The sequence below is a fragment of the Pantoea sp. GM_Pan_3 genome, from assembly GCF_026541045.1.
In the GTDB taxonomy this organism is placed as follows: domain Bacteria; phylum Pseudomonadota; class Gammaproteobacteria; order Enterobacterales; family Enterobacteriaceae; genus Pantoea; species Pantoea anthophila.
Genome location: NZ_JALNVA010000007.1, coordinates 171474 through 229144, shown reverse-complemented (window position 1 = coordinate 229144; position 57671 = coordinate 171474). Strand labels below are relative to the sequence as shown.

53 protein-coding genes (2 of these 53 cut by a window edge) are annotated in these 57671 nt (G+C 57.9%); 42 read left to right on the top strand and 11 right to left on the bottom strand.

Annotation, left to right across the window (positions count from 1 at the left end):
• Positions 1 to 306, top strand: the 3' portion of a protein-coding gene (gene qseC, locus OXR04_RS18935) for a quorum sensing histidine kinase QseC (RefSeq protein ID WP_140029589.1). 1050 nt of this gene lie to the left of the window's left edge; only the last 306 of its 1356 coding nucleotides appear in the window; the start codon falls outside the window, past its left edge; it ends in the stop codon at positions 304 to 306.
• A 15-nt stretch (positions 307 to 321) separates the two neighbouring features.
• Here qseC and kup read toward each other — a convergent pair whose 3' ends face one another.
• Positions 322 to 2190: a low affinity potassium transporter Kup gene (gene kup, locus OXR04_RS18930; protein WP_009088184.1), complete on the bottom strand. Its 1869-nt coding sequence runs from the start codon at positions 2188 to 2190 to the stop codon at positions 322 to 324.
• A 290-nt stretch (positions 2191 to 2480) separates the two neighbouring features.
• On the opposite strand from kup, the gene ravA reads away from it, so the two are divergent.
• From ravA to OXR04_RS18810, 24 genes are all read left to right on the top strand, one after another.
• On the top strand, positions 2481 to 3977 hold the full coding sequence (ravA, locus tag OXR04_RS18925; protein WP_267372547.1) for an ATPase RavA: 1497 nt from the start codon (positions 2481 to 2483) through the stop codon (positions 3975 to 3977).
• Positions 3974 to 5434 carry an ATPase RavA stimulator ViaA gene (gene viaA / locus OXR04_RS18920; protein WP_009088186.1) on the top strand — a complete coding sequence of 487 codons (1461 nt, stop codon included), beginning with the start codon at positions 3974 to 3976 and terminating at the stop codon, positions 5432 to 5434. The genes ravA and viaA overlap by 4 nt, the downstream gene beginning before the upstream one ends.
• 68 nt (positions 5435 to 5502) lie before the next feature.
• On the top strand, positions 5503 to 7641 hold the full coding sequence (gene ovoA, locus OXR04_RS18915; RefSeq protein ID WP_267372548.1) for a 5-histidylcysteine sulfoxide synthase: 2139 nt from the start codon (positions 5503 to 5505) through the stop codon (positions 7639 to 7641).
• A gap of 103 nt (positions 7642 to 7744) precedes the next feature.
• Positions 7745 to 8206 carry a transcriptional regulator AsnC gene (gene asnC, locus OXR04_RS18910; RefSeq protein ID WP_009088190.1) on the top strand — a complete coding sequence of 154 codons (462 nt, stop codon included), beginning with the start codon at positions 7745 to 7747 and terminating at the stop codon, positions 8204 to 8206.
• 155 nt (positions 8207 to 8361) lie between these two features.
• Complete coding sequence (gene mioC / locus OXR04_RS18905) at positions 8362 to 8802, top strand: FMN-binding protein MioC (RefSeq protein WP_046100887.1); 441 nt, start codon at positions 8362 to 8364, stop codon at positions 8800 to 8802.
• 433 nt (positions 8803 to 9235) lie between these two features.
• Entirely contained in the window at positions 9236 to 11125 is a 1890-nt protein-coding gene (mnmG, locus tag OXR04_RS18900; RefSeq protein WP_009088193.1) for a tRNA uridine-5-carboxymethylaminomethyl(34) synthesis enzyme MnmG, read from the top strand.
• A gap of 47 nt (positions 11126 to 11172) precedes the next feature.
• The gene (gene rsmG, locus OXR04_RS18895) at positions 11173 to 11790 is read left to right on the top strand and encodes a 16S rRNA (guanine(527)-N(7))-methyltransferase RsmG (RefSeq protein WP_009088195.1); all 618 of its coding nucleotides are present in this window, start codon (positions 11173 to 11175) and stop codon (positions 11788 to 11790) included.
• A 712-nt stretch (positions 11791 to 12502) separates the two neighbouring features.
• Positions 12503 to 12883 (top strand): F0F1 ATP synthase subunit I, encoded by a 381-nt coding sequence (gene atpI, locus OXR04_RS18890; RefSeq protein ID WP_009088196.1) that lies wholly within the window; start codon positions 12503 to 12505, stop codon positions 12881 to 12883.
• A gap of 8 nt (positions 12884 to 12891) precedes the next feature.
• Complete coding sequence (gene atpB / locus OXR04_RS18885) at positions 12892 to 13710, top strand: F0F1 ATP synthase subunit A (protein ID WP_009088198.1); 819 nt, start codon at positions 12892 to 12894, stop codon at positions 13708 to 13710.
• Between the two features lie 105 nt (positions 13711 to 13815).
• Complete coding sequence (gene atpE / locus OXR04_RS18880; RefSeq protein ID WP_003849523.1) at positions 13816 to 14055, top strand: F0F1 ATP synthase subunit C; 240 nt, start codon at positions 13816 to 13818, stop codon at positions 14053 to 14055.
• Positions 14056 to 14160: 105 nt separating this feature from the next.
• Positions 14161 to 14631, top strand: a complete 471-nt coding sequence (gene atpF, locus OXR04_RS18875) for a F0F1 ATP synthase subunit B (RefSeq protein ID WP_009088200.1) — start codon at positions 14161 to 14163, stop codon at positions 14629 to 14631.
• A 14-nt stretch (positions 14632 to 14645) separates the two neighbouring features.
• Positions 14646 to 15179 (top strand): F0F1 ATP synthase subunit delta, encoded by a 534-nt coding sequence (gene atpH, locus OXR04_RS18870; RefSeq protein WP_009088203.1) that lies wholly within the window; start codon positions 14646 to 14648, stop codon positions 15177 to 15179.
• 14 nt (positions 15180 to 15193) lie between these two features.
• Positions 15194 to 16735 (top strand): F0F1 ATP synthase subunit alpha, encoded by a 1542-nt coding sequence (gene atpA / locus OXR04_RS18865; RefSeq protein ID WP_009088205.1) that lies wholly within the window; start codon positions 15194 to 15196, stop codon positions 16733 to 16735.
• Positions 16736 to 16787: 52 nt separating this feature from the next.
• Entirely contained in the window at positions 16788 to 17654 is an 867-nt protein-coding gene (atpG, locus tag OXR04_RS18860) for a F0F1 ATP synthase subunit gamma (protein WP_003849534.1), read from the top strand.
• Between the two features lie 30 nt (positions 17655 to 17684).
• Complete coding sequence (gene atpD, locus OXR04_RS18855; RefSeq protein ID WP_267372549.1) at positions 17685 to 19082, top strand: F0F1 ATP synthase subunit beta; 1398 nt, start codon at positions 17685 to 17687, stop codon at positions 19080 to 19082.
• Between the two features lie 24 nt (positions 19083 to 19106).
• Positions 19107 to 19526 carry a F0F1 ATP synthase subunit epsilon gene (locus tag OXR04_RS18850; protein WP_008926374.1) on the top strand — a complete coding sequence of 140 codons (420 nt, stop codon included), beginning with the start codon at positions 19107 to 19109 and terminating at the stop codon, positions 19524 to 19526.
• A gap of 160 nt (positions 19527 to 19686) precedes the next feature.
• Positions 19687 to 21057: a bifunctional UDP-N-acetylglucosamine diphosphorylase/glucosamine-1-phosphate N-acetyltransferase GlmU gene (gene glmU, locus OXR04_RS18845; RefSeq protein WP_267372550.1), complete on the top strand. Its 1371-nt coding sequence runs from the start codon at positions 19687 to 19689 to the stop codon at positions 21055 to 21057.
• A gap of 153 nt (positions 21058 to 21210) precedes the next feature.
• On the top strand, positions 21211 to 23040 hold the full coding sequence (gene glmS, locus OXR04_RS18840; protein WP_009088215.1) for a glutamine--fructose-6-phosphate transaminase (isomerizing): 1830 nt from the start codon (positions 21211 to 21213) through the stop codon (positions 23038 to 23040).
• Between the two features lie 165 nt (positions 23041 to 23205).
• Complete coding sequence (pstS, locus tag OXR04_RS18835) at positions 23206 to 24249, top strand: phosphate ABC transporter substrate-binding protein PstS (RefSeq protein ID WP_009088217.1); 1044 nt, start codon at positions 23206 to 23208, stop codon at positions 24247 to 24249.
• A gap of 87 nt (positions 24250 to 24336) precedes the next feature.
• Positions 24337 to 25299, top strand: a complete 963-nt coding sequence (gene pstC, locus OXR04_RS18830) for a phosphate ABC transporter permease PstC (RefSeq protein ID WP_009088219.1) — start codon at positions 24337 to 24339, stop codon at positions 25297 to 25299.
• Positions 25296 to 26186, top strand: coding sequence for a phosphate ABC transporter permease PstA (pstA, locus tag OXR04_RS18825; RefSeq protein WP_009088221.1), 891 nt, complete (start codon positions 25296 to 25298; stop codon positions 26184 to 26186). The genes pstC and pstA overlap by 4 nt, the downstream gene beginning before the upstream one ends.
• Before the next feature lie 44 nt (positions 26187 to 26230).
• Positions 26231 to 27004, top strand: a complete 774-nt coding sequence (pstB, locus tag OXR04_RS18820) for a phosphate ABC transporter ATP-binding protein PstB (RefSeq protein ID WP_009088223.1) — start codon at positions 26231 to 26233, stop codon at positions 27002 to 27004.
• Positions 27005 to 27021: 17 nt separating this feature from the next.
• Positions 27022 to 27756 (top strand): phosphate signaling complex protein PhoU, encoded by a 735-nt coding sequence (phoU, locus tag OXR04_RS18815; RefSeq protein ID WP_009088225.1) that lies wholly within the window; start codon positions 27022 to 27024, stop codon positions 27754 to 27756.
• Positions 27757 to 27862: 106 nt separating this feature from the next.
• Positions 27863 to 29101 (top strand): MFS transporter, encoded by a 1239-nt coding sequence (locus tag OXR04_RS18810; RefSeq protein WP_140029597.1) that lies wholly within the window; start codon positions 27863 to 27865, stop codon positions 29099 to 29101.
• A gap of 77 nt (positions 29102 to 29178) precedes the next feature.
• Here the strand turns inward: OXR04_RS18810 and xylB are convergent, their stop codons facing one another.
• Complete coding sequence (gene xylB, locus OXR04_RS18805) at positions 29179 to 30621, bottom strand: xylulokinase (protein WP_140029598.1); 1443 nt, start codon at positions 30619 to 30621, stop codon at positions 29179 to 29181.
• Positions 30622 to 30638: 17 nt separating this feature from the next.
• Positions 30639 to 31961, bottom strand: coding sequence for a xylose isomerase (gene xylA / locus OXR04_RS18800; protein WP_009088230.1), 1323 nt, complete (start codon positions 31959 to 31961; stop codon positions 30639 to 30641).
• Between the two features lie 344 nt (positions 31962 to 32305).
• Here xylA and xylF point away from each other — a divergent pair, with 344 nt between their 5' ends.
• From xylF to xylR, 4 genes are all read left to right on the top strand, one after another.
• Positions 32306 to 33298, top strand: coding sequence for a D-xylose ABC transporter substrate-binding protein (xylF, locus tag OXR04_RS18795; RefSeq protein WP_009088231.1), 993 nt, complete (start codon positions 32306 to 32308; stop codon positions 33296 to 33298).
• 28 nt (positions 33299 to 33326) lie between these two features.
• On the top strand, positions 33327 to 34847 hold the full coding sequence (locus OXR04_RS18790; protein ID WP_267372551.1) for a xylose ABC transporter ATP-binding protein: 1521 nt from the start codon (positions 33327 to 33329) through the stop codon (positions 34845 to 34847).
• Entirely contained in the window at positions 34840 to 36024 is a 1185-nt protein-coding gene (gene xylH / locus OXR04_RS18785) for a xylose ABC transporter permease XylH (protein WP_009088234.1), read from the top strand. The genes OXR04_RS18790 and xylH overlap by 8 nt, the downstream gene beginning before the upstream one ends.
• 93 nt (positions 36025 to 36117) lie before the next feature.
• On the top strand, positions 36118 to 37296 hold the full coding sequence (gene xylR, locus OXR04_RS18780; protein ID WP_058957189.1) for a D-xylose utilization transcriptional activator XylR: 1179 nt from the start codon (positions 36118 to 36120) through the stop codon (positions 37294 to 37296).
• 18 nt (positions 37297 to 37314) lie between these two features.
• Here the strand turns inward: xylR and OXR04_RS18775 are convergent, their stop codons facing one another.
• From OXR04_RS18775 to OXR04_RS18755, 5 genes are all read right to left on the bottom strand, one after another.
• Positions 37315 to 38445, bottom strand: coding sequence for an ROK family transcriptional regulator (locus OXR04_RS18775; protein WP_267372552.1), 1131 nt, complete (start codon positions 38443 to 38445; stop codon positions 37315 to 37317).
• Positions 38446 to 38681: 236 nt separating this feature from the next.
• On the bottom strand, positions 38682 to 39422 hold the full coding sequence (dnaC, locus tag OXR04_RS18770) for a DNA replication protein DnaC (RefSeq protein WP_009088239.1): 741 nt from the start codon (positions 39420 to 39422) through the stop codon (positions 38682 to 38684).
• Complete coding sequence (dnaT, locus tag OXR04_RS18765; RefSeq protein ID WP_009088241.1) at positions 39422 to 39958, bottom strand: primosomal protein DnaT; 537 nt, start codon at positions 39956 to 39958, stop codon at positions 39422 to 39424. The genes dnaC and dnaT overlap by 1 nt, the downstream gene beginning before the upstream one ends.
• 111 nt (positions 39959 to 40069) lie before the next feature.
• Positions 40070 to 40750: a hypothetical protein gene (locus tag OXR04_RS18760; protein WP_267372553.1), complete on the bottom strand. Its 681-nt coding sequence runs from the start codon at positions 40748 to 40750 to the stop codon at positions 40070 to 40072.
• 75 nt (positions 40751 to 40825) lie between these two features.
• Positions 40826 to 41512: an autotransporter gene (locus OXR04_RS18755; RefSeq protein ID WP_167429515.1), complete on the bottom strand. Its 687-nt coding sequence runs from the start codon at positions 41510 to 41512 to the stop codon at positions 40826 to 40828.
• A 152-nt stretch (positions 41513 to 41664) separates the two neighbouring features.
• On the opposite strand from OXR04_RS18755, the gene OXR04_RS18750 reads away from it, so the two are divergent.
• The 4 genes from OXR04_RS18750 (at position 41665) to OXR04_RS18735 (ending at position 45211) form a co-directional block, all read left to right on the top strand.
• Positions 41665 to 42231: a DNA-3-methyladenine glycosylase I gene (locus OXR04_RS18750; protein ID WP_150029956.1), complete on the top strand. Its 567-nt coding sequence runs from the start codon at positions 41665 to 41667 to the stop codon at positions 42229 to 42231.
• A 109-nt stretch (positions 42232 to 42340) separates the two neighbouring features.
• A complete protein-coding gene (locus tag OXR04_RS18745) occupies positions 42341 to 43003 on the top strand; it encodes an OmpA family lipoprotein (RefSeq protein ID WP_009088249.1) in 663 nt (220 codons plus the stop codon).
• A gap of 136 nt (positions 43004 to 43139) precedes the next feature.
• Positions 43140 to 44120 (top strand): LacI family DNA-binding transcriptional regulator, encoded by a 981-nt coding sequence (locus OXR04_RS18740; protein ID WP_046100900.1) that lies wholly within the window; start codon positions 43140 to 43142, stop codon positions 44118 to 44120.
• A gap of 65 nt (positions 44121 to 44185) precedes the next feature.
• A complete protein-coding gene (locus tag OXR04_RS18735; RefSeq protein ID WP_267372554.1) occupies positions 44186 to 45211 on the top strand; it encodes a LacI family DNA-binding transcriptional regulator in 1026 nt (341 codons plus the stop codon).
• Between the two features lie 110 nt (positions 45212 to 45321).
• Here the strand turns inward: OXR04_RS18735 and OXR04_RS18730 are convergent, their stop codons facing one another.
• Positions 45322 to 45525: a hypothetical protein gene (locus OXR04_RS18730; RefSeq protein ID WP_111208014.1), complete on the bottom strand. Its 204-nt coding sequence runs from the start codon at positions 45523 to 45525 to the stop codon at positions 45322 to 45324.
• Positions 45522 to 45938, bottom strand: a complete 417-nt coding sequence (gene mchS3, locus OXR04_RS18725; protein WP_267372555.1) for an MchS3 family protein — start codon at positions 45936 to 45938, stop codon at positions 45522 to 45524. Before mchS3 ends, OXR04_RS18730 begins: the two co-directional genes overlap by 4 nt.
• A 398-nt stretch (positions 45939 to 46336) precedes the next feature.
• Here mchS3 and OXR04_RS18720 point away from each other — a divergent pair, with 398 nt between their 5' ends.
• The 5 genes from OXR04_RS18720 (at position 46337) to OXR04_RS18700 (ending at position 51852) form a co-directional block, all read left to right on the top strand.
• Positions 46337 to 47086, top strand: coding sequence for a sugar phosphate isomerase/epimerase (locus OXR04_RS18720; RefSeq protein WP_267372556.1), 750 nt, complete (start codon positions 46337 to 46339; stop codon positions 47084 to 47086).
• 9 nt (positions 47087 to 47095) lie between these two features.
• Positions 47096 to 48058: a sugar kinase gene (locus OXR04_RS18715; protein WP_046100903.1), complete on the top strand. Its 963-nt coding sequence runs from the start codon at positions 47096 to 47098 to the stop codon at positions 48056 to 48058.
• Between the two features lie 34 nt (positions 48059 to 48092).
• The gene (locus OXR04_RS18710; RefSeq protein WP_009088258.1) at positions 48093 to 49373 is read left to right on the top strand and encodes an MFS transporter; all 1281 of its coding nucleotides are present in this window, start codon (positions 48093 to 48095) and stop codon (positions 49371 to 49373) included.
• A gap of 172 nt (positions 49374 to 49545) precedes the next feature.
• Positions 49546 to 50520, top strand: a complete 975-nt coding sequence (gene ghrB, locus OXR04_RS18705) for a glyoxylate/hydroxypyruvate reductase GhrB (RefSeq protein ID WP_009088261.1) — start codon at positions 49546 to 49548, stop codon at positions 50518 to 50520.
• An 81-nt stretch (positions 50521 to 50601) separates the two neighbouring features.
• Positions 50602 to 51852 (top strand): valine--pyruvate transaminase, encoded by a 1251-nt coding sequence (locus tag OXR04_RS18700; RefSeq protein WP_046100904.1) that lies wholly within the window; start codon positions 50602 to 50604, stop codon positions 51850 to 51852.
• Here the strand turns inward: OXR04_RS18700 and OXR04_RS18695 are convergent.
• The gene (locus OXR04_RS18695; RefSeq protein ID WP_267372557.1) at positions 51849 to 53300 is read right to left on the bottom strand and encodes a PLP-dependent aminotransferase family protein; all 1452 of its coding nucleotides are present in this window, start codon (positions 53298 to 53300) and stop codon (positions 51849 to 51851) included. The two genes, OXR04_RS18700 and OXR04_RS18695, sit on opposite strands and share 4 nt — an antisense overlap.
• 168 nt (positions 53301 to 53468) lie before the next feature.
• On the opposite strand from OXR04_RS18695, the gene OXR04_RS18690 reads away from it, so the two are divergent.
• The 4 genes in view from OXR04_RS18690 to OXR04_RS18675 are tightly spaced (at most 17 nt apart) and all read left to right on the top strand, a layout consistent with a single transcriptional unit that may run on beyond the window.
• On the top strand, positions 53469 to 54932 hold the full coding sequence (locus OXR04_RS18690; protein ID WP_267372558.1) for a hypothetical protein: 1464 nt from the start codon (positions 53469 to 53471) through the stop codon (positions 54930 to 54932).
• A 17-nt stretch (positions 54933 to 54949) separates the two neighbouring features.
• Positions 54950 to 56224: an ATP-grasp domain-containing protein gene (locus tag OXR04_RS18685; protein ID WP_267372559.1), complete on the top strand. Its 1275-nt coding sequence runs from the start codon at positions 54950 to 54952 to the stop codon at positions 56222 to 56224.
• Positions 56212 to 56919 carry a class II glutamine amidotransferase gene (locus tag OXR04_RS18680; RefSeq protein WP_267372560.1) on the top strand — a complete coding sequence of 236 codons (708 nt, stop codon included), beginning with the start codon at positions 56212 to 56214 and terminating at the stop codon, positions 56917 to 56919. The genes OXR04_RS18685 and OXR04_RS18680 overlap by 13 nt, the downstream gene beginning before the upstream one ends.
• Positions 56920 to 56924: 5 nt before the next feature.
• Positions 56925 to 57671, top strand: partial view of a hypothetical protein gene (locus tag OXR04_RS18675; protein ID WP_046100908.1) — the 5' portion only. 54 nt of this gene lie beyond the right edge of the window; only the first 747 of its 801 coding nucleotides appear in the window; it begins with the start codon at positions 56925 to 56927; the stop codon falls past the right edge of the window.

Genomic DNA, 57671 nt, shown 5'->3' with positions numbered 1-57671 from the left:
TCACTGCTGGTGCGTAATCTGCTGGATAACGCCATTCGTTATACGCCAGCAGGCAGTGAAGTTGATGTGCGGTTACAGGCGAACAGCCTGGCGGTGGAGGATAACGGCGAGGGATTGAGTGAAGCCGACCGCCAGCGTCTTGGTGAACGTTTCTGGCGACCGCCCGGTCAGGAGAAGAGTGGCAGCGGACTGGGACTCTCGATTGTGCGTAATATTGCCCAGCTGCACGGGATGCAGGTGAGCTTCAGCCAGCGTCCCGGCAGCGGCCTGTGCGTCACGCTGCGCTGGTCTGCGCCCACCCCGTAAGGCGGGCGCGACCCGTCAAATCTCGACCTGGGTGCCCAGCTCGATAACCCGGTTTGGCGGGATCTCGAACTGGTCGGGTGCGCGCAGTGCGTTGCGCTGCAGCGCCAGGAAGAGTTTGCCGCGCAGGCGCAGATACCAGGGGCGTTTGCCGATGATCAGCGACTCGTGCGACATAAAGAACGACGTCTCCATCATGCGGCAGTTCAGCCCTTCCAGCCCGCAGCGATGGAAAATCTCCTCAACGTTAGGCGTTTCACGCCAGCCGTAACTGGCGACCACCCGCCAGAAGGTCGGTGAGAGCTGCTCAATCGTCACACGCCGCACGTTGTGAACGTAGGGCGCATCTTCCGTTCTCAGCGTCAGCAGCACCACGCGCTCATGCAATACCTTGTTGTGCTTGAGGTTATGCAGCATGGCGAACGGAATCACATTCAGCGCACGCGACATATAGACCGCGGTGCCCGGCACGCGAACCGGCGGCGATTTCTCCAGCGAGGCGATCATCGCCTCCAGGGAGTTACCGTGCTCATGCATGCGACGCAGCAGGCGGAAACGCTCGCTTTTCCACGTCGTCATAATGATAAACATCACCAGACCGAGGCAGAGTGGCAGCCAGCCACCGGAGAAGATTTTCACCAGGTTGGCGGTAAACAGCGGCACGTCGATAAAGAGCAGCAGCACCAGGATGAGGCCGACGGCCAGCTTTTGCCAGTGCCAGTTTTTAATGGCCACGGTGCAGACGAGGATCGAGGTCAGGACCATGGTGCCGGTCACGGCGATACCGTAGGCCGCCGCCAGGTTACTCGAATGCTCAAAGCTGATAATCACAATCAGCACGGCGAAATAGAGCACCCAGTTGATGGCCGGAATATAGATCTGACCCGACTCGCGCTCAGAGGTGTGGATGATACGCATCCCAGGCAGATAGCCCAGTCGCACCGCCTGACGCGTCAGCGAGAAGACGCCAGAGATAACCGCCTGTGAGGCGATAACGGTGGCCAGCGTCGCCAGAATCAGCATCGGGATCAGCGCCCAGTCCGGGGCCAGCAGGAAGAAGGGGTTTTTAATCGCTTTCGGATCGCTGAGCAGCAGCGCGCCCTGACCAAAATAGTTCAGCACCAGCGACGGCAGCACCACCGAGAACCAGGCCAGCCGGATCGGCACTTTGCCGAAGTGGCCCATATCCGCATAGAGTGCCTCCACGCCGGTAATCGCCAGCACGACGGCGCCCAGCGCGAAGAACGAGACCGACTTGTAGTGCAGGAAGAACTCAATGGCATAGGCAGGATTGAGTGCGTGCAGCACTTCCGGGTTTTTCATGATGCCGCAGGCCCCCAGAACCGCCAGCACCAGGAACCAGATCAGCATCACGGGCGCGAACAGTTTGCCCACCATACCGGTGCCATGTTTCTGAATCACAAACAGCAGCGTCAGTACCGCAATCGACATCGGCACAATAAAAGGATCCAGTGACGGCGCGGCAATCTCCAGGCCCTCAATCGCGGACATCACCGAAATGGCCGGAGTGATCACCACCTCCCCGTAGAAGAAGCTGCCGCCAATCAGTCCCATGATCACCAGCACCGCCGTGGCGCGCGCACCAGTGTGGCGGCCCGCCAGCGACATCAGGGTCAGAATACCGCCCTCTCCGGCGTTGTCGGCGCGCATCACATAACTGATATATTTGAGTGAGACCACCAGCACCAGCAGCCAGAAAATCAGCGACAGAAAGCCAAACACCGCTTCCCGTTCAACGCCGAAACCAAACTGTCCGGAGAGACATTCACGCAGGGTGTAGAGCGGACTGGTGCCGATATCCCCGTAAACAACACCAATCGCGGCCAGCGTTAATCCGGGAAGGGACTGCTTATTATCTGAGCTCATAGAGTTATCTTTTGTTGGAGTCTGAGAGGCGCAAACACCCCTCGCTCAGGCCATCAAAAAGCGCACAGTATGCACGTATTGGTGAAAATTCCTATACCCGCTTCGCCTTGCTCGCCGGATAACGGGGGCGCTTCAGGCGGTAAAATGTCAGTGGATACCGCGTGATAGCAGGCAAACCTTCTGATACAAAAAAGCTGACAGCTATCAACGCTTTCACGCATGATGATCTATAGAGTAAGGCGCTTGCTTAAGCGCGGCGGCCCGTCGATCGTAAGGACATTGAAGTGATTATGGCTCAACCCCATCTTTTGGCAGAAAGAATTTCTCGCCTGAGCAATGCGTTAGAAAAAGGATTGTATGAGCGGCATCATGCCATTCGCCTTTGCCTGCTGGCGGCGCTGAGCGGTGAAAGCGTGTTCCTGCTGGGCCCGCCCGGCATCGCCAAGAGCCTGATAGCACGCCGCCTCAAATATGCCTTTCAGCACGCCCGCGCCTTTGAATATCTGATGACCCGTTTCTCGACGCCGGAAGAGGTGTTTGGCCCGCTCTCTATTCAGGCGCTGAAGGATGAAGGGCGCTATCAGCGCCTCACTAAAGGGTATCTGCCCGACGCAGAGATTGTGTTTCTGGATGAGATCTGGAAAGCCGGCCCGGCGATTCTGAATACCCTGCTGACCGCCATCAACGAACGCCGCTTCCGCAATGGCGACAGCGAAGAGACCATCCCGATGCGTCTGCTGGTCACCGCCTCCAATGAACTCCCGGAAGTGGACAGCGGTCTCGAGGCGCTCTATGACCGGATGCTGATCCGCCTGTGGCTGGATAACGTGCATGAGAAGCAGAACTTCCGCAGCATGCTGACTCACCAGCAGGATGAACACGCCAATCCGGTGGCAGAATCTCTGCGCATCAGCGATGAGGAGTATGCGCAGTGGCAGCTCAGCATCAGCCAGGTGGGCCTGCCGGATGCCGTTTTCGAGCTGATCTATCAGCTGCGTCAGCAGCTGGAGAGCCAGCCTGCCGCCCCTTACATTTCCGATCGTCGCTGGAAAAAAGCCATCCACCTGTTACAGGCCAGCGCCTTTTACAGCGGACGCAGCGCGATTGCGCCGATAGACCTGATCCTGCTGAAAGATTGCCTCTGGCACGACGTGGCGTCCATGCAGCTGCTGGAACGCGAAATCGACCAGCTGATGACACAGCACGCCTGGCAGCAGCAGCCGATGCTGCTGAAACTGCATCAGATCAAAGCCCGTCGTCTGGCGCTGCAGCAACAGCAGAGCGTGGCGCAGGCCATCACGCTGGAGAAGCACAGCGGCATGTTCAGCCGCAAGCCGCACTACGATATGCCCGAAAGCCTCACCGACGAGCAGCTGACGCTGATGCTGCAAAAGCCGCTGATGCTGCACGATATGCAGGTTACCCACCTGGTGATCGCGCGTGATGCGCTGAACCAGTGGCTGCAGAAAGGGGGCGAGGTGCGCGGCAAGCTCAACGGCATCGGTTTTGCTCAGAGCCTGGATCTTCAGGTGGATGCGCAGCACTGCCTGGCGATCCGCGATGTCAGTCTGCAGGCATCGCGGCTGACCCTGCCCGGCGTCAGCAACAGCGAGCCGCTGCCCGGTGAGATTACCGAGGCGCTGGATGCACTGGAGAGTGAACTGCGCACCCAGCGGCATCTCTTCAGTCAGCATCAGCGCTGCCTGTTTATCAGCGACGACTGGCTGGCGCGGGTCGAAACCAGCCTGCAGGATGTGGCAGAGCAGCTGAAACAGGCGCGTAAATGATCTCCGTGGAGACGCTCAGCACCCTGCTCTCGGTGGGGGAGACCGAACTGATTGAAGAGCTGATCGTCGCCCTGCTGGCCTCCCCACAGCTTGCGCTGTTTTTTGAAAAGTTTCCCGGGCTGAAAAAAGCGCTGCTACGCGATGTGCCGCGCTGGCGGGCCGAGATCAACGCGGAACTCAAAGCCACCCCGGTTCCGGCCACGCTGGCAGAGGAATTTCAGCTCTTTCAGCGGGTTCAGCTCCTCAGCGATCGTGAATTCATCCACCAGCTGGATGCGACGCTTCAGGCGCTGCAAAGCCTGCCTTCGCCCTTCCTGGATGAAGCGAACCGGCTGTTGCAGCACACCGATATCCACCATCTCAGCAGCGCGCAGCACCAGCTTTTTCTGCAGCGCTGGCGGCTGAGTCTGACCTTACAGACCCTGACACTGAATCAGCAGCTGCTGGAGCAGCAGCGCGAACGCCTGCTGGCGGAACTGCAGCAGCGCATGGCGCTGAGCGGTCAGCTGGCCCCGATCCTGGGCGACGATGATGAAGCGGCGGCAGGCCGGTTATGGGACATGAGCAAAGCGTCACTGCAGCCCGGCGACTATCAGCTGATGCTGCAATATGGTGATTTTCTCGCGCAGCAACCGGAGCTGCTGAAGCTGGCACAGCAGCTGGGCCGCAGTCGGGAGGCTAAATCGGTGCCGTCACAGGATGCCCCGATGGAGGCCTTTCACCATCTGGTGCAGGAGCCCGCGTCCGTGCCGGAAGAGGTGAGCGGCATTCATCAGAGCGATGACGTACTGCGTCTGCTGCCGCCGGAGTTAGCCGCGCTGAGCATCAGCGAACTGGAGCTGGAGTTTTACCGGCGCCTGGTTGAGAAACGGCTGCTGACTTACCGACTGCAGGGCGAGGCCTGGCACGAAAAAGTGACGATGCGGCCGGCCAGCCATCAGCAGCATGAGGAGCAGCCCCGCGGGCCGTTTATCGTCTGCGTAGATACCTCCGGCTCCATGGGGGGCTTCAACGAGCGCTGCGCAAAAGCGTTTTGTCTGGCGCTGCTGAAAGTCGCGCTGGCCGACCGGCGTCGCTGCTACATCATGCTGTTTGCCCATGAAGTCATCGGCTACGAGCTGACCGGGGAAGATGGGCTGGAACAGGCGATTCGCTTTCTCAGCCAGCGCTTTCGTGGCGGCACCGATCTGGCCGCCTGCCTCTCCTCGGTGGTGAACCGGATGGAGGGCGCACTGTGGCAGGAAGCGGATGCGGTCATCGTCTCCGATTTCATCGCCCAGCGTCTGCCGGAAGAGGTGATCGGGGCGATAAAACAGCGCCAGCGACACAATCAGCAACGTTTTCACGCGGTGGCCATGTCGGCCCACGGGAAACCCGGTATTCTGCGCATCTTCGACCATATCTGGCGTTTCGATACCGGCATGAAAAGCCGTCTTCTGCGTCACTGGCGCCGTTAAGTCATCTGGCAGAAAAGCTTCTTTGCTATAGTTTACCGTTTCACTTACTCAGCAATCTGGAGCTTCCTGTGACGCTTGCTCAACCCCACCGCGATCTGCCTGCACCTACGCGGACGTTATTGCTCTCCGGCCAGAATAGCGAACAAAAACGTGCCGATTTGCTGGCCTATTTCCATCAGACCTGGGACCAGTATGAGAGTCTGTTTACCTGTCTGGCGGATCCGCAGGCCTGGTTCACCAAAGCCATTCCGCTGCGCCACCCCCTGATTTTCTATTTCGGTCACACGGCGACCTTCTACATTAATAAGCTGATGGCCGGACGTCTCATCGACGCGCGTCTGAACGATCGCATCGAAGCGATGATGGCGATTGGGGTGGATGAGATGAGCTGGGACGATCTCAACGACAGTCACTACGACTGGCCCACCGTCGATGAAGTGCGTGAATACCGGGGACGCGTGAAAGCCCTGGTCAGCGATCTCATCCAGACCATGCCGCTCACTCTGCCGATCGACTGGGAAAGTCCGGCCTGGGTGATCCTGATGGGCATCGAGCATGAGCGCATCCATCTGGAAACCTCCAGCGTGTTGATCCGCCAGCTTCCGATTGAGTGGGTTAAGCCGCAGTCCGCATGGCCCATCTGTCCGCTGGCGCGCCACCAGCGTCAGGCTGTTCCGGCCAACGCCCTGCTGCCGATGCCCGGCGGCACGGTCACGCTGGGTAAAACTGACGACACCTACGGCTGGGATAATGAGTATGGCCGCCAGCAGATTACGCTGCAGCCGTTCCAGGCGAGCAAAATGCTGGTCAGCAACGCAGAATTTATGGCCTTCGTCGAGGCGGGAGGATATCAGGATCGTCGCTGGTGGGATGATGAAGGCTGGGGCTGGTGTCAGTTTGCCAAAGCAGAGATGCCCACCTTCTGGGTTGGCACACCTGCGATGCCCGATCAGCTGAAACTGCGTCTGATGTGTAAAGAGGTGGCGATGCCCTGGGACTGGCCTGCCGAGGTCAATCAGCTGGAAGCCGCCGCCTTCTGTCGCTGGAAAGCAGATCAGACGGGGCTGGCAATTCAGCTTCCCTGCGAAGCGGAGTGGACTCAGCTGCGCGAACAGGTTGCCGGCGACCAGCCGCACTGGGAGCAGGCACCGGGCAACATTAACCTGGCTTACTGGGCCTCCTCGTCACCGGTCGATATGTTCGCCCAGGGCGACTTCTTCGATATCGTCGGCAACGTCTGGCAGTGGACCACCACGCCAATTAACGGCTTCGAAGGCTTCCGGGTCCATCCGCTTTACGACGATTTCTCGACGCCGACGTTCGATGGCAAGCACTCGCTGATCAAAGGGGGCAGCTGGATATCCACCGGCAATGAAGCCCTGAAATCGGCACGCTATGCGTTTCGCCGCCACTTCTTCCAGCATGCCGGTTTCCGCTATGTGGTGTCCGGGCACAGGGAGAGCATGGCGCTGAATCCGTATGAGTCTGACGCCATGGTGTCGCAGTATCTCGACTTCCAGTATGGCCCGCGCTATTTCGGTGTGGAAAACTATGCCGAAAGCCTGGTGAAGCTGGCGCTGAATTACACCCGCGCCCGGGGTGACGCCCTGGATATCGGCTGCGCGACCGGACGCGCCAGTTTCGAACTGGCCCGCCACTTCGAACGCGTCACCGGCATGGACTACTCGGCGCGCTTCATCGATGTGGCGCTGCAGCTGACCAGCGGTGAAGATTTCCGCTATCTCCTGCCTCAGGAGGGCGATCTGGTCGAGTATCGTCAGGTTCGCCTGAAAGATTTCGATCTGGAGAGCGATCTGGCGCAGCGAATCCGCTTTGTGCAGGGGGACGCCTGCAACCTGAAGCCGCAACCGGCCGGTTACGATCTGGTGCTTGCCTCCAATCTGATCGATCGTCTGCGTCAGCCCGCGCGCTTCCTGCAGGATGTGACGCCGATGCTGCGTCCGGGCGGCATTCTGCTGCTCTCATCGCCTTACACCTGGCTGGAAGATTTCACGCCGAAAGAGAACTGGCTGGGCGGCGTGCGGGAAAACGGAGAGGCCCTGACGACCCTGCAGGCGCTGCAACGGCTGCTGGCCGCCGACTTCGAGCTGATCGATGAACCGCAGGATGTGCCGTTCGTGATCCGCGAAACGGCCCGCAAGTTCCAGCATACGCTGGCGCAGGTCACCGTCTGGCGCAAACGCTAAGCAACCCGGCAGCGGCGCCCGTCGCTGCCGGGAGTTGCCTGAACCACTATTTTGCTGCACATTCACCCTTGTTCACTTAAGCAGACCCACAACGAGGATGGCCATGGCCGAACATCTGCAGCTCGACAACCTGGATCGCGGCATTCTGAATGCCCTGCTGGAGAATGCGCGCACCGCTTACGCCGAGCTGGCAAAGCAGTTTAATGTCAGTCCCGGCACCATTCATGTGCGCGTAGAGAAGATGAAGCAGGCGGGTATTATCCTGGGCACGCGGGTGGATATCGATCCGCGCCAGCTGGGGTTTGATGTCTGCTGCTTTATCGGCATTATCCTGAAGAGCGCGCGTGACTATCCGGCGGCGCTGAGCAAACTGGATGCGCTGGATGAGGTGGTTGAAGCCTGGTACACCACCGGTCACTACAGCATCTTTATTAAGGTGATGTGCCGGTCAATCGATGCCCTGCAGCAGGTGCTGATCAACAAGATCCAGACCATTGATGAAATTCAGTCAACCGAAACCCTGATCTCGCTGCAAAACCCGATCATGCGTACCATCAAGCCCTGATCGTTCCTTTCCCTGTGCATAATCTTATCCCTGACGAATGTGGCGGCTGGCAACGGCTGCGTTCGCCTTTCCCGATCCATTAACCCTGTTGTCCACAGGTGGATCACCGCTTGATCACAGCGTACAATGCTCGCCTTACTGTCCGGGAGAGCAAGATGGCCGATATTACCTTAATCAGTGGCAGTACTCTGGGAAGCGCCGAGTATGTGGCTGAACATCTGGAAGAAAAATTACAGGACGCAGGCTTCTCCACGCAGCTGCTGCATGGCCCGGCGCTGGATGAGGTGCCGCAGACCGGTATCTGGCTGGTGGTCTGCTCAACGCATGGTGCCGGCGATATCCCTGACAATCTGCTGCCACTCGCTGAAGCCATCCGCGACAGCCAGCCCGATCTTTCTCAGGTTCGCTTTGGCGCTGTCGGACTCGGCAACCATGAGTACGATCTCTTTTGCGGCGCGATCCGCCAGATTGATGCGCTGCTGACCGCACAGGGGGCGCAGCGGATAGGCGATCGTCTGGAGATTGACGTGCTGGAGCATGAGATCCCTGAAGATCCGGCAGAGGCCTGGCTGGAAACGTGGAAAAACGCGATCTGAATCGTGGACGGGGATCGCGAAATAGTGACGATCCCCAGTGGAAGATGCTGATTTTATCCTTTTCCGCTCGTTTATTTTGTGGATAACTACCCTCTTTTACTGCGTATAACCGGTAGTTATCCAAAGAACAACCGATGCATGTTTTTTGAGCTGTGTATAACCTAAGGTTTTGATCCCAGCTTATACGGATCAGGATCACCGATCACTCACAGCTAGTGATCCTGCCCATCCTGTTGTTTATGCAATGCTTCTGGCACATATCCACAGGAGGCCGGGATCCTAATAAGAGATCTAACAGAAAGATCATATACAGATCTAAGATCCTTTCTTTTAAAACCGGACGATCCCGCGGCTTTCACCCCAGACGGAATTTGAGTAGAATCCACGCCCCAGGACGACGATCCTGCACGTTCATCAACCGAGGTACCACTTCATGTTTTATCAGGATCCTTTTGACGTCATCGTAATTGGTGGTGGTCATGCGGGCACCGAAGCCGCAATGGCGGCAGCCCGAATGGGTCAGCAAACCCTGTTACTCACCCATAACATTGATACGCTTGGACAAATGTCCTGCAACCCGGCGATCGGTGGCATTGGCAAAGGACATTTGGTGAAGGAAGTGGATGCCCTGGGGGGTCTAATGGCCCATGCGATCGACCAGGCCGGTATCCAGTTTAGGATACTAAACGCCAGCAAAGGGCCGGCGGTGCGGGCCACCCGTGCTCAGGCCGATCGCGTGCTCTATCGCCAGGCGGTGCGCACTGCTCTGGAGAACCAGCCCAACCTGATGATCTTCCAGCAGGCGGTCGACGATCTTATCGTTGAAAACGATCGTGTGGTGGGTGCCGTGACTCAGATGGGACTGAAGTTCCGCGCGAAAACCGTGGTACTGACCGTCGGAACCTTCCTGGACGGAAAAATTCATATCGGTCTGGACAACTACAGTGGCGGTCGCGCAGGTGATCCCCCGTCCATTCCGCTGGCAAAACGACTCCGCGCGCTGCCGCTGCGGGTAAACCGCCTCAAAACCGGCACGCCGCCGCGCATTGACGCTCGCACCATCGATTTTTCAGTGCTGAGCCCGCAGCATGGGGATAACCCGATGCCGGTCTTCTCGTTTATGGGCAGTGCCGCTCAGCATCCGCAGCAGGTGCCGTGCTGGATCACTCATACCAATGAGAAAACCCACAACGTGATCCGCGAAAACCTGGATCGCAGCCCGATGTACGCCGGGATCATCGAAGGGATCGGCCCGCGCTACTGCCCGTCGATCGAAGACAAAGTCATGCGCTTTGCCGATCGTAACTCGCATCAGATCTTCCTGGAGCCGGAAGGGCTGACCAGTAATGAGATCTACCCGAACGGTATCTCTACCAGTCTGCCGTTTGACGTGCAGATGCAGATCGTCCGCTCAATGAAGGGGATGGAGAATGCGAAGATCGTGCGTCCGGGTTATGCCATCGAGTATGACTTCTTCGATCCGCGCGATCTCAAACCGACGCTGGAGAGTAAGTTTATCGACGGCCTCTTCTTTGCCGGACAGATCAACGGCACAACCGGTTATGAAGAAGCCGCTGCGCAGGGGATGCTGGCCGGTCTGAACGCCGCGCGTCAGTCTGCTGACAAAGAAGGCTGGGCACCGCGTCGCGATCAGGCTTATCTGGGCGTGCTGGTTGATGACCTCTGTACGCTCGGCACCAAAGAGCCGTACCGGATGTTCACCTCGCGTGCCGAATACCGTCTGATGCTGCGCGAAGACAATGCCGATCTGCGTCTGACCGAAACCGGCCGTGAACTGGGTCTGGTTGATGATGCACGCTGGGCGCGCTTCAATCAGAAGCTGGAAGCGATTGAGCAGGAGCGTCAGCGTCTGCGCGATATCTGGGTTCATCCAAAATCCGAACACGTTTCCGACGTCAATACGGTGCTCAGCGCACCGCTGACCAAAGAAGCGAGTGGTGAAGATCTGCTGCGTCGTCCAGAGATGACCTATCTGAAGCTGATGGCGCTGGAGGCCTTCGGCCCGGCACTGGCTGATGAGCAGGCCGCTGAGCAGGTTGAGATTCAGGTGAAGTATGAAGGCTACATCGCGCGTCAGCAGGAAGAGATCGATCGTCAGTTGCGTAATGAGAACACGCTGCTGCCGGTTGAGCTCGACTATCGCCAGGTGAATGGACTCTCCAATGAGGTGATCGCCAAGCTGAACGATCACAAGCCGACGTCGATCGGGCAGGCGACGCGCATTTCCGGTATTACTCCGGCGGCCATCTCGATTCTGCTTATTTACCTGAAAAAACAGGGTCTGCTGCGCAAAAGCGCCTGATCTTAAACGGGGCGAGGAGACTCGCCCCCGCTGAATGGACTTATGCTGTGATTAACACACTCACGTCGCTGCTCAATGCAGCCGGTATTTCCCTCTCCGATCAACAAAAACAGCAGCTGGTTGCCTATGTCGGCCTGCTGGATAAGTGGAACAAAGCCTACAACCTGACCTCCGTCCGCGATCCGCAGCAGATGCTGGTGCGTCATATCCTCGACAGTATCGTGGTGGCGCCGCATCTTCAGGGCGCACGCTTTATTGATGTTGGCACCGGACCGGGTCTGCCAGGCATTCCGCTGGCTATCGTCATGCCGGATGCGCACTTTACGCTGCTCGACAGTCTGGGCAAGCGGGTCCGGTTCCTGCGTCAGGTTCAGCATGAGTTAGGACTTACTAACATCACGCCGGTCCAGAGCCGGGTAGAGACCTTCCCGGCGGAACCTCCGTTCGACGGGGTGATCAGCCGTGCTTTTGCCTCCCTGACCGATATGGTGACCTGGTGTCATCATCTGCCGGGAAGGGAAGGGCGCTTCTTTGCGCTGAAAGGGGTGCGACCAGACGATGAAATTGCCGCTTTACCGGCGGGCTTTGGGGTGGATTCCGTCATCAGACTGCAGGTGCCTCAGCTGGACGGTGACCGCCACCTGGTCATTCTGCGTCACCAGTAGCCTTATCGTCAGCAGGGTCTTGGCGCGTTTCAGCTTCAGGCCCTTTGAGGCGACTGATTAAAAAAAACGCAGACGAGATCGGTGTGATAAAAGTTTTTGATTAAACGCGCGCGGTAAGAAGGTTAAAAAGGCCGATGGAAATTATCCGAAAAGCTCTGTTACATTTAACCTTTAATTCACATTTGGTTATCAGAAATATCACTTGTATAGCCGGGTAGCGGAATAAAAATAGTCACGTCAGAAAATATATCGCGGTAATAACCTGCCGTGCGTAATATCAGTTTCACGATTCTCAGGCACAGTTCGATGTCAATAGCCTGTTTTCCGGGAAATTACGCTTTCCGCTACAACGATCTAATTTTAAGTGGCTGATTAAAATAGGTTTAACCGCTGTGGGCCGGGCGCTGAAATAGCACCCCGATAAAACTCATTCTGGCGCAGGTGCTTATTATGTGATCTAAAGCACGCTTTAAAAGCAAGACGCCAGTGAATTTTCAGTCCGATTCAGATGAATTCCGGCAGGGTAATCTTTGGAAAAATAGCCCTCCGGAAAGAAATTTAAATAATTGTTCACCTTTTCGCTACTTACCGATTGAAATCGCAGGTGCGGCCCGTATAATTTGCACGGCTTTTGCTGCTTGACTCAACTGCGCAAAGGCAGTCTTATACGACACGCGACATACCCCTGATGGGGCAGGAGAGTATCAGCGTCATGTCAGTGTCTCTTTACAGTGTGAAATTCGCCCGAACGGTGCTGATGATTCAGCTGGTGACGATAGTCATCATCGGCGCACTCTTTGCTGTTAAAGATGTCACGTGGGGTGTCTCTGCTCTTGCTGGCGGAGCGGCAGCCTGGCTGCCAAACGTATTGTTTTTGTTTTTAGCCTGGCGCCTGCAGGGGCAATCCCCCGCTTCGGGGCGAGTCGCGTGGAGCTTCGCTTTAGGTGAAATAGCCAAAGTGTTTGCGACCATCATTTTGCTCATTGTGGCGTTGGGTCTATTCGGCGCGGTCTTCTGGCCGGTCGGAATAACCTGGTTATCGGTGCTGGTGGTACACATGCTGGCACCGGCGGTAATTAACAACAAAGGGTAAGAGGCATCATGGCTGCAGGAGAAATCTCTACTCCGCAAGAGTACATTGGTCACCACCTGACTCATCTTCAGTTGGACCTGCGTACCTTCGAGTTAGTGAATCCGCACGACGCTCCCGCGACGTTCTGGGTATTAAATATCGATTCCATGTTTTTCTCTCTGGTGCTGGGAGTTATCTTCCTGGTGTTGTTCCGTAGCGTGGCGAAGTCTGTCACCAGCGGTGTGCCAGGGAAAATGCAGGCGGCTATCGAACTGGTTGTCGGCTTCGTTGATAGTAACGTGCGCGACATGTATCACGGTAAGAGTAAACTTATCGCCCCGCTGGCTCTGACAATCTTTGTCTGGGTCTTCCTGATGAACTTCATGGATCTGCTGCCAATCGACCTGCTGCCTTATATCGGCGAGCACGTATTGGGGTTACCGGCGCTGCGCGTCGTACCGTCTGCAGACGTGAACATCACGCTCTCTATGGCGTTGGGCGTATTTATTTTGATTCTGTTCTACAGCGTCAAAATGAAAGGCATTGGCGGCTTCACGAAAGAGCTGACGCTGCAGCCTTTTAACCACCCGATCTTCATCCCGATCAACCTGATTCTGGAAGGTGTAAGCCTGCTGTCTAAGCCTGTTTCACTGGGTTTACGACTGTTCGGTAACATGTATGCGGGTGAACTGATCTTTATCCTTATTGCCGGTCTGTTGCCGTGGTGGTCACAGTGGGTGCTGAATGTGCCGTGGGCCATTTTCCACATCCTGATCATTTCGCTACAGGCTTTCATTTTCATGGTCCTCACGATCGTCTATCTGTCGATGGCATCTGAAGAGCATTGATTTTTTTCTCAACACTACTTTCCCTCCTGATTCCGGGTGGCAGCGCACGCCGCTGAAGCCCGGAAGATGAAGGGAGCATTTAACTGAAACAAACTGGAGACTGTCATGGAAAACCTGAATATGGATCTGCTGTACATGGCTGCCGCTGTGATGATGGGCCTGGCGGCAATCGGTGCTGCGATCGGTATCGGCATCCTCGGAGGAAAATTCCTGGAAGGCGCTGCTCGTCAGCCTGACCTGATTCCTCTGCTGCGTACGCAGTTCTTTGTTGTAATGGGTCTGGTGGATGCAATCCCGATGATCGCTGTTGGTCTGGGTCTGTACGTGATGTTTGCTGTCGCCTAAAGCCCTGTGTTCACTCAGCGCACAATGTGCAGGGGTGAACGGATTCTGCCGCTTATCGCTGATAACGGCAGAAAAGTTAAATACTCAATCTAGAGGCATTGTGCTGTGAACATTAATGCAACAATCCTCGGCCAGGCTATCGCGTTCATCCTGTTTGTCGCGTTCTGCATGAAGTACGTATGGCCGCCGATTATGGCTGCCATCGAAAAGCGCCAGAAAGAAATTGCTGAAGGCCTTGCTTCTGCTGAACGTGCGAAGAAAGATTTGGATCTCGCGCAGGCTAATGCGACCGACCAGCTGAAAAAAGCCAAAGAAGACGCTCAGGTCATTATCGAGCAGGCGAACAAGCGTCGCACGCAGATTCTGGACGAAGCCAAAACCGAAGCTGAAAACGAACGTAATCGTATCGTGGCACAAGCGCAGGCGGAAATTGACGCTGAACGTAAACGTGCACGTGAAGAACTGCGTAAGCAAGTCGCGTTGCTGGCTATGGCTGGCGCCGAGAAGATCATCGAACGCTCCGTGGATGAAGCTGCTAACAGCGACATCGTTGATAAACTGGTCGCTGAACTGTAAGGAGGGAGGGGCTGATGTCTGATCTGATTACTGTAGCTCGCCCCTACGCCAAAGCAGCTTTTGACTTTGCTGTTGAGCATCAAAGTATTGAACGCTGGCAACAGATGCTGGCGTTCGCCGCAGAAGTGGCTCGCAATGAACAGATGGCTGATCTTCTCTCTGGTGCGTTAGCACCGGAAGCGCTGGCAGCGTCGTTTAACGCAGTCTGTGGTGATCAACTGGATGAACCCGCGCAGAACCTGATTAAGGTGATGGCGGAAAACGGACGTTTGACAGCGCTTCCGGCTGTACTGGCCCAATACATCGAACTGCGTGACGCTCATGAAGCCACCGCTGAAGTTGATGTTATCTCCGCCAGTACGCTGAGTGACGACCAGCTGAATAAAATCAGCGCCGCGATGGAAAAACGTCTGTCACGCAAAGTTAAGCTGAATTGCAAAATTGATAAGTCTGTGATGGCAGGCGTGATCATCCGTGCGGGTGATCTGGTTATTGATGGCAGCGTACGCGGCCGTCTTGACCGTCTGGCTGACGTCTTGCAGTCTTAAGGGGACTGGAGCATATGCAACTGAATTCCACCGAAATCAGCGAACTGATCAAGCAGCGCATTGCTCAGTTCAATGTCGTGAGCGAAGCTCACAACGAAGGTACGATTGTTTCTGTAAGTGACGGTATCATCCGCGTACACGGCCTGGCCGATGTCATGCAGGGTGAGATGATTGCCCTGCCGGGTAACCGTTACGCTATCGCCCTGAACCTCGAGCGTGACTCGGTTGGTGCTGTGGTGATGGGTCCTTACGCTGACCTCGCCGAAGGCATGAAGGTTAAGTGTACTGGCCGTATTCTTGAAGTACCGGTAGGCCGTGGCCTGCTGGGCCGCGTCGTGAACACCCTGGGTGCTCCTATCGACGGTAAAGGCGCAATCGACAACGACGGTTTCTCACCGGTTGAAGTGATTGCTCCTGGTGTTATCGATCGTCAGTCAGTCGACCAGCCGGTTCAGACCGGTTATAAGTCGGTCGATGCGATGATTCCAATCGGCCGTGGCCAGCGTGAGCTGATCATCGGTGACCGTCAGACCGGTAAAACCGCGATGGCGATCGATGCGATCATCAACCAGCGCGACTCAGGCATCAAGTGTGTCTACGTTGCGATTGGTCAGAAAGCCTCAACCATCTCTAACGTGGTTCGTAAGCTGGAAGAGCATGGCGCACTGCAGAACACCATCGTTGTTGTGGCGTCTGCGTCTGAATCTGCTGCACTGCAGTATCTCTCTCCGTACGCAGGTTGTGCGATGGGCGAATACTTCCGTGACCGCGGTGAAGATGCGCTGATCGTCTATGATGACCTCTCCAAGCAGGCTATCGCATACCGTCAGATCTCTCTGCTGCTGCGTCGTCCACCAGGTCGTGAAGCATTCCCTGGCGACGTGTTCTATCTCCACTCTCGTCTGCTGGAACGTGCATCACGCGTAAGCGCTGAATATGTTGAGCGTTTCACCAATGGCGCGGTGACAGGTAAAACCGGTTCACTGACTGCACTGCCGATCATCGAAACTCAGGCGGGCGACGTTTCTGCGTTCGTTCCGACCAACGTAATCTCGATTACTGACGGTCAGATCTTCCTGGAATCGAACCTGTTCAACTCCGGTATTCGTCCGGCGGTTAACCCAGGTATTTCGGTATCCCGTGTTGGTGGTGCTGCACAGACCAAGATCATCAAGAAACTGTCCGGTGGTATCCGTACCGCGCTGGCACAGTATCGTGAACTGGCGGCGTTCTCGCAGTTCGCTTCTGATCTGGATGATGCAACCCGTAAACAGCTGAGCCACGGTCAGAAAGTGACCGAGCTGCTGAAGCAGAAACAGTATGCGCCGATGTCTGTCGCGCAGCAGGGTCTGGTTCTGTTCGCTGCCGAGCGTGGCTACCTGAACGACGTTGAACTGGCAAAAATTGGTAGCTTTGAAGCTGCACTGCTGGCCTTCGCCGATCGTGACCACGCTGAGCTGATGGCTGAAATCAACCAGTCGGGCAACTTTAACAACGATATCGAAGCGAAGCTGAAAGGCCTGATCGATACGTTTAAAGCAACCCAGTCCTGGTAATGTCTGGCGGCTTGTCTGAAAAGGCAGGCCGCAAGGCTTTGAGGAGAAGCTAATGGCCGGCGCAAAAGAGATACGAAGCAAGATTGGAAGCGTGAAAAACACGCAGAAAATCACCAAAGCGATGGAAATGGTCGCCGCCTCCAAGATGCGTAAAACGCAGGAACGCATGGCGGCCAGCCGTCCGTATGCAGACACCATGCGCAAAGTGATTGGTCACCTTGCGTTGGGTAATCTGGAATACAAGCACCCTTACCTGGAACAGCGCGACGTCAAGCGCGTCGGCTACCTGGTCGTTTCAACAGACCGCGGGCTTTGTGGTGGTTTGAACATTAACCTGTTCAAAAAATTACTGGCGGATATGAAGTCCTGGTCCGATAAAGGCGTGCAGAGCGATCTGTCGATTATCGGTTCAAAAGGGGCGTCATTCTTCAGTGCTGTGGGTGGCAACATCGTGGCGCAAGTCAGCGGCATGGGCGATAAACCTGCCCTGTCTGACCTGATTGGCCCGGTAAAAGTGATGTTGCAGGCTTATGATGAAGGCCGCATCGACAAGCTGATGATCGTCAGTAACAAGTTCAATAACACCATGTCTCAGACTCCGACCATCACCCAACTGCTGCCGTTAGCGCCAGCGGAAGGTGAAGAAGAGATGAAGGCGAAGACCTGGGATTACCTGTACGAACCCGATCCGAAAGCGCTGCTGGATACCCTGCTGCGTCGTTATGTCGAATCGCAGGTTTATCAGGGTGTGGTGGAAAATCTGGCCAGTGAGCAGGCCGCACGTATGGTGGCGATGAAAGCCGCAACCGATAACGGCGGAAATCTGATCAAAGAGCTGCAGTTGGTGTACAACAAAGCTCGTCAGGCCAGCATCACCCAGGAACTTACCGAGATCGTCTCGGGGGCCTCCGCGGTTTAACCAGGTTTGGAATTAGGTAGAGGATTCAAGATGGCAACTGGAAAGATTGTCCAGATTATCGGCGCCGTTGTTGACGTCGAATTCCCTCAGGACGCGGTACCGCAAGTGTACAGCGCCCTCGAGGTGATGAATGGTGATGCACGTCTGGTGCTGGAAGTTCAGCAGCAGCTGGGCGGCGGCGTTGTGCGTACCATTGCAATGGGTACGTCTGACGGCCTGAAGCGTGGTCTGAACGTCAACGACCTGCAGAAACCGATTCAGGTTCCAGTCGGTAAAGCGACCCTGGGCCGTATCATGAACGTTCTCGGCGAGCCAATCGATATGAAAGGCGAGCTGAAAGAAGAAGATGGCAGCGCAGTAGAGATCGCCTCTATTCACCGCGCGGCACCTTCTTATGAAGATCAGTCTAACTCGCAGGAACTGCTGGAAACCGGCATCAAGGTTATCGACCTGATGTGTCCGTTTGCGAAAGGCGGTAAAGTCGGTCTGTTCGGTGGTGCGGGTGTGGGTAAAACCGTCAACATGATGGAACTGATCCGTAACATCGCGGCTGAGCACTCAGGTTACTCTGTGTTTGCCGGTGTGGGTGAGCGTACTCGTGAGGGTAACGACTTCTACCACGAAATGACCGACTCTAACGTTATCGATAAAGTTGCGCTGGTCTATGGCCAGATGAACGAGCCGCCGGGTAACCGTCTGCGCGTCGCACTGACCGGTCTGACCATGGCGGAAAAATTCCGTGATGAAGGCCGCGACGTTCTGCTGTTCATCGATAACATCTACCGTTATACCCTGGCCGGTACAGAAGTTTCTGCACTGCTGGGTCGTATGCCATCTGCGGTAGGTTACCAGCCAACGCTGGCAGAAGAGATGGGTGTGTTGCAGGAGCGTATTACCTCCACCAAGACCGGTTCAATCACCTCCGTACAGGCCGTTTACGTTCCTGCGGATGACCTGACTGACCCGTCACCAGCGACCACCTTCGCGCACCTGGACTCAACCGTTACGCTGAGCCGTCAGATTGCCTCTCTGGGTATCTACCCGGCCGTTGACCCGCTGGATTCTACCAGCCGTCAGCTGGATCCGCTGGTTGTGGGTCAGGAGCACTATGATGTTGCACGTGGCGTTCAGTCACTGCTGCAGCGTTATCAGGAGCTGAAAGACATCATCGCCATCCTCGGTATGGATGAGCTGTCTGAAGAAGACAAACTGCTGGTGGCACGTGCGCGTAAGATTCAGCGCTTCCTGTCTCAGCCGTTCTTCGTTGCGGAAGTATTCACCGGTTCACCGGGTAAATACGTTTCCCTGAAAGACACTATCCGTGGCTTTAAAGGCATCATGGAAGGTGGGTTTGACCACCTGCCAGAGCAGGCCTTCTACATGGTTGGTGCCATCGAAGAAGCCGTGGAAAAAGCGAAGAAACTGTAATAACGGTTTCCCGGGAGGAAGATTATGGCTATGACTTATCACCTGGATGTGGTCAGCGCAGAGGAGCAGTTGTTCTCTGGTCTGGTACAGAAAATTCAGGTGTCAGGTAGCGAAGGTGAACTGGGGATTTTCCCTGGCCATGCGCCGCTGCTGACTGCCATTAAGCCTGGAATGATCCGTATCGTGAAACAGCACGGCGAAGAGGAGTATATCTACCTCTCTGGCGGCGTGCTGGAAGTGCAACCGGGCAGCAGCACCGTTCTGGCCGATACCGCGATTCGCGGTACCGATCTGGATGAAGCGCGTGCTCTGGAAGCAAAACGCAAAGCAGAAGAGCACATGAACAGCAGCCACGGCGACGTGGACTATGCTCAGGCCTCTGCCGAGCTGGCGAAAGCCATTGCTAAACTGCGCGTGATCGAACTGACCAAAAAAGCGATGTAATCCAGCTTTATGCGTCACGAAATGCCAGCCCTCGGGCTGGCATTTTTTTTGTCTGCTGTAGCAAATCGGCCTCTTCGCCTAATTTCGGCCTGAGAAAAATGTAGTAATCTCCCCCCTAAACCGTTTTACTTTCACCCGTAAAAATTCACCCAGGATAGTTATGTCTAACAGTGCGATGAGTGTGGTGATCCTTGCTGCTGGCAAGGGCACCCGTATGTATTCCGATCTGCCGAAAGTTCTGCATACGCTGGCAGGCAAACCGATGGTTCAGCATGTCATTGACGCCGCCAAAGGGCTGGGCGCACAGCACATCCATCTGGTTTATGGTCACGGCGGCGACCGCCTGAAAGCAACCCTCACTGATAGTGCACTCAACTGGGTGTTGCAGGCTGAACAGCTTGGCACCGGCCACGCAATGCAGCAGGCTGCGCCTGCGTTTGCCGATGATGAAGAGATCATGATGCTGTATGGTGACGTGCCGCTGATCTCCCAGGAGACCCTGAAGCGGCTGCGCGAAGCCAGACCGCAGGGCGGTATCGGGTTACTCACCGTGGTGCTGGACGACCCCACCGGATACGGGCGCATTGTGCGTGAGAACGGCACCATCACCGGCATCATCGAACAGAAAGATGCCAGCCCGGCACAGCTTGCCATTACCGAAATCAACACCGGTATTCTTATCGCCAACGGCGGCGATTTAAAACGCTGGCTGGCGCAGCTCACCAACAATAATGCGCAGGGCGAATATTACATCACCGACATTATTGCGCTGGCGCATCAGGAAGGGCGGACGATCAATGCCGTTCATCCGGCGCGTATCAGTGAAACCGACGGGGTGAACAACCGGCTGCAGCTGGCGACCTTAGAACGCACTTATCAGGCGGAACAGGCGGAAAAACTGCTGCTGGCGGGCGTGATGCTGCGCGATCCGGCCCGTTTTGACCTGCGCGGAACGCTGACGCATGGGCGGGATGTGGAGATCGACACCAACGTCATTATTGAAGGCCAGGTGACGCTGGGCGCACGCGTGAAAATCGGTGCGGGCTGCATCATCAGAAACAGCGTAATCGGCGACGATTGCGAAATCAGCCCCTATAGCGTGATCGAGGATGCCACCCTCGCGACCGCCGTCACCGTCGGACCGTTTGCCCGTCTGCGTCCCGGCAGCGATCTGGCGCACGCCGCCCACGTGGGTAACTTCGTCGAAATGAAAAAAGCGCGTCTGGGCAGAGGATCGAAAGCGGGTCACCTCTCCTATCTCGGCGATGCGGAGATCGGCGACAACGTAAATATCGGTGCAGGCACCATCACCTGTAACTATGACGGCGCGAACAAATTCAAAACCGTGATTGGCGATGACGTCTTTGTGGGCTCAGATACCCAGCTGGTGGCCCCGGTCAGCGTGGCGGCAGGCGCTACCATTGCGGCAGGCACCACCATCATGAAGGATGTGACCGAAGCCGGTCTGGTCTACAACCGCAAAGAGCAGAATCACAAAGCGGACTGGCAGCGTCCGGTGAAGAAAAAATAAATTTTTAACGGCCCGCTTTATGCGGGCCGGAACAGTGCAGTGCCAAAACTATAATCCCCACTCTCTACAAGGCTCGGGGAACCGGCAAAGCCGGATATCAGGTCGCATGACAACGAAAGTGGCGAAAAGCCATGTAGTCAGGAAAACATCATTATGTGTGGAATTGTTGGTGCAGTAGCACAGCGCGATATCGCAGAGATTCTGCTGGAAGGTCTGCGTCGTCTTGAATATCGCGGATATGATTCGGCCGGTCTGGCCGTGGTCGATCGTCAGGGGCACGTTACGCGCCTGCGGCGTTTAGGGAAGGTGCAGAAACTGGCGGAAGCTGCTGAACAGCAGCCGCTGATTGGGGGCACCGGCATCGCGCACACGCGCTGGGCAACCCATGGCGAGCCGTCGGAAGCGAATGCGCATCCGCACGTCTCAGAACATATCATCATCGTGCACAACGGCATTATCGAAAACCATGAGCCGCTGCGCGCGGAGCTGATCGAACGCGGCTACGTTTTTGTTTCTGAAACCGACACGGAAGTGGTGGCGCATCTGGTTCACTGGGAGCAGAAGCAGGGTGGATCGCTGCGTGACGTGGTGCTGCGCGTGATCCCGCAGCTGCGCGGTGCCTATGGCATGGTCATCATGGACAGCCGCGATCCTTCACGGCTGGTGGCGGCCCGTTCCGGCAGCCCGCTGGTCATCGGTCGCGGCGTGGGTGAAAACTTTATCGCCTCCGATCAGCTGGCGCTACTGCCGGTCACCCGTCGCTTCATCTATCTGGAAGAGGGCGATATTGCCGAGATCAGCCGCCGCGACGTGACGGTAATCGATCGTGAAGGCAACAGCGTGACGCGCGCCGAAATTGAGTCGAACCTGCAATATGATGCCGGTGACAAAGGCATTTACCGTCACTACATGCAGAAAGAGATCTATGAACAGCCGATGGCGCTGAAAAGTACCCTGAGCGGTCGCTTCAGCCAGGGGCAGGTGGATCTCAGCGAGCTGGGTGCGGGTGCCGAGGCGCTGCTGAGCCAGGTCGAGCATATCCAGATTATCGCCTGCGGCACCTCCTATAACTCTGGCATGGTGTCACGCTACTGGTTTGAGTCGCTGGCCAACATCCCCTGTGATGTTGAGATCGCCTCGGAGTTCCGCTACCGCAAGTCAGCGGTGCGCAAAAACAGCCTGCTGATCACCCTGTCGCAGTCGGGCGAGACCGCCGATACCCTGGCGGCGCTGCGCCTCTCGAAAGAGCTGGGCTACCTGGGATCGCTGGCGGTCTGCAACGTGGCCGGTTCGTCGCTGGTGCGCGAGTCGGACCTGGCGCTGATGACCAAAGCGGGCACGGAAATCGGCGTTGCGTCGACCAAGGCGTTCACCACGCAGCTCGCCGTCCTGCTGATGCTGGTAGCGAAACTGGGCCGTCTGAAAGGGATGTCCGCCGACACCGAGCATGAGATCGTGCACGCGCTGCAGGCGCTGCCCAGCCGGATTGAGCAGATGCTGGCGCAGGATAAGCTGATTGAGAATCTGGCCGAAGGCTTCTCTGACAAGCATCACGCGCTGTTCCTGGGACGTGGCGATCAGTATCCGATCGCCATGGAAGGGGCGCTGAAGCTCAAAGAGATCTCCTACATCCATGCGGAAGCTTACGCCGCTGGCGAACTGAAACATGGCCCGCTGGCGCTGATTGATGCCGATATGCCGGTCATCGTGGTGGCACCCAACAACGAACTGCTGGAGAAGCTCAAATCCAACATCGAAGAGGTGCGCGCCCGTGGCGGCCTGCTCTATGTCTTTGCCGACCAGGATGCCGGCTTCAGCGACAGTGACGGGATGAAGATTATCCCGCTGCCGCATGTCGAAGAGGTGATTGCGCCGATCTTCTACACCGTGCCGTTGCAGTTACTCTCCTATCACGTCGCCCTGATCAAAGGCACCGACGTCGACCAGCCCCGTAACCTGGCCAAATCGGTTACCGTGGAATAATCAGGTGGGCCCCAGAGTGGGCCCACTTCATTTTTGCGCACTGTCATATAACTGTCATATTTCGTACATTTCACTGTCATCAAACTGTCCTATTTTCCCTCCTGCAGCAATCACTGACTCTTACTAAAACGGCCCCGAGCCTGACTTTTCTCCCCTGGAGGGAACATGACACTGATGCGTAGCACCGTAGCCCGAATTCTTGCCACCACCTTCGCCGTCAGCGCGGTATCTGCTTTTGCGGCCACCGATCTCACGGGCGCTGGCGGGACATTCCCGGCACCGGTTTATGCCAAGTGGGCAGCAGAATATCAGCAAGCCACCGGTAGCAAAATTAACTACCAGGGCATCGGTTCATCCGGTGGTGTCAAACAGATCATCGCCAAAACCGTGGATTTCGGTGCGTCCGATGCGCCTATGAAAGAGGAAGATCTGCAGAAAAATGGCCTGTTCCAGTTCCCGACCGTCATCGGTGGCGTGGTACTGGCGGTTAACCTGCCAGGCATCAAGTCAGGCCAGCTGACGCTGGATGGCAAAACCGTCGGTGATATCTACCTCGGCACCATCAAAAAGTGGAACGACCCGGCGATTGCCAGACTTAACCCGGGCGTAAAACTGCCAGAGACCAACATCAACGTGGTACGCCGCGCTGATGGTTCAGGCACCTCGTTCGTCTTCACCAGCTATCTGGCGAAGGTGAACCCGGAGTGGAACAGCAAAATCGGTAAAGGGAACACCGTTAACTGGCCGGTCGGTCTGGGCGGGAAAGGCAACGACGGTGTCGCCGCCTTTGTTCAGCGTCTGCCGGGTTCAATCGGCTACGTGGAATATGCCTACGCCAAACAGAATAACCTGACCTACACCAAACTGATGGATGCCGATGGCAAGGCGGTCGCGCCAGACGAAACCAGCTTCAGCAATGCTGCGAAAGGCGCTGACTGGAGCAAATCGTTTGCCCAGGATCTGACCTTCCAGAAGGGTGCAGATGCCTGGCCTATCTCCTCCACCACCTTCATTCTGATCTACAAAGATCAGGCGAATGCGGCCAAGGGCGCTGAAGTGCTGAAGTTCTTCGACTGGGCTTACAAAAGCGGCGGCAAAACGGCTAACGCGCTGGATTATGCGGCGCTGCCTGCGAGCGTAACCGAACAGATCCGTGCCGCATGGAAAGCCAACATCAAAGACAGTTCTGGTAAAGCGCTTTATCAGTAATTGAACGACCCTGACCGGACGGTAGTCCGGTCAGACCCAGCGGGCGGCGTCATGCCGCCCCGATAACCTCTGAAGACTGAGACTTCTATGGCTGCAACGAAGCCGGCTTTCAAAGCCCCAGGCAAACAGGGTGACAAAATTTTCGGTGCACTGGTCCGGCTGGCTGCGCTGATTGTCCTGTTACTGATGGGCGGCATTATCGTCTCCCTGATCATCTCCTCGTGGCCCAGCATCCAGAAGTTTGGTTTCGCCTTTTTGTGGACCAAAACCTGGGATGCGCCCAATGAAGAATTTGGTGCTCTGGTGCCGATCTACGGCACGCTGGTGACCTCCCTTATCGCGCTGATTATCGCCGTGCCGGTCAGTTTTGGTATCGCGCTGTTCCTGACTGAACTCGCACCCGGCTGGCTGCGTCGTCCGCTGGGCACCGCTATTGAGCTGCTGGCGGCGATTCCGAGCATCGTTTATGGCATGTGGGGCCTGTTTGTTTTCGCCCCGCTGTTTGCCGAATATTTTCAGACGCCGGTCAACGACGTTATGTCAGGCATTCCGATTGTCGGCGCGCTCTTCTCCGGCCCCGCTTTCGGTATCGGTATTCTCGCAGCGGGGGTGATTCTGGCCATCATGATCATTCCTTATATCGCCTCCGTGATGCGCGACGTCTTTGAGCAGACACCGGTCATGATGAAAGAGTCCGCCTACGGCATCGGCTGCACCACCTGGGAAGTGATCTGGCGCATCGTCCTGCCGTTTACCAAAAACGGCGTGATTGGCGGCATCATGCTGGGACTGGGGCGTGCACTGGGTGAGACCATGGCGGTCACCTTTATTATCGGCAACACCTACCAGCTCGACAGCCCGTCGCTGTTTATGCCGGGTAACAGCATTACCTCGGCGCTGGCCAACGAGTTTGCGGAGGCGGAGTCGGGCGTGCATGTTGCCGCGCTGATGGAGCTGGGGCTGATCCTGTTTGTGATTACCTTTATCGTTCTGGCGATTTCCAAGCTGATGATTATGCGCCTGGCGAAAAGTGAAGGAGCGCGCTCATGACCACGATTGAAATTCAGGCGCGTGCCGAACTGGACGCTTCACGCCGTAAAATGCAGTCCTGGCGCAGCACCAAAAATAAGATCGCGCTGACGCTGTCGCTGCTGACCATGGCGTTTGGCCTGTTCTGGCTGGTGTGGATCCTCTTCACCACGGTTTCCCGTGGCGTGGATGGCCTCTCCTGGTCCCTGTTTACCGAATCGACCCCGCCACCGAACACCGCGGGCGGCGGGCTGGCGAATGCCCTGGCCGGGAGTGGATTACTGATTTTCTGGTCAACCTTCTTTGGCACGCCGCTGGGCATTCTGGCCGGTATCTATCTGGCGGAATATGGACGCAAGTCCGCCCTGTCAGAGGTGATCCGCTTCATTAACGACATTCTGCTGTCGGCACCGTCGATTGTGGTCGGCCTGTTCGTCTACACCCTTGTGGTGTCGCAGATGCAGCACTTCTCCGGCTGGGCCGGGGTGATAGCGCTGGCGCTGCTGCAGGTGCCGATTGTGATCCGTACCACCGAAAACATGCTGCGTCTGGTGCCAGACAGCATGCGTGAAGCGGCTTACGCCCTGGGCACGCCGAAGTGGAAGATGATCTCGGCCATCACCCTGAAGGCGTCCGTCTCCGGCATCATCACCGGCGTGCTGCTGGCCATCGCCCGCATCGCCGGGGAAACGGCTCCGCTGCTGTTTACCGCGCTCTCGAATCAGTTCTGGAGCACCGACATGATGCAGCCGCTGGCCAACCTGCCGGTCACCATCTTTAAGTTCGCCATGAGCCCGTTCGCCGAATGGCAGAGCCTGGCCTGGGCGGGCGTGCTGATTATTACCCTGTGCGTGCTGCTGCTGAACATCGTCGCGCGGGTGATTTTCGCCAAAGGCAAACACGGTTAACTTCCGGCGCGGCCCGCTGCGGCGCCGTATAAGAGAGATGAATGATGAGTATCGCGACGGCATCAGCCGATAAAATTCAGGTCCGTAATCTGAACTTCTATTACGGTAAGTTTCATGCGCTGAAGAACATCAACCTGGATATCGCTAAGAATCAGGTGACGGCGTTTATCGGGCCATCGGGCTGCGGTAAATCGACCCTGCTGCGTACCTTTAACAAAATGTACTCCCTCTATCCTGAGCAGCGGGCCGAAGGGGACATTCTGCTGGATGGCGAAAATATTCTGACGGCCCAGCAGGATATTGCGCTGCTGCGCGCCCGCGTCGGCATGGTCTTTCAGAAGCCGACCCCGTTCCCGATGTCGATCTATGACAACATCGCCTTTGGCGTGCGCCTGTTTGAAAAGCTGTCACGTGCCGATATGGATGAGCGCGTGCAGTGGGCGCTGACCAAAGCGGCACTGTGGAATGAAACCAAAGACAAGCTGCATCAGAGCGGTTACAGTCTCTCCGGCGGTCAGCAGCAGCGTCTCTGCATTGCGCGCGGCATCGCGATTCGCCCGGAAGTGTTACTGCTCGATGAGCCCTGCTCGGCGCTGGACCCGATCTCGACGGGGCGTATCGAGGAGCTGATCACCGAGCTGAAGCAGGACTACACCGTGGTGATCGTGACGCACAACATGCAGCAGGCGGCGCGTTGCTCTGACCATACGGCCTTTATGTATCTGGGTGAGCTGATTGAGTTCAGCGACACCGACACGCTGTTTACCAAACCGGCGCAGAAGCAGACTGAAGACTACATTACCGGCCGCTACGGCTGATCTGACAGGAGATCGACATGGATAATCTGAATCTGAACAAACACATCTCCGGTCAGTTCAATGCCGAGCTGGAGCATATCCGCACTCAGGTGATGATCATGGGCGGGATGGTCGAGCAGCAGCTGACCGACGCGATTACCGCGATGCACAACCTGGACGGCGAGCTGGCGCAGCGGGTGATCGACGGTGACCAGAAGGTCAACATGATGGAGGTGGAGATTGATGAAGCCTGCGTGCGCATCATCGCCAAACGTCAGCCAACCGCAATCGATCTGCGGCTGGTGATGGCGATCATCAAAACCATCTCTGAGCTGGAGCGCATTGGCGACGTGGCAGAGAAGATCAGCCGCACGGCGCTGGAGAAGTTTGGTCAGCAGCATCTGCCGCTGCTGGTCAGCCTGGAGTCGCTGGGCCGCCACACCGTACAGATGCTGCATGATGTGCTGGACGCCTTTGCCCGCATGGATCTCAATGAGGCGATCACTATCTACCGTGAAGATAAAAAGGTGGATAAAGAGTATGAGGGCATTGTGCGTCAGCTGATGACCTACATGATGGAAGATCCCCGCACCATTCCCAGCGTGCTGACGGCGCTGTTCTGCGCCCGTGCGATTGAGCGCATCGGCGATCGCTGCCAGAACATCTGCGAAATCATCTTCTATTTCGTCAAAGGTCAGGATTTCCGCCACGTTGGCGGTGACCGTCTCGACGAACTGCTGTCGGGTGATGACGGCAGCAACCGCCCTTCCTGATCCCGCTTACCCTGCGCCTGCCCGGCGCAGGGATAAGCCTTTTCAATTGGTCACACCCTGAACACTCTTTATAATTGCGGCACTTTTCTCTCTGAGGTGCGCAAAGATGTCCCCTTCTCCCCAATCTAAGCCAGGCGTTACGCCCGGCAAAGCGATGCTGGCTGCGGTCAGTGGTTATGCCATGGATGGATTCGACCTGCTGATACTCGGCTTTATGCTGCCGGCTATCTCCGTTTCGCTGGCGCTCAACCCCTCACAGGCGGGATCGCTGGTGACCTGGACGCTGATTGGCGCGGTAATCGGTGGCATCGTGTTTGGTCATCTCAGCGACCGTTTTGGCCGCATCCGTATGCTCACCGTCACGATTCTGGTCTTTTCTGTCTTCACCGGTCTGTGCGCGGTGGCGCAGGGCTACTGGGATCTGCTCGCCTGGCGCACGCTGGCGGGCGTCGGACTGGGCGGCGAGTTTGGTATCGGCATGGCGCTGATTGCCGAAGCCTGGCCGGTGGAGAAGCGCAATCGCGCGTCAGCGTGGGTCGGCATTGGCTGGCAGCTCGGCGTGCTGATGGCGGCCTTCATCACGCCGCCGCTGCTGACGCTTATCGGCTGGCGCGGCATGTTCCTGGTCGGGCTGCTGCCGGCGCTGGTCTCGTTTGCTATCCGCCGCGGCATGGGCGAGCCGGAAGCATATCAGCGTCAGGTTAAGCAGGTGCCGTCGCTCTCTTTCCCGGCGCGCCTGAAGCTGCTGGTGCGCGATCGCACCACCGCTAAAGCCAGCCTCGGCATTTTTATTCTCTGTTCCGTGCAGAACTTTGGCTACTACGGGCTGATGATCTGGATGCCGAGCTATCTCTCCTCCAGCTTTGGCTTCAGCCTGACCAAATCGGGCCTCTGGACGGCGGTCACCGTCGTCGGGATGACCTTTGGCATCTGGCTGTTTGGCATGCTGGCCGACCGCTTTGCGCGCTGGAAAATCTTCCTGCTCTACCAGTTTGGTGCCGTGGTGATGGTGGTGGTCTACGCCCAGCTGCGCGATCCCACCATTATGCTGGTGACCGGCGCGATCATGGGGATGTTCGTTAACGGCATGATTGGCGGCTACGGTGCATTGATTTCCGATACCTTCCCGCCGCAGGTGCGGGCCACCGCGCAGAATGTCCTGTTCAACCTGGGCCGTGGCGTGGGCGGCTTTGGGCCGGTGGTGATAGGGCTGCTGGCCAGTCAGTTTTCGTTCACGGCGGCGATTACCCTGCTGGCGCTGATTTATCTGCTGGATATTGTGGCGACGCTGTTCCTGCTGCCGAAGAAGCAGGGTCAGGAAGATACGCTGGGCGCGATTGGCTGACAGACGGTGGCCGGGGGATCGCTCTCCCGGCCATCAGGGCTTTCTGATGCTGCTCAGCGTGCGCCGGGCTGGCACGATCAGTTCATCAGCGGCAGGAGCTGCCGATAGAGGGTTGCAAAGGTTTCCCGGCGTGAGCGGTACTCCGCCATTCTGCCGGGATCCGGCTGATGCCGCTGCACCCGCACCGGTGTCGGGACGGTGACGCTGGCATCCAGCGCCTGCTGGGCTAGCCTGGCCGCGCCCAGGGCCGGGCCAACCTCGCCGCCATGACAGTAATCCAGCGTCTGGCCGCTGATATCCGCCAGCATCTGACGCCACAGCGCACTGCGCGCCCCGCCGCCGATCAGCATAATGCTCTCTGGCTGAACGCCACACTCATGCAGCACATCCATGCCCTGCGCCAGCGCAAAGCCGACCCCCTCCAGCACCGAGCGCGCCAGCTCGGGACGACCATGCTGGTGGGTAAAACCAAAGAAGGCGCCGAGGGCGTTGGGATTGTTGTGCGGCGTGCGTTCACCGGAAAGATAGGGCAGAAACCAGAGTGGCGGCACGTCATCACGCGCCCGCGCGGCTTCATCCAGCAGCTCAGGCACATCCCGGCAGCCGGTCAGCGTCGCGGCCCAGTCCAGACAGGAGGCCGCACTCAGCATCACCGACATCAGATGCCAGCGCTGCGGCAGCGCGTGACAGAAGCTGTGAACGGCCTGCTGCGGATTGCTGAGATAGCCATCGCTCACCACAAAATAGACGCCGGAGGTGCCCAGCGACAGCATCCCCTGGCCGGGTTCGGTCATGCCGACGCCCACGGCACCGGCGGCATTGTCGCCCCCGCCTGCGGCCAGCGGCACCGCGTTCATCTTCCAGCGTGTCGCCAGGTCAGCATGTAAGGTGCCGGTCAGGGCATTGCCCTCATAGAGTTGCGGCATCTGGTCGCGACTGAGATCGCAGGCGTGCAGCATCACATCGCTCCAGTCACGCTGCGCCACATCCAGCCACATCGTGCCTGCGGCATCTGACATATCCGTGGCGAAGTCGCCACTCATCCGCCAGCGCAGGTAATCCTTGGGCAGCAGCACGTGCGCGATCTGACGGAAGATGGCCGGTTCATGCTGCTGCACCCACAGCAGTTTGGGGGCCGTGAAGCCGGGCATCATCAGATTTCCGGTGATCGCCCGCGAATCCGGCACCTTCTGCTCCAGCTCACGGCACTGCGCCTCACTGCGTCCATCATTCCAGAGCATGGCCGGGCGTAAGACCTGGTTTGCGCTGTCGAGCAGCGTCGCTCCATGCATCTGTCCGCTCAGCCCGATGGCCTGCACGGCATCCAGATCCTGCTGTGCGCTCAGCGCCTGCATCGCCTGATCCAGCGCCTGCCACCAGCTTTCGGGATCCTGCTCGCTCCACAGGGGGTGTGGACGCGAAACCTGCAGCGGCGAGGTTTCTGTCACCACCACGTTGCCCTGTGCATCCATCAGCACCACTTTGACGCCAGAGGTGCCTAAATCGATCCCGATATACATGCTCCGCTCCTGAAGGTTCAGAAATCAAACAGATAGTGATTCACCAGATTTTCCAGCTGCTCCTGACGCCCGCTCTGATGCTGCGGATTGAGCTGCTGCTGCTGAGCATGCGCCGCCAGCGCGTCGAGGGAAAACTCGCCTTTCAGAATTTGCTGGCCGAACTCACCATTCCAGCCGCTGTAGCGCTGCGCCACACGCTTATCCAGCTCGCCGTCGCTGATCATGCGCGCCGCCACTTTCAGCGCCAGCGCCATCGTATCCATTGCGCCGATATGACCGTAGAAAAGGTCATATTTGTCGGTGCTCTGACGACGCACTTTGGCATCAAAGTTTAAACCGCCGGTGGTAAAGCCGCCCGCTTTAAGGATTTCGTACATCACCAGCGCGTTCTCTTCCACGCTGACCGGGAACTGATCGGTGTCCCAGCCACACTGCGGATCGCCACGGTTCGCATCCACCGAACCGAAAATGCCCAGCGCAATGGCGGTGGCAATTTCGTGATGGAAGGAGTGACCGGCCAGCGTGGCGTGGTTCGCCTCCACGTTCACCTTGATCTCTTTCTCCAGCCCGAACTGTTTCAGGAAGCCATAAACCGTGGCGACATCGTAGTCATACTGATGTTTGGTCGGCTCCTGCGGTTTCGGTTCGATCAGCAGCGTGCCCTGGAAGCCGATTTTATGTTTATGCTCGACGACCATCTGCATAAAGCGGCCAATCTGCTCGCGCTCCTGCCGCAGATCGGTATTCAGCAGCGTTTCATACCCTTCACGTCCCCCCCACAGCACATAGTTTTCGCCACCCAGCGTTTTCGTCGCCTGCATGGCGCTGCAGACCTGCGTCGCTGCCCAGGCAAAGACCGCCGGATCGGGGTTGGTCGCCGCGCCTGCGCCATAGCGCGGATGGGTAAAGCAGTTAGCGGTGCCCCACAACAGTTTCACGCCGGTCTCCTGCTGTTTCTCCAGCAGCTTATCGGTCATGGCGGCAAAGTTTTCTTTGTAGCTTTGCAGCGAATCCCCTTCCGGTGAGACGTCCACGTCGTGGAAGCAGTACCAGGGCACATTCAGCTTGTGGAAAAACTCAAAGGCCACATCCGCCTTCTGCTTTGCCAGCTGCAATGCATCGCCGCTTTTCTGCCAGGGACGATCAAAGGCGCCGACACCAAACATATCCGCGCCGTTCCAGCAGAAGGTGTGCCAGTAGCAGGCGGCAAAACGCAGATGTTCCGCCATCGTCTTGCCGAGGATCACCTCATCAGGATTGTAGTGGCGGAAAGCGAGAGGATGCGTCGACTGGGGACCTTCATAACGAACCCGATCGATCTGATCGAAATAAGCGTGCATGGTTTGCTCCTTAGCATCAGTACCCGAATGGTCTGCGTTGAAGCCATATTTGATATGGGTGACTGCCTCAGCTCAATTACGATATTTCACTCCGGGTTTCAGATAATTATTATTTGTGCGCTGGCTCGCAAAATAAGGCTATTCCACGCGGAGCATCGCGCGCGGCATGGTTTCTCCGAAAAGGATGAAAATCCGATCGCGCTCATAAAAAAACAAATAAACCAAAAAACGTAATAGCCGGATAAAAATCAGTAATTGCTGTCGTTCAGAAATAAGGGCAACAATTCATCCGCCTGGTTTATCGGCCTGAAACGAAAATAGCCTCAACCTACAGGATGATCACAATGAAGATGAAACATGCACTGTTTGCTGCCTGTGCGGCGCTGGCGCTGTTCAGCCAGACCAGCCTGGCGAAAGAAGTGAAGATCGGCATGGCAATTGATGATTTGCGCCTGGAGCGCTGGCAGAAAGATCGCGATATCTTTGTAAAACAGGCCGAGTCGCAGGGCGCTCAGGTGTTTGTTCAGTCTGCGAACGGCAATGAAGAAACCCAGATGTCGCAGATTGAAAATATGATCAACCGCGGTGTCGATGTGCTGGTCATTATTCCTTACAACGGTCAGGTGCTGAGTAACGTCGTCGCAGAAGCGAAGCGGGAAGGCATTAAAGTGCTGGCCTATGATCGCATGATAAATAATGCCGATATCGATTTTTATATCTCTTTCGATAATGAAAAAGTGGGTGAACTGCAGGCCGAAAGCATTGTGAAACAGGTGCCTAAGGGCAACTATTTTTTAATGGGCGGATCGCCGGTGGATAATAACGCCCGCCTGTTCCGCGCCGGACAGATGAAAGTGTTAAAACCCTATATCGATAACGGCAGCATCAAAATTGTTGGCGATCAGTGGGTCGATGCCTGGCTGCCGGAAAATGCGCTGAAGATTATGGAAAATGCCCTGACCGCCAATGGTAACCATATCGATGCGGTGGTCGCCTCTAACGATGCTACCGCCGGGGGAGCGATTCAGGCGCTGAGCGCGCAGGGACTGGCAGGGAAAGTGGCCATCTCCGGCCAGGATGCCGATCTGGCGGCGATTAAGCGCATTAAAGCGGGCACTCAGACCATGACCGTTTACAAGCCGATCACCGAGCTGGCGACCGAAGCGGCGAAAATCGCGGTCGAGCTGGGCGATGGCAAAACACCCGCCAGCAACAGCACGCTGAACAACGGCCTGAAAGATGTGCCGTCGCGGCTGCTGAAGCCGATTCCGGTTAACAAAGACAATATCGAAAGCACCGTGGTGAAAGACGGTTTCCACAAACAGAGCGAACTCTGACCGCGCAAAGCGTGAGGGAGAACAGTCGATGCTGCTGGAAATGAAAAAAATCACCAAGCGTTTCGGTGCCGTGAAAGCGCTGAATGATGTCAGCCTGCACCTGGAGGCGGGCGAAGTGATGTCGCTGTGCGGTGAGAATGGTTCAGGCAAATCGACCCTGATGAAAATCCTGTGCGGACTCTATCCGCACGGCGATTTCGAGGGGCAGATCCACTTCTCTGGCGACGAAATTCAGGCACAGACGATTCGCGATACCGAGCGTAAAGGCATCGTGATCATTCATCAGGAGCTGGCGCTGGTGCGGCAACTGACGGTGATGGAGAACATCTTCCTCGGTGCCGAACTGAGCCGGTTCGGCATGGTGGATGATGAAACCATGACCCTGCGCTGCCAGCAGCTGCTGGCACGGGTCGGGCTTAACGTCTCTCCTGCCACCCGCGTGGGGGAGTTAGGTCTGGGCCAGCAGCAGCTGGTGGAGATTGCCCGCGCCCTTAACAAACAGGTCCGGCTGCTGATTCTGGATGAGCCGACCTCCTCCCTGACCGAGCAGGAGACGGAGGTGCTGCTCGGTATCATCCGCAATCTGCGTGAACACGGCATCGCCTGCATCTACATTTCGCACAAGCTGAATGAGGTGAAGGCAATCTCCGACACCATCTGCGTTATCCGCGACGGTCAGCACATTGCCACCCGTCCGGCGGCGGGCATGAGCGAAGATGACATCATCACCATGATGGTCGGCCGCGAGCTGACCGCGCTCTATCCGCATGCACCGCATGAGATCGGCGACCCGGTGCTGAAGGTGGAAAACCTCACCGCCTGGCATCCCGTCAACCGCCATATCCGCCGCGTCAACAACGTCTCTTTTACGCTGCGACGCGGTGAAATCCTCGGCATCGCCGGGCTGGTGGGCGCGGGCCGAACCGAAACGGTGCAGTGTCTGTTTGGTGTCTGGCCGGGCCGCTGGCAGGGCGATATCTGGATCAATGGTCAGCAGGTCAGCATCACCGACTGCCGCGCCGCGATTGCGCACGGCATCGCGATGGTGCCGGAAGATCGCAAAAAGGATGGCATCGTGCCGCTGATGGCGGTGGGCAAAAATATTACCCTGGCGGCGCTGGATCAGTTCAGTCACCGGCTCTCGACCCTGGATGAAGCGCAGGAGCAGCAGGCCATCAACGACGCGATCGGCCGGCTGCGGGTCAAAACCTCCTCGTCAGAACTGCCGATTGGCCGGTTAAGCGGCGGCAATCAGCAGAAAGCCATTCTGGCGAAATGCCTGCTGCTGAACCCGAAAATCCTGATTCTGGATGAGCCGACGCGCGGCATCGATGTGGGCGCGCGTCAGGAGATCTATCTGCTGATCAATGCGCTGGTTCAGCAGGGGATCGCCGTCATTGTGATTTCGTCTGAGCTGCCGGAAGTGCTGGGCCTGAGCGATCGGGTGCTGGTGATGCATGAAGGGCAGATCAAAGCCGATTTAGTTAACGATAACCTGACTCAGGAGCAGGTGATGGAAGCTGCCCTGCGGAGTGAACATTATGCTTAAAAGTGAAAGTACCCAAAGCCGCCTCTCCGGCACGCCGGGCAAACCGTCACCGGGCAGGTTCACATTGCCTGACCTGCAGGTGCTGGTAATGCTGGGCGCGATTGTCGTGATTGCGCTGTTCTTTACCTGGACCACCGATGGCGCATGGCTCAGTGCGCGTAACGTCTCTAACCTGCTGCGTCAGACCGCCATCACCGGCATCCTGGCCGTCGGCATGGTGTTCGTGATTATCTCGGCGGAGATCGACCTGTCGGTGGGGTCGATGATGGGCCTGCTCGGCGGGGCCGCGGCAATATTCGACGTCTGGCTTGGCTGGCCGCTGCCGCTGACGATTGTGGTGACGCTGGTGATGGGGCTGCTGCTCGGCACCTGGAATGGCTGGTGGGTGGCTTACCGCAAAGTGCCGTCGTTTATCGTCACACTGGCGGGGATGCTGGCGTTCCGCGGCATCCTGGTCGGGATTACCGACGGCACCACGGTGGCGCCGATTACGCCGGGGATGTCGCAGATTGGTCAGAGCTATCTGCCGGACGGCGTCGGTTTCGGCTTTGGTTTTGTCGGTCTGGCGCTGTTTATGCTGTGGCAGTGGCGTCTGCGGCTGCGCCGTCAGCAGCTCGGGCTGCCGCAGGGCGCGGCCAGCGGCACGGTGGGCCGTCAGGCGATCACCGCGATTCTGGTGCTGGGGGCCATCTGGTTACTCAATGACTATCGCGGCGTGCCGACGCCGGTATTGCTGCTGGTCATGCTGTTGCTGGCGGGCATGTTTATGGCTACCCGCACCGCCTTTGGCCGTCGTATCTACGCCATCGGCGGCAATATCGATGCTGCGCGCCTCTCGGGCATTAACGTGGCGCGCACCAAGCTGGCGGTGTTTGCCATCAACGGCGTGATGGTGGCGATCGCCGGGCTGATCCTCAGTTCGCGGCTGGGCGCAGGCTCGCCGTCGGCGGGTAACATCGCGGAGCTCGACGCGATCGCCGCCTGTGTCATCGGCGGCACCAGTCTGGCCGGGGGCGTCGGTTCCGTGGCCGGGGCGGTGATGGGCGCCTTTATCATGGCATCGCTGGATAACGGCATGAGCATGATGGATGTGCCGACCTTCTGGCAGTACATCGTCAAAGGGGCGATTCTGCTGCTGGCGGTGTGGATGGATACGGCCACGCGGCGTCGGGTGTAATCGCGCGGGCGATCACATTGTGGCGCAAACAATTTTTTTGCCCCTGTCAGCCGTGCTATGCAATGCGCTGAGCATTTAAGGGAACGCGCCACCATGCATGATAAACGCTATCGCATTACCCTGCTGTTTAACGCCAACAAAGTGTATGACCGCCAGGTTGTGGAGGGGGTCGGGGAGTATCTGCAGGCATCGCAGACTGACTGGGATATCTTCATCGAAGAAGATTTCCGCTGCCGCATCGACAACATCCGCGAATGGCTGGGAGATGGGGTGATCGCCGATTACGACGATCGCTCCATCGAAACCCTGCTGTCGAATGTCTCCGTGCCGATAGTGGGCGTCGGAGGCTCCTACCACCGGCCGGAAGATTATCCGCCGGTGCACTACATCGCCACTGACAACGCCGCGCTGGTAGAGAAAGCCTTTCTGCACCTGAAAGAGAAGGGGATCAATCGCTTTGCCTTTTATGGATTACCGGCCTCCAGCGGCAAGCGCTGGGCGCAGGAGCGGGAACAGGCGTTTCGCCAGCTGGTGGGGCGCGAACGCTATCAGGGCGTGGTCTATCAGGGGATGGAAACCGCGCCTGCCAACTGGCAGCACGCCCAGAACCGGCTCGCCGACTGGCTGCAGACGCTGCCGCCGCAAACCGGGATTATCGCCGTCACCGACTCACGGGCGCGGCACCTGCTGCAGGCGTGCGAACACCTGAAAATTCCGGTGCCGGAGAAGCTTACGGTGATCGGGATTGATAATGAGGAGCTGACCCGCTATCTGTCGCGCGTGGCGCTCTCTTCCGTGGCGCAGGGCTCGCGGCAGATGGGCTATCAGGCGGCCAAGCTGCTGCACCGGCTGCTGGATAAGCAGCCTCTGCCGCTTCAGCGTATTCTGGTGCCGCCGGTAAAAGTGATCGCCCGCCGCTCGACCGACTTCCGCTCGCTGCGTGACCCGGCGGTGATTCAGGCGATGCACTACATCCGCTTTAATGCCTGCAAGGGGATCAAGGTGGAGCAGGTGCTGGATGCAGTCGGGCTGTCGCGTTCCAATCTGGAAAAACGCTTCCGGGATGAAACCGGCGACACCATTCATGCAATGATCCACCGCGAAAAGCTGGAAAAAGCGCGCGAACTGCTCGCGTCTTCCTCACTTAACATCAATGAGATCTCACAGATGTGCGGCTACCCCTCGTTGCAGTATTTCTACTCGGTCTTCCGCAAAAGCTACGACACCACCCCGAAAGAGTACCGGCAGCATCACGGAGAGAATGTGTTGTAGGGGAGAATCTCTGCGGCCTCACACCCGCTGCTCACTCTGCTCCAGCACCGCCAGCGCCAGCCCGTTCGCCGGATCAATCCGGGTCGCGGGGAAGTGCAGCTGGGTGTGCGTGGCGGTAAAGGCGAAGGCGTTGCCATGCGCTGTGTCGCGCACCGCTTTGCAGAAAATCTCGCTGGCGCTCCACGGGCAATCAATGATGATGGTGGCGGGGTTCAGCAGCAGCATGATCTGACTCAGCGCCGCACCGAGATAGCCACCCGCCTGGGTCATCACCGTATCCACCACGCGTGGCGCGCTTTCGCGGTTCTGCCAGCTCAGGCCAGGCTGATGCTGCGCCAGCAGCTGATTCACGGCAGGTTTGCTGACCAGCGCCTCCAGACAGCCGCGCCGGCCACAGCTGCAGCGTGGCCCGCCGGGCTGAACGATCAGATGTCCCGCCTCACCCGCCGTCCAGCTGTGCCCGGTAAAGACGTCGCCATGCTGGATCAGTGCGCCGCCGATGCCCTCGGCAATCCGCAGATAAAAATGCCCGCTCTCCACGGAGAGTCCGTGCTGCTCGACGGCCAGCAGCGCTGCCGCTTTGACATTGTTCATGATGCGGATGGGCAGGCGAACGTGTCTGCGCAGCGTGCTCAGCAGGTCAACATCCTGCCATTCAAGCGGCAGGGAGAGATGCATCCAGCCCCGGCGGGGATCGACGATGCCGGGAAAGCCAAGGCCGAAGCCAAGCAGATCGGGATAGCGCTCTGTCAGTTCCCGGCAGAGCATCGCCAGCTCCGCCAGCAGGCGGGTCGGGTTACTGGTATCGGTGCGCAGCGTCTGTTCCGCCAGCACCTGCGAAAAGTAGTCGCAGACCCGCCAGTGGATGACGTTGCGTTCCACCATAATGCCCGCGCTCTTGAGCTTTTCCGGCCGCAGGGCGATGCCGATTTTAGGCCGTCCGGCGGCCGCCACGCTGACCGGTCCCAGCTCCTCAATCAGCCCCTGATCCAGCAGGTCATCGATGATGAGCGAGACGGTGTTCTTACTGAGTTCCAGTGCCTCCGCCAGATCCTGACGCGACGTGACGCGCAGTTTACGTAACCGGGCCATTACCCGTTTCTGATTGTTCAGTCGCAGGAGTGCAGGGCCTTTGCCGTTTGTTTTCATCACGGATCCACCCAACAGAGGAGACAGATTTCAGTGTATCAGCCCGTGAGAAACGTTGATCTGACACTTTTGTGTGCTGTTTCACACAACCTCGCTATCAGGGATAGCCCTCGGCAGCAGGCGGGCGGGTAAGCGAAACGGTGCGCGTTTCGGATAAGAGGGAGGGAATGAGAGGACAGCGGTGCGGCCATGGGGAGAGCCGCACCAGCGGAGAGAGGCGCCAGCGCGCGAAGGAATTAATATTCGTCGCCGCGCACCCGGCTGCGGTAACTTTCCCAGTCAAACCGTACCCACAGGCTGTTGCCAAGCCGCATACGATCCATCACGCGCTCGCCCAGCAGGGCATTCATACCGGCATGGTCGAGGTTCGATAACATGCCGGTCGGGCGTTTGGAGGAGGAGCGGCGATCGACGATCTGGTTGATGATCACTTTTTCATAGCGCGATTCGCTCTGCATACCGATCTCATCAATCACCAGCAGGTCAACACTGCTCAGATCCTGAATCAGCCGCTCTTCGGTAATGCCGCTGCTGCCGCTGAAGGTGCCCTTCATGCTCGACATCAGGTCGGCGACCGTCACGATCAGCACGCTTTTGCCGCGCAGGATCAGGTCATTGCCGATCGCCGCGGCCAGATGGTTCTTACCGGTGCCGGGACGTCCTGAAAAGACAAAGCTGGCGATGCTGCCGTCAAATTCTGCGGCATACTGCCGTGCCAGCTCCAGCGCCTTACGCTGGCCCTCATTCTCAACCCGGTAATTATCAAACGAGCAGTTGATATGCAGTTCGCGAATGCCGGAACGGCCCATCACGCGCTGCATTTTCATGGCGCGGTTCTCGCGTACTATCGCCTCTGAGCGCAGGCGACCCTGCTCCTGATTCCACGCCAGCAGCTCCTGGCCATTGGCAAATTTGGGGCGGGTGCCTTCAGGCATCATTTTTTTCAGACGGCTAAAGAGATCGTTTGGCGTTTTCATCATTCACCTCGGAAACCATCGGGAATGGTACGGTCAGGATCGGGCAACTGGGTGATATCACGCTTCGGCTGCCCGCCATTTGCGGCGCGGTTCATCTGGATGCTGCGCGCCAGTTTCTGCTGCCACTGGACATGATGGAACATCCGGCCTTCCGCCTGCCAGTAGGCGACAAAGGCCGCCAGCTCGCCCGGCGTGACGGCTTCAGCCAGCGCCACGCCCCAGATCGCGGCCTGGCGCGTAAAGTCGGCATCCGGCTGCCAGCCCGGATACATGGCGAACTTCCCGGCCGGTGTGTGGATCGCAGCGGGCGCATCGTCATACAGGCTGTCATCCAGCGCCACATCATTCGGTTGCCGGGCGGCAGCTTCCAGCGCCAGCAACTCGGCCAGACGCGCCGGGGTGATGGCATACATCACCGGCGCATAGTTATCTAACACCGCCAGCGTGCCCTTTTCCGCCTGCTGCAGGGCAGTCAGCGGATCCTGTCGGAAGGCATCCAGGCCAATGAGCGTTGAAGTTAAGATTTTAGCTGACATGAAAAGACCTGAGGTTAACGAACACCTTGCGCCGGGAACCTGTCGCCGGCGCAGAAGGGGTTATTGTACCTTTTTTAACGGAGGGGATCGCTTAAAAAGCAGGAGTGCGGGTCAGTGCGAGGTCACCGGCGACGTGGCATGGCGGGCCGGTACAGATTCCGGTACGCGCACGGTAAGGGCGGCAGCAGCGGGGCGGGTCTGCCATACATAGCGAACCGAGGCGAGCCAGCACAGGCTGTATCCCAGCAGCTCAGTGCCCTCTTCGGCCATGTTTTTCACCACCCGGTTGTAATCCCCCAGCATCAGGTGCTGCCACAGCACATGCACACCAAACAGTCGGGAGAAGACCAGTACCACTAAAAAGCCGGAGGCCATGACCGGCCAGCTGCGGTGCTGCACCAGGGCAGCCAGCGCATGCACGCTTTTTTTCGGCGTGCGCAGCGCGACGGCCAGTGAGCCCGCGGTGACGGCCAGCGCAAACCAGACCCAGCTGCCATGCTGAATGGCATCAAACACGAAGTCGAGTTCACGGATCAGCATACAGGCGTAAAAACCGGCGACCAGGGTCAGCGCCCCGCGCTGATCGGGACGGCGTCGGGCCGCGATAAAGAAGAGTGCGGCGATGGTCGCCAGCATCACTTCCTGAGTGGTTTCGGTGAATGAGGTCTCATGCAGTGCGTCGTTCATCCAGGCGACGTCGATGTAGACAGGAACGATGGTGAGGGCAAGAAACAGCGCTGCCAGCAGAAAAACCGCGATTTCGCGGCCAATAAGAGTGAGATCGTTGCGCATAGTGTTACCAGTATAATGATTAGCAGGCTCATTATATTTTAAACGCCCGACCGCCTTTCTCTTTTTATGCCCCGCTCAGAAGCTGGCGCTGAAGCCGAAGCTGTAAAGTTGCTGTTCCTGATTATTCAGCGCTTCGTTTTGTGAAAATGAGGCGAAAGCCGCCAGATTGTCGTTCAGCGGCAGCTGCGCCCCGATACTCAGATCGATGCCCTCGCTCTGATCCGGGCCGTTCGTCGCCTCGCGGCGGGGAGTCTGGGGCGTCTCCGCCAGCAGATAGCGATAGCTGAGCTGCGCCCAGGGCGATATCCATCCCTGCTGCGAATCGATGCGCCAGCCGACGCTGGCACTCTGCTCGCGACTCTGCTGATCGCTGTAGTCACATTGCAGACAGTTCATGGGTTGCGGATCGACGGCATACTGCGCCACCGGCCCGGTGGTGAGCGACGGCGCAACAGGCATCTCCACGCCAGCCCGGTAGCGTTTTCCCAGCGGGGTGGTGCCTGCGCTGCCGGTTTCACTGTGCAGCGCGATGGGTGAAGCGGTGGGAGAGTTAATGGCGGCTTCAAACAGGGCGCGGTTTTCGTCACTGAAGGTGAGAGGCGTCAGCGCGATCTTCTCTGCCAGTATCGTATCGTAGTCCGGCAGAAAGTCGGCGTGCGGCGGCGCAGAGAGGCCGCTCCGGGCAAAAGCCGGTGCCATTAAGATTAACAGCCATGCAGCACAGCAGGTTCTCAGACCTTTCCAACCGCTTTTCGGCGACATCTCTTCTCCAGGCAGGGCTGAAGTTATTATCCGGCGTCGTAATTAAAATTCGCGCTGTCTCTGTTATTTAACCGCTGATCGTTTAACTATCAACCGATTAATTTTAAGATCAAGCGGACCGCTAAAATATTCTCGTTAAAAGGAACAAAGCGATGCAACGATGTGGTTGGGTAACACAGGATCCCCTCTATCTGGCTTATCACGACAGGGAATGGGGGGTGGCGCAGAGAGACAAGCGTGCGCTGTTTGAGATGCTCTGTCTGGAAGGACAGCAGGCGGGACTCTCCTGGATCACCGTGCTGAAAAAGCGGGAAAATTATCGCGAGGCGTTTCACCAGTTCGATCCGCAGGCGATTGCGCAGATGGACGCGCCAGCGATCGACCGGTTGCTGCTGAACAGCGGCATTATCCGCCATCCCGGCAAAATCGCCGCCATTATCGCGAATGCCCGCGCTTACCTGGAAATGGAGGCGAAAGGTGAGGATTTCAGCCAGTTCGTCTGGCAATTTGTCGATAACGTGCAAATCGTTCACCATTATCCCGACTACAGCCTGGCCCCCACCACGTCAGAGCAGGCCATTGCGCTCTCAAAGGCGTTAAAGCAGCGTGGTTTTAAATTCATCGGCCCGACAATCTGCTATTCCTTTATGCAGGCCTGCGGGCTGATAAACGATCATCAGAGCAACTGTTTCTGCCATCCTGATGCCATTACCCGCTGATTCTCCATAAATCAGGATTTTTCCTCATACATCCCTGTTCCACAGGCGGCATAATCGTGCCACTTATGGGGAAGGTTTTCCCCTGTGTCTCGACTGTAAGGGAACAAAAATGCAGAAGAAATTAATCGCGATCACCCTGTTACTGAGCGGCAGCCTGGCCCTGCCTGGCTGCACCACCAATCCTTACACCGGTGAATCACAGGCGGGTAAGTCAGGCGTAGGCGCGGGCCTGGGCGCATTAGTGGGTGCCGGTGTCGGCGTGCTTTCATCGTCGAAGAAAGATCGCCGTAAAGGTGCCCTGATTGGTGCCGCAAGCGGCGCGGCACTGGGCGGTGGCGTGGGCTACTACATGGACGTGCAGGAAGCGAAACTGCGTGACAAGATGCGCGGCACCGGCGTCAGCGTGACCCGTAATGGCGATAACATCGTCCTGAACATGCCCAACAATGTCACCTTCGACTCCAGCAGCAGCAATCTGAAACCCGCAGGCGCGAACACCCTGACCGGTGTTGCAATGGTGCTGAAAGAGTATCCAAAAACGGCGGTAAACGTCGTGGGTTACACCGACAGCACCGGCACCCGTGCGCTGAATATGCGTCTCTCTCAGCAGCGTGCTGAAAGTGTCGCCAGCGCGCTGATCGTGCAGGGCGTGGCCAGCGATCGCCTGCGTACGCAGGGGGCAGGCCCGGATAACCCGGTTGCCACCAACAGCACCGAAGCCGGCAAAGCGCAAAACCGTCGCGTTGAGATCACACTCACCCCGCTGGGCTAACCGTGGTCGCCCCCTCCCGGGGGCGCCCTTTTTTCTGGAAAGTCTCACGTTAAAAGCACCAGAAAGCGTTCTGTGGATAGAGCCAGCAGAGGCTTTATGGTAGCCTGATCAAAAATTGATCAGTGGAAATTCCCCTATGTCTCTTAAAGCCATCGCGGCGGTTTTAGGTCTCTCTGTCACCACCGTCAGCCGCGCCCTCAATGGTTACCAGGATGTCGCTCAGGAGACGCGTAAACGCATCGAAGCGGAGGCGCAACGGCGCGGCTACCGGCCTAATGCGGCGGCCAGACGGCTGAAAACCGGTCGCGCTAATGCGGTGGGCCTGGTCTGTCCGTCGGGGGCTTCGCCTCTGAGTGGCAGCGATTTCAGTGACATGTTACTGGCACTGGAGCATCACCTGGCCGGTTATGATATTAACCTGCTGCTGCTGACAGATAAGCAGCAGAATCCTCCGGCGCTCACCCGCCTGCTGCGCAGCGGGGCTGTCGATGCCCTGATTATCGGCCACACCCGGCCAGATGACTGTCGGCTTCATGCGCTGCTGCAGACCGATTTTCGCTTTCTGACGCTGGGTCGCAGCGATCTGCCCGCCACCTATGCCTGGTTTGATGTTGACCACCTTGCCGGTTCGCAGCTGGCGGTGGAGTGGTCGCTGGCACAGGGACGGCGGCGGATCGCCTGGCTTGGCAGTGAGGAGAACAGCAGCCGCGCGCGCGACCGGCGTCAGGGCTATCTGACGGCGCTGGGTGATCTCGCGCCTTATGCGATGGCGGCAGTGGCACCGACGCGCCGTGCCGGCTATCAGCAGACCCGGCAGTGGCTGGCAGAGGGGCCGATGCCGGAGGTGATCATCACCGACTGTGGTGCGCTGGCGGAAGGCGCGGCTGTGGCGCTGCATCAGGCCGGACGCGCCGCGGGTGAGGATGCCATCCTGCTGGCAGGCTGGGAGGGATTACCGGGGGATGCGATTCTCGATCATCCCATTGTCGCGATTCGTCAGGCAACGCCACATCAGGCTGGAGAGCAGGTGGCGGAGATGATTGTCCGGCTGATCGAGGGTGCGCCGCCGGAGACGTTACAGACCCTGTGGCAGCCCTGGCTGCAATTACCGGCGTAGCGCTTTTTGCTCCGGGCTGCGCTTGTGCTAGTCTCTGCCGAATTTATAATTTTGCAGGATATCTCATGAAAACCAGGCCGCCTCGCGCCACCATCAGCGATGTTGCTCACGCGGCTCGGACCGGTAAAACCAGCGTTTCACGTTATCTGAACGGTGAACTGCATCTGCTCTCCGCCGATCTGAAAGCGCGGATTGAACAGGCGATAGCGGACCTCAGCTATCGTCCGAGCCAGATGGCACGCGGTCTGAAACGCGGGCGTACGCGCCTGATTGGGCTGATTATCGCCGATATCACTAACCCCTATTCCGTCGATGTCATGAGTGGCATTGAAGCCGCCTGTCGTGAGCAGGGCTTTACGCTGCTGATGTGTAATACCAACAACGAAGTGGATCTGGAGCAGCACTACCTCCAGCTGCTGAGCAGTTATCAGGTTGAAGGCATCGTAGTCAATGCGGTCGGGATGCGCGAAGAGGTGCTGAATCATCTGCAGCAGTCCCTGCTGCCGATGGTGCTGATTGACCGCAAAATCCCCGATTTTCCCTGCGATGTGGTGGGCCTGGACAACGCCGAAGCCGCCGAAACCGCTACGCGCCATCTGGTCGACAATGGCTATGAGGCTCTGATGTTTCTCAGTGAACCGCTGGGCAGTGTCAACACGCGCCGCGAGCGTCTGCAGGCGTTCCGCCATCTGCTGGCGGCGCATCCGCAGGTTGAGCATCAGAATGTGGAAGTGGTGCTGCATCAGCCCGATGCGCTGGACGCGGCGCTGCTGGCATTCCATCAGCAGCATGCGGGCAAACGCTGTGCGGTAATGGTCGCCAACGGGGCGCTGACGCTGCAGGTGGCGCGATCGCTGCAGCGACTCAACCTGCAGTGGGGCCGCGATATCGGCCTGCTCGGTTTCGATGAACTGGAGTGGGCGGCGCTGGCCGGTGTCGGGATTACCACGCTGAAACAGCCGACCTGGCAGATTGGCTTCAGTGCGCTGGAGCGACTGATTGCCCGTATTGATGGCAGTGACCTGCCGGTTGCCGAACAGGTGTTCTCCGGCGAACTGATCGTTCGCGGCTCCAGCCAGCCGCTTCCCTGAGGTGCAGGTTTGTTCTTACTTCGGGCTGTGCGGGCAAATCAGAGAGTGTGCCGTTAAGGTATTGTCGAAAGGGACGAAAGAAGCCTGCTCAGGACAGGCTTCTTACTGGCTTACAAAGGCAGGCCGGAGAGAGTTAAATTAACAGCACACACGCTGAGAGGGCCTGGGCCTGGCGTCGAGAAAACTTTTATATTATCAAACCATTCATCCGGGCTTCCCCCGAAGATAATAAAGTTTTTTTCTGGCTCGCCTGAATCACTCATATTCACGGCGCCAGCAACGCGTTCGGCTTCTGACTTATCTATGTTTCTCATTTCGATCTCCTTAATTTGCATCCGTGTAGTCGTATATTTTCGATAACCTTTTCTAAGGATTCCTGCCTGAGGATGTCACCCGTTAATAGCGTTACAGGCAGAGCTTTATATTCTTTTCTTACTTGTATTTTGTCTATCTCTTTTTTCTGCCAAAGACCGCATGCCGCACAGGCTTTACTTTCAGACGTGGCGGTTTCAGATTCCATCACACTTTCAAATATCTTTACGGAGTTGTTATCTTTTAAAGCTTTTTCGTATATCAGTTGTTGTGGCATTTCCTTCGCAATAAATCCATTGAAGCCCATCGAAAATAGAGTGGCAGTGAAGATTTCCTTTTCTATGTCCTGATCGGGTTGGGCTGAAATCGTTGTTAATCCTGAAGCAAGTAATAGTGTTATTAAAATCCATTTCATCTGCAAAACCTCCGTTTGCTATCTTATTACCGGCTATAAATGACGCTGAGCAATAATAGGATGGAAATAAAGGAATTAAATTTAACAGCATCATAAAATGACGGTTTTGGTTTTTTCCGATCCGTTTTTGCATTAATCCCGCTAACGCTTTTCAGTAACGATGACTTCATAGCTATCCGCATCCCTCTTAACATGATAAAAATCCTCACTTTTTTCCTTCATCGGAGCTCTCTGATATGCACTTAGCGTACAATCCTGCATTTGTAAGCCTCAGACCTCTCTTCGTGTTCGCTTCGTGAGCACGATCATAGTTTCACAGTTTGCTGCTTTGCTTTGGAACCGGTTCCATTTAGGGTTTTTGTATCCGCTACGCGCAAAAACCTGCCATGGAGCAGAACATGAAACCTGACATCATTGTGGTGACCGCCGCTTATGGCCATGCGCAGATCGCCGCACTCGGCGGCCAGACTGCGCTGCTGCCGATCATTCAGCAGGCTGGTGCTGATGGCGTCGAAATCCGCCGCGAACTGCTTGATGACGCGGCGCTGGCCGATCTGCCCGCCCTGGCGCAGGCGGTGGCACAGCATCAGCTTCAGGCCAGCTATTCGGTGCCCGATACGCTGTTTTGTGACGGCGGCGAAATCAATCCGCGCATAACCCACTACGTTGAAGAAGCACGCCAGTTAAATGCGCAGCGGCTGAAAGTCGCGCTGGGACATTTCACCGGTGCACTTCACCGTGAAACGCTGCAGGCACATCTGGCAGAACTGCCGTGTGAACTGACGGTGGAAAACGATCAGACCGAACAGGGCAAACTCGCACCCTCCGTCGCGTTTTTCACGGCGATCAGGGAAGCCGGGCTACCGATCACGATGACCTTCGACATGGGGAACTGGTGCTGGACCGGCGAAAACGCCTTCCAGGCCGCGCAGCAGCTGGCCGAGCAGGTCGGCTATGTGCACGTCAAAGCCGCCGTTCCGCATCAGGAGAGTTTCCGGGCAATTGCGCTGGATGAGGCGGACGCTGGCTGGCGTGACCTGCTGCAACAGCTGCCCGGCTCGGTGCCGCGCGGTATTGAATTTCCGCTGGAAGGCGACGATCTGATTGCGGTGACGCGCCACTATGTGTCGCTGCTGCGCAATGTGTAAGGAGTAAAAATGAGTCATCACACCCAATATCACAACGGTCCGCTTGATGTGGTCACCATCGGGGAAGCGATGGCGATGTTTGTCGCCCGTGAAACCGGCGATCTCGCCGCCGCAGAGACCTTTGTTAAACGCGCAGCAGGCGCAGAACTCAATGTCGCGACCGGCCTGGCGCGTCTTGGCCTGAAAGTGGGCTGGGTCAGCCGGGTTGGCGATGACGCCTTTGGTCGCTTTATCTGCCAGCAGCTGAAAAAAGAGGGCATTGACCACGCCCGGGTCACGGTCGATAACCGTTATCCCACCGGTTTCCAGCTGAAATCCAAAGTCGATGATGGCTCTGACCCGCTGGTCGAGTATTTCCGTAAAGGCTCGGCGGCAAGCCATCTGTCGGTTGACGATTTTGACGCGGACTACTTTGGCTCGGCACGCCATCTGCATCTCAGCGGGGTGGCGGCAGCGCTCTCGGAGAGTTCACTGGAACTGCTGAAGCACACGGCCAAAGAGATGCGCGCGCGCGGGAAAACCATTTCGTTTGATCCTAATCTGCGGCCGGTGCTGTGGCGCAGTGAAGAGGAGATGCGTAAGCAGCTCAATCTGCTGGCGGAGTATGCCGACTGGGTACTGCCAGGCGAAAAAGAGGGGCTGATCCTGACCGGCTACCGTCAGCCGGAAGCGATTGCAGATTTCTATCTCGATAAGGGTGTGAAAGCGGTCGTGATTAAAACCGGTTGTGACGGCGCCTGGTATAAAACCGCACAGGGTGAACAGGGACAGGTGGCGGCGATAAAAGTCGACAACGTGGTCGACACCGTTGGGGCCGGTGACGGTTTTGCCGTCGGCGTGATCAGCGCCCTGCTGGAAGGTCAGACGCTGCCGCAGGCGATTCGCCGCGGCAATAAAATTGGTTCGATGGCGATTCAGGTCATTGGTGACAGCGAAGGTCTGCCGACGCGTCAGCAACTGGGCGACGAGTAGTTCACGCGCCCCTCTACAGACACAGGAGTTCCCGATGAAAAAGCAGACAATCGCGCCAAAACGCTGGTGGTTCATCATGCCCATCGTGTTTATCACCTACAGCCTGGCGTATCTCGACCGTGCAAACTTTAGCTTCGCCTCTGCCGCCGGGATTAATGACGATCTCGGCATCACCAAAGGCATGTCCTCGCTGCTGGGCGCGCTGTTCTTCCTGGGATACTTCTTTTTCCAGATCCCGGGCGCAATCTATGCCGAACGCCGCAGCGTGAAGAAACTGATTTTCGGCTGCCTGATCCTGTGGGGTGGCTGTGCATCGCTGACCGGTGTGGTCAGCAACATTCCGATGCTGGCAGCGATTCGCTTTGTGCTGGGCGTGGTGGAAGCAGCGGTGATGCCGGCCATGCTGATTTACATCAGCAACTGGTTTACCAAATCGGAACGTTCGCGCGCCAATACCTTCCTGATCCTGGGGAACCCGGTCACCGTGCTCTGGATGTCGGTGGTGTCGGGCTATCTGATCGAATCCTTCGGCTGGCGTGAGATGTTTATCATTGAAGGGATTCCGGCGGTCATCTGGGCGATTGCCTGGTGGTTCCTGGTGCAGGATAAGCCGTCTCAGGCGCGCTGGATGAGCGATGCAGAGAAAGCGGCTCTGCAGGCTGAGCTGCAAAAAGAGCAGGAAAACATCAAGGCGGTGCGTAACTACGGTGAAGCGTTCCGCAACCGCAATGTGATCATCCTCTGCCTGCAATATTTTGCCTGGAGCATCGGTGTATATGGCTTTGTGCTGTGGCTGCCGTCGATTCTGCGTAACGGCACGCAGATGGGCATGGTTGAAGCGGGCTGGCTGTCAGCGGTGCCTTATCTGGCGGCGACCATTGCGATGGTCGTGGTCTCCTGGGCGTCGGACAAAACCCAGAATCGTAAGCTGTTTGTCTGGCCGCTGCTGCTGGTGGGGGCGCTGGCGTTCCTTGGCTCTTACCTGGTCGGCTCAAGCAACTTCTGGGCCTCCTACACCCTGCTGGTGATTGCCGGTGCCGCGATGTATGCGCCTTACGGACCGTTCTTCGCCATTATTCCTGAGATGCTGCCACGCAACGTCGCGGGCGGGGCAATGGCACTGATCAACAGTATGGGTGCGCTGGGGTCATTTATCGGTTCATGGATCGTCGGCTATCTTAATGGGGCGACCGGCAGCCCGGCAGCCTCCTACATCTTTATGGGTTCGGCTCTGCTGGTGTCGGTGTGGCTGACGCTGATAGTGAAACCGGCGCAGAACAAAGCGCCGCCGCTGCGGGGCGCGAAACCGGCCTGAAAGCGTAAACGCTGAAGCGGGCTGGCCCGGTGCAGGTCCACAACGCCTGCACCGTTCGCACAGGCCTTTCCGGGTCTGTACGGATGCCGCCCGGGCGTAAACGTCAGCCTCTGTTTTCTCCGGGCGGCCCGCAAGCCGCCCGCTACTTATTTGTTTGATCGGGAGCCACTGAATGAAACCCGCTGTAATTCTCTATAAAAAACTGCCTGACGACCTCTATGCGCGCCTGGCTGAACAGTGTGACGTGACGGAAGTGAGCAATCTTTCGCCAGAGAGCCAGCAGCAGCACGCTGCGGCGTTCCGCCAGGCCGAGGGCCTGCTGGGATCGGGCGGAAAAGTGAATGGCGAGCTGCTGGCGAACATGCCTAATCTGCGCGTCTGCTCCAGCGTCTCGGTGGGCTATGACAATTTTGACGTGGCGGCGCTGAATGCGCGTCATGTGGTGCTGATGCACACCCCGACCGTGCTGACGGAAACCGTGGCTGACACCATGATGGCGCTGGTGCTGAGCACCGCGCGTCGGGTGCCGGAGCTGGATGCCTGGGTCAAAGCGGGCCACTGGCAGAAGAGCATCGGACCGGCGCAGTTCGGCATCGACGTACACCATAAAACGCTGGGCATTCTCGGTATGGGACGGATCGGGATGGCACTGGCGCAGCGTGCCCACTTTGGCTTCGGCATGAAAATCCTCTACAACGCGCGCCGTGAGCATGAGGAGGCGCAGTCGCGCTTTGGCGCGCAGCGCTGCGAACTGAAAGAGCTGCTGCAGCAGAGTGATTTTGTCTGCATCAGCCTGCCGCTGACTGACGAAACCCACCATCTGATTGGGGCCGCCGAGCTGGAACTGATGAAGCCGGATGCGGTACTGATCAACGCCGGTCGCGGGCCGGTGGTGGATGAGAAGGCGCTGATCGCCGCGCTGCAGGCGGGCAAACTGCACGCCGCCGGGCTGGATGTGTTTGAGCAGGAGCCGGTTCCTGCCGACTCTCCGCTGCTGTCGCTGCCGAACGTGGTGACGCTGCCGCACATCGGTTCTGCCACCCACGAAACCCGCTACGGCATGATGCAGGATGCGGTGGAGAATCTTATCGCCGCGCTCGGCGGAAACGTCGATAAAAACTGCGTTAACCCTCAGGCGCTGAAATAATCGCCACGCCTTTCCATTGCGCCCGCCGATGGCGGGCGTTATGGTGAACCCCCGATTCGCAATCACAAATTTTTAACCGCTATGTCCTTTTCTCAGTTCGGCGACAAATTTACCCAACATTCCGGCATTTCACGTCTGATGGAAGATATGGGCGCAGGCCTGCGTACGCCCGGCACCATCATGCTTGGCGGCGGTAATCCGGCGCAGATCCCGGCCATGAACGACTACTTTCAGCAGCTGCTGCAGCAGATGCATGAGGAGGGCAAACTCAGCGAAGCACTGTGCAATTACGACGGCCCGCGCGGCAAAGCGACGCTGCTGGAGTCGCTGGCCGGGCTGCTGCGCGACCAGCTTGGCTGGCCGATTACCGCGCAGAATATTGCGCTGACCAACGGCAGTCAGAGCGCCTTCTTCTATCTGTTTAACCTGTTTGCCGGTCGCCGCGCCGACGGCAGCAAAAAGCGGGTGCTGTTTCCGCTGGCGCCTGAGTACCTTGGCTATGCGGATGCCGGTCTGGAAGAGGAGCTGTTTGTTTCGGCGAAGCCGAACATTGAGCTGCTGCCGGAGGGACAGTTCAAATATCATGTCGATTTCGAGCATCTGCCGATGAACGATGAGGTCGGGCTGATCTGCGTCTCGCGTCCGACCAACCCCACCGGCAACGTGATCACCGATGAGGAGCTGATCCAGCTGGATGCGCTGGCGCAGCAGCATGATGTGCCGCTGCTGATCGACAATGCCTACGGCGTGCCGTTCCCCGGCATCATCTTCAGCGAAGTGCGTCCGCTGTGGAATCCCAACATTATTCTCTGCATGAGCCTGTCGAAACTTGGCCTGCCGGGCGCGCGCTGCGGCATCATTATCGCAGATGAGAAGACCATCTCTGCGCTGAGCAACATGAACGGCATCATCAGCCTGGCCCCCGGCAGTATTGGCCCGGCCATCGCCAATGAGATGATTCGTCGCGGCGATCTGCTGCGGCTCTCCGAAGAGGTGATTAAGCCGTTTTATCAGCAGAAGGTTGCGCAGACGATTGCGATCCTGCGCCGCCATCTGTCAGAAGAGCGCTGCCTGATCCACAAGCCGGAAGGGGCGATTTTCCTCTGGCTCTGGTTCCGCGATCTGCCGATCACCACGGAAACGCTCTATCAGCGGCTGAAAGCGCGCGGGGTGCTGATGGTGCCGGGCCACTTCTTCTTTCCGGGGCTGGAGCAGGCGTGGCCGCACACCCACCAGTGTATGCGGATGAACTACGTGCCGGATGCGGAGAACATCGAGCGGGCGGTGCAGATTCTGGCGGAAGAGGTGGAGAAAGCCTGGCGCGACAGCTAAGCCTGCGCGTCGGTTAACGACAGCTGGCACCACTGCGCCAGCTGTCGGATCGCCTGTTCCACTTCCGCATTCCAGCCAAAACCGGCATTCAGCCGGAAACAGTGATCGTAGCGCTGATCGGTGGCAAAAATATGGCCCGGCGCAATCCCGATGCCTGCGTTGCGCGCCTTCAGAAACAGCTCGCGCACGTTCAGCGCCTGCGGCGGCATGGCGACCCACAGCACATATCCCCCTTCCGGGTCAGAGACCGTTGTCCCGGCCGGAAACTCCCGCAGCACCGACTGACGCATTTCGCTGATTTGCCGCGCCAGTTCGCGCCGCAGCTTGCGCAGGTGAGCATCATAGCCGCCGCTGCGCAGCAGTTCCGCCACCGCCGCCTGCGACAGCACCGAGGTGCCCATGGTGGAGGTATATTTCAGCGAGGCGATCTTACGCATGTAGTTGACGCTGTGGACCCAGCCGATGCGGATGCCGGGTGCCACGGTTTTCGAGAAGCCGCTGCAGAGAATAGCGTTGGGGCTGAAGGCGCGCATCGGGAAAGGGCGACGCTCACCAAAGGCGGTATCGCCAAAAATATCATCCTCAATGATCACCACATCGTTTTCATCGGCCTGGCGCGCAATATAGGCTTTCTGCTCGTTGGGAATGCTTTTTCCCAGCGGATTGTTGATGTTGCACAGCGTCAGAAAGACCCGCACCGCTTTGCGCTGAAACAGACGGGTGAGGGTTGCCACATTCACATAGCCTTCCGGCCCGGCTTCCACTTCAATCACCCGTAAGTTGAGGTTATGCAGCATCTGCAGCAGGACGAAATAGCAGGGGGACTCCACCGCCACCACATCGCCTGGCTGCGTGGTGGCGCGCAGTGACAGCGAGATCGCCTCAATGCAGCCGTTGGTGATCAGAATATCATCGGCGCTGATATTGCAGCCATAATCGACCGCGCGCCGGGCAATCTCCGCTTTCAGCGGGGCATAGCCGGTGCCCTTAACCGTGTTACCGAGCAGGGCGGGTTTGCTGTAACCCATCTGGCGCATCAGCAGGCCGATCCGCCTGATCGGATAGAGGGCACTGTCGCCGTTCGCCAGATCGAGGCGTACCCGGCAGTCTGATCCGAGCATCGCCAGATGCAGTTCGGTCTGCTCATCGAGCGGGGCAATGGCGCGGGGCTGTTCGCTGACGGCGGGTAACGCACGCGAAGCGGGCCGCTGTGGGGCAACAAAAAAACCCGACTTCGGGCGGGCGACGGCGTAGCGCTCATCTTCCAGCGTACGCAGGGTTTTCAGGGCGGTGGTGAGGCTGACATTGTACTGTGTCGCCAGGGTGCGCACCGAGGGCAGACGGCTGTCGGGTGCCAGTGAACCGGCATGGATCGCCTGTTTAATCTGTTCTGCTATCTGGCGATAACGGCTGCTCTGACTCTCCTGTTCCCCGATAACCCCGGTCATCTGTTCCACCCCATATCGCGCTGATCTGTGCATATTCAACAGAGTACATTCAAAGTACTTTAGGCTGCATCTCTTAATTATTCATGACGCTAAACGGCGCACAGCGCCCGGCTGCCGTCGGGCCTGTGGCCATAACGGCAGGCCGTTCACCTAAGGAAAATGTGAAAGATGAATAATCTGCCCGCCATGATGAAAGCAATGGAAGCGTATCTCTCACCGGTTATCATCGCGTCGGCTCAGCGCTGTTCGGCCCGTCTGCTGGCGGCGTTACCCGATAAGCAGCCTGAGAACAACCGCGTCCTGCTCGCCTATGGCGGCGGCAAAGACAGCAGCTACATGGTGGCTTACGTGCGCTACATTCAGGGGCTGATCTGGCAGCAGCAGGGCACTACCTTTCATCTGCGGGTCAGCACCAACCGTCACGCGGCGATGAACCAGAGCGTCATGGATAATATTCATCGCGTTTATCAGTCGCTGGCGATGCATGACGATGAACGGGTGACCTGTCTGGTGGTGGATGGTCTGCTGATCCGCCCTTTCGCCCGCGATCTGCCGATGCCGGACAGCGTGCGTGAGCAGAACCGCAACGATGTGCTGATGAATGGCCACCGCTTTCGCGCCGATGCGCGCTCCACCTTCTGCAACGCCTGCAATCTCAGCATGGTCAACTCCTTTGGCCTGGCGGCGGACTACAACGGCGGTGTGGATATGATTATCACCGGCGATTCGCCGCAGGAGCAGGCCGCCTATGTGGCCTGGGCGCGGCACCTCTCACGACTGTTTGATGCGCCGGTCGCGGAAAAAAGCCGTGGCTTCAGCGGGTTCCTGCAGACGCTGGATGGCGTCGCAGAGCGCTACTTTAGCGACATTTACGGGGCCGGCCAGCTCACTGCCGCGCACCGCATCACCCACCAGCTGGCGCGCGATCCGCTCTTCTTCAATATCTATCAGGACACGGCCTATGAAGCGGGTGCGCACTGGGCGCTGCTCAGCGACTTTATGGGCTTCCGCTTTGATGAACTGATGTTCAGCTTTTCTGAGTCTGACTGCGGTAACCCGACGCTGATGGCGCATCTGCGCGGACTGCGGGCCGAAACGCTCCTGCAGCGCAGCTACGCCGAGGGGATCCGTGAATATGTGCGTTTTGCGCTGGGGCTGATGGTGAAGAAGGATTTTCCCCCGCAGCTGATCGACGAGATGGCGGCGCGCTATCAGGATGACGCCGCGATCCGGCAGCAGCGGCAGCGCGCAGCCGCGTTCGCCGTGCAGGCGTTTGACCTCAGCGAAGCGCAGCTGATCTGCATGATCTACTCGCCCTTTCTGGGACAGGGCCAGCAGCTCGGTCACTGGCTGACCGGGCAGCAGATCGCGCTGGAAGAGGCCGCTATCCGCGACCTGCTTGAGCAACGCAGTCAGGACGTCGCGCTGGCCAGGGCGTTAACGCACCTCTCCGGCATGACGCTGACACAGATGCGCCACTGCTGGCAGAGCAAGCCGGTCAGTTCGCTGCTGGAGGGCAAAAGCCCCGATCCCCTGTCGCGCGTGCTGCGCTTCGATCCCCATAAAGCGGTGATTCAGGTCAGTAACGGTGTGCTCAATGACACGGTGACAGAAGTCATCTCCGGGCGATAACCCGGTAAGGCGAGGCGATGAAAAAGATTTTTCTGCAAATTGGCGCCACCCGCGATGGACAGAACCCTTACTGCGCGGTGGCAAAGCGCGAAGGCTATTTCACCGTGCTGGCGGAAATGGGCGACTTTGTCGATTACCAGTCACTAAGCCTGGCGCTGCCTTTTGATCTGATTATTCGCCTCGACCGCCCTGAGAATCCGTGGGAGGTGATGCAGGCTTATCTGCACGCCGGTTTACTGGCGCATCCGCTGGTGGTGCTGGCGGGCTTTGAAGCCTACAACGCCAGCGCCGGGCGACTGCGCGACATGCTGGCCGGGCCGGACGCGCCCGCCGCCTTTATCCCGCTGGATAAATATGCGCAGCGCATGGCGCTGAAAAAAGCCTGGCCGCGCTTCCCGCAGCCGGAGTTCCGCTTTTTTGCCTCGCCGCTCAGCATTCTGGATGCGGAGCAGGCGCTCATCTACCCCTGCGTCGTCAAACCGGTAGATGGCGGCGGCGGGCTGGGCATCTGGCTGATTGAGCGGGCCGATCAGCTGCGCAGCGTGGTGAAGCAGCTGGTGCAGACCATGAACTATGGCGGGCGCGGCTTCAGCGGCTTTATCGTGGAAAGCGCCCTGATCGGCGAGGAGTTTTCGCTGCAGGGTGTGGTCGCGCAGGGGCATCCCCGGGCGCTGACCTGCTGCCAGAAGGTGATTGAGCAGCACCGGGACAGCGAAGGCTGCGTCAGCTTTTATGAGTCGGGGCATGTGGCGATGGCAGCAGCGGCGCTACCCGCCGCGTTCAGCAGTCTCATGACCTTCTGCTGCGAAACCTTTGGCTACCGTCAGGGCGCGTTTCATATCGATTTCATTGTGGTCAATGGCGTGCCGCATTTTCTGGAGATGGGGTTCCGGCTCTCTGGCATGGGGGTGGCGATGCTGGTTGAGGAGGCGACCGGTATCAACTGGGCTGAGGTGACTTTCCGGCTGGAGGCGGGAGGCACCCTGCCTGCCTTTGCCCTGAGCACGTCACGCGCTGTCGGCCAGCTGCGCCTGCGCCAGCCCGCACAGCTGCAGGCGGCGGAACGCTGGATTGAACAGCATCAGCAGGGGGCGCTGTTACCCCCCCTCCGGTTGCCTGCGTTGCAGGTGTCATCCCGCTCATCGCTCTACGCCGATCTGACCCGTCACGCCGGCATTCTGGCGACCTTCAGCCTCAGCGCTCCGACGCGGGAGCCCGTTATGACCCTTTTTCAGCAGGTGATTGCCGCGCAGCCGGTGACCGCCGGGAGAGACAAAGTATGTGCAGAATGATTCTGGCGCATGGCAGGTTCGACAGCGCTCAGATTCTGGAGGCGGCGCGCGCCATGAGCTGCGGCGAAGGAGCCGAACACGATGGCCCAATCAAATCCCATCCCAACGGCTGGGGCTGCCTGTGGCTGGAAGCGGGGGAGATCCGCACCCTGCACGGCACGGGCGCATTTGCTGAGGCGCTGCCGGACATCGATGTGGATCGGCTGCGCAGTCCGTTTCTGGCCGTGCATGTGCGCCACGCCACGCTGAGTAAAAATCAGGGGCTGGCCTTTTCTCATCCGCTGACGCGCCACAGCGCGGGTCATCAGTGGTACATGATGCACAACGGCTTTCTGCCGACCATCCACCGCCAGCTTGGCCTGGCGAAATCCCGTTTCGATTCAGAAGAGTACCTGCGTTACCTGGTCGATCAGACCACGCCCGCCGACTTCACCCGCGACTATCTGCGCGCAAAGATGGCGCAGGTGGAACCCGGCGGCAGCGCAGGCAATGCCATTTTCGTCACCCGTGACAAAGCCTGGGCGTGGCAGTGGTATCCCCACGACACCCCCTGGCCTGACTATTTTACGATGCATTTTCGGCAACAGGAGGATTGCACGCTGATCGCTTCTGAACCCGTGACAATACCAGGCAGCGCCGGCAGCTGGCGGCGAATGAACAATCATGAACTCTATGAAATTCCGTTTAGGGAGTGATAAACATGGCTATTTTCAATCAGTTCCGCGTGATTAATCCCAGCATGTTTGTGGAGTCGACCTGGCTGGATGACATCGTCACGGCGCGTGTGCCGCTGCTGGTGCTGCGTAATTTCCTGACGCCGGAGGTGCGGGAAGCGGTGGTGGCGGATCTGCAGCGCTGCCGGGAAAAGATCCGTGTTTCTCACTATCCGAATGGCGCGCTGACCACGCTCGGTCCCTATCTGGCGCGTCACACCGCAGAGCCCGATAACTATTTTACCGAGCTGCGCGATATCCAGCCGGCGCTGCCCCCTTCACTCACCACCCTGCGTGAGCAGATCTACCTTTGGGTTCAGCATGCGCTGCGGCTGGAGAGCCTGCGCATCGCCCAGGAGCCGGGCCACGGCGACTATGCCGGTTCTATCGTGCGGTTTCATGCCGATGGCGTCGCGAACCCGTTACACAACGACAATATCGTGCGTGATGCCGCCGGAAGCGGGCTGGCGGTGACGCAGATTCTCCATCAGCTCAGCTGTGTGGTCTGCCTGCAGGAGTGCAACGCGGGCGGGGCGCTGCGGATCTACAACAAAAAATGGGCACCGGAGGATGAGCGGTTCAAAACGGCCGGTGAGCTGGGCTATCCCGCTGAGGTGATTGAACACAGCGAAGTCTGCGAATTTTCACCACGCAGTGGCGATATCTATCTGTTTAATCCCGCTTTTTATCATGAGATTGATCGGGTTGAAGGTGATACCCGCATCACCATGGGA

Coding starts and splice junctions, on each gene's coding strand:
- xylH (WP_009088234.1), top strand. CDS start 34,840: ATGCTTAAAAGTGAAAGTACCCAAAGCCGCCTCTCCGGCACGCCGGGC.
- atpD (WP_267372549.1), top strand. CDS start 17,685: ATGGCAACTGGAAAGATTGTCCAGATTATCGGCGCCGTTGTTGACGTC.
- OXR04_RS18680 (WP_267372560.1), top strand. CDS start 56,212: ATGTGCAGAATGATTCTGGCGCATGGCAGGTTCGACAGCGCTCAGATT.
- glmS (WP_009088215.1), top strand. CDS start 21,211: ATGTGTGGAATTGTTGGTGCAGTAGCACAGCGCGATATCGCAGAGATT.
- mioC (WP_046100887.1), top strand. CDS start 8,362: ATGGCCGATATTACCTTAATCAGTGGCAGTACTCTGGGAAGCGCCGAG.
- xylR (WP_058957189.1), top strand. CDS start 36,118: ATGCATGATAAACGCTATCGCATTACCCTGCTGTTTAACGCCAACAAA.
- xylB (WP_140029598.1), bottom strand. CDS start 30,621: ATGTATATCGGGATCGATTTAGGCACCTCTGGCGTCAAAGTGGTGCTG.
- OXR04_RS18745 (WP_009088249.1), top strand. CDS start 42,341: ATGCAGAAGAAATTAATCGCGATCACCCTGTTACTGAGCGGCAGCCTG.
- atpH (WP_009088203.1), top strand. CDS start 14,646: ATGTCTGATCTGATTACTGTAGCTCGCCCCTACGCCAAAGCAGCTTTT.
- OXR04_RS18690 (WP_267372558.1), top strand. CDS start 53,469: ATGAATAATCTGCCCGCCATGATGAAAGCAATGGAAGCGTATCTCTCA.
- OXR04_RS18755 (WP_167429515.1), bottom strand. CDS start 41,512: ATGTCGCCGAAAAGCGGTTGGAAAGGTCTGAGAACCTGCTGTGCTGCA.
- atpE (WP_003849523.1), top strand. CDS start 13,816: ATGGAAAACCTGAATATGGATCTGCTGTACATGGCTGCCGCTGTGATG.
- xylF (WP_009088231.1), top strand. CDS start 32,306: ATGAAGATGAAACATGCACTGTTTGCTGCCTGTGCGGCGCTGGCGCTG.
- mnmG (WP_009088193.1), top strand. CDS start 9,236: ATGTTTTATCAGGATCCTTTTGACGTCATCGTAATTGGTGGTGGTCAT.
- atpA (WP_009088205.1), top strand. CDS start 15,194: ATGCAACTGAATTCCACCGAAATCAGCGAACTGATCAAGCAGCGCATT.
- atpB (WP_009088198.1), top strand. CDS start 12,892: ATGGCTGCAGGAGAAATCTCTACTCCGCAAGAGTACATTGGTCACCAC.
- OXR04_RS18720 (WP_267372556.1), top strand. CDS start 46,337: ATGAAACCTGACATCATTGTGGTGACCGCCGCTTATGGCCATGCGCAG.
- OXR04_RS18775 (WP_267372552.1), bottom strand. CDS start 38,445: ATGAAAACAAACGGCAAAGGCCCTGCACTCCTGCGACTGAACAATCAG.
- OXR04_RS18810 (WP_140029597.1), top strand. CDS start 27,863: ATGTCCCCTTCTCCCCAATCTAAGCCAGGCGTTACGCCCGGCAAAGCG.
- dnaT (WP_009088241.1), bottom strand. CDS start 39,958: ATGTCAGCTAAAATCTTAACTTCAACGCTCATTGGCCTGGATGCCTTC.
- ravA (WP_267372547.1), top strand. CDS start 2,481: ATGGCTCAACCCCATCTTTTGGCAGAAAGAATTTCTCGCCTGAGCAAT.
- atpG (WP_003849534.1), top strand. CDS start 16,788: ATGGCCGGCGCAAAAGAGATACGAAGCAAGATTGGAAGCGTGAAAAAC.
- OXR04_RS18740 (WP_046100900.1), top strand. CDS start 43,140: ATGTCTCTTAAAGCCATCGCGGCGGTTTTAGGTCTCTCTGTCACCACC.
- OXR04_RS18760 (WP_267372553.1), bottom strand. CDS start 40,750: ATGCGCAACGATCTCACTCTTATTGGCCGCGAAATCGCGGTTTTTCTG.
- pstS (WP_009088217.1), top strand. CDS start 23,206: ATGACACTGATGCGTAGCACCGTAGCCCGAATTCTTGCCACCACCTTC.
- pstB (WP_009088223.1), top strand. CDS start 26,231: ATGAGTATCGCGACGGCATCAGCCGATAAAATTCAGGTCCGTAATCTG.
- pstC (WP_009088219.1), top strand. CDS start 24,337: ATGGCTGCAACGAAGCCGGCTTTCAAAGCCCCAGGCAAACAGGGTGAC.
- atpI (WP_009088196.1), top strand. CDS start 12,503: ATGTCAGTGTCTCTTTACAGTGTGAAATTCGCCCGAACGGTGCTGATG.
- phoU (WP_009088225.1), top strand. CDS start 27,022: ATGGATAATCTGAATCTGAACAAACACATCTCCGGTCAGTTCAATGCC.
- OXR04_RS18730 (WP_111208014.1), bottom strand. CDS start 45,525: ATGAGAAACATAGATAAGTCAGAAGCCGAACGCGTTGCTGGCGCCGTG.
- asnC (WP_009088190.1), top strand. CDS start 7,745: ATGGCCGAACATCTGCAGCTCGACAACCTGGATCGCGGCATTCTGAAT.
- kup (WP_009088184.1), bottom strand. CDS start 2,190: ATGAGCTCAGATAATAAGCAGTCCCTTCCCGGATTAACGCTGGCCGCG.
- OXR04_RS18685 (WP_267372559.1), top strand. CDS start 54,950: ATGAAAAAGATTTTTCTGCAAATTGGCGCCACCCGCGATGGACAGAAC.
- xylA (WP_009088230.1), bottom strand. CDS start 31,961: ATGCACGCTTATTTCGATCAGATCGATCGGGTTCGTTATGAAGGTCCC.
- OXR04_RS18790 (WP_267372551.1), top strand. CDS start 33,327: ATGCTGCTGGAAATGAAAAAAATCACCAAGCGTTTCGGTGCCGTGAAA.
- viaA (WP_009088186.1), top strand. CDS start 3,974: ATGATCTCCGTGGAGACGCTCAGCACCCTGCTCTCGGTGGGGGAGACC.
- mchS3 (WP_267372555.1), bottom strand. CDS start 45,938: ATGAAATGGATTTTAATAACACTATTACTTGCTTCAGGATTAACAACG.
- glmU (WP_267372550.1), top strand. CDS start 19,687: ATGTCTAACAGTGCGATGAGTGTGGTGATCCTTGCTGCTGGCAAGGGC.
- OXR04_RS18710 (WP_009088258.1), top strand. CDS start 48,093: ATGAAAAAGCAGACAATCGCGCCAAAACGCTGGTGGTTCATCATGCCC.
- OXR04_RS18750 (WP_150029956.1), top strand. CDS start 41,665: ATGCAACGATGTGGTTGGGTAACACAGGATCCCCTCTATCTGGCTTAT.
- ghrB (WP_009088261.1), top strand. CDS start 49,546: ATGAAACCCGCTGTAATTCTCTATAAAAAACTGCCTGACGACCTCTAT.
- OXR04_RS18695 (WP_267372557.1), bottom strand. CDS start 53,300: ATGACCGGGGTTATCGGGGAACAGGAGAGTCAGAGCAGCCGTTATCGC.
- OXR04_RS18850 (WP_008926374.1), top strand. CDS start 19,107: ATGGCTATGACTTATCACCTGGATGTGGTCAGCGCAGAGGAGCAGTTG.
- dnaC (WP_009088239.1), bottom strand. CDS start 39,422: ATGAAAACGCCAAACGATCTCTTTAGCCGTCTGAAAAAAATGATGCCT.
- pstA (WP_009088221.1), top strand. CDS start 25,296: ATGACCACGATTGAAATTCAGGCGCGTGCCGAACTGGACGCTTCACGC.
- OXR04_RS18700 (WP_046100904.1), top strand. CDS start 50,602: ATGTCCTTTTCTCAGTTCGGCGACAAATTTACCCAACATTCCGGCATT.
- OXR04_RS18715 (WP_046100903.1), top strand. CDS start 47,096: ATGAGTCATCACACCCAATATCACAACGGTCCGCTTGATGTGGTCACC.
- OXR04_RS18735 (WP_267372554.1), top strand. CDS start 44,186: ATGAAAACCAGGCCGCCTCGCGCCACCATCAGCGATGTTGCTCACGCG.